Genomic DNA, 57,087 nt, shown 5'->3' with positions numbered 1-57,087 from the left:
AGGGGGCGCTGCTGGAAGTGCGCCGCGCCGCTGCGTACATCTTCCCACGCGGCGAAGGGCGTCCGCGCCGCAGGCTCCTGCTCGTTCCACTGGGACACGCGCCCACGGTAGCACAGGCCCCTGGGTGCATTCGGAACCTGTCGGGTGGCCTGATTTATGGTAGACGCGCGCTCGTGAGCCCGATCTCTTTCCGAGCCTTCTTCCGTCCAGCGTCCTCCTCGTTCTCCTTCTCGCGGCGCCTCACCCCGGGGCCCCTGGCGCTCGTGCTCCTCGGCGGGCTGTCCGCCTGCGACAAGCCCCAGCCGCCCGCGCCCAAGCCCGCCCCGGCGGCGCAGGACGCGGGGGCCGCGGCGCCCGCGATGCCTCCGGAAGTGACGCTCCTGGTGACGGGCGGTGTGGGTGGGCAGCTGCTGCCCACGGGGGAGGGAGAGCAGCGCAAGGGCGGCGCGGCGGAAATTCTCGGCCGCTGGGTGGCCGAGGAGAAGCACTGTCCCACGCCGCTCGCCGAGGGCCAGCCCGAGTGTAAGGACGCGGGCACGCTGGTGCTCTCCACGGGCGACAACTGGAACGGCCCGGCCATCTCCTCCTTCTTCCTGGGGGAGACCACCTCGGCGGTCATGCGGCGGCTGGGCTACGCGGCCTCCGCGCTGGGCAACCACGAGCTGGACTTCGGACGGGAGCAGTTCACCAAGAACGCCACCATCGGCGGCTTCCCGTTCCTGGCGGCCAACCTGCGCGTGAAGGACGAGGCGCTGGCCAAGGACTTCAAGGTCCCCGCCTTCCAGGTGTTCGAGCGGCGCGGCCTGAAGGTGGGCGTGGTGGGCCTGGCCTCCACCAAGACGGTGTCCGCGGCGATGGCGGGCCGGGCCGAGGGCCTGGAGCTCATCGGCTACGAGGAGGCGCTCACGGCCGTGGTGCCCCAGGCCCAGGCGGCGGGCGCCGACGTGCTGGTGGTGGTGGCCGACGCGTGCCCCTCGGAGCTGCAGCCCATCGTGGAGAAGCACGCGGACTGGAAGCTGGCGCTCGTGGTGGGCGGTGGCCGGTGCGCCCAGCCGTTCGAGACGGCGAAGGTGGGGGACACGTCCATCGTCTCCATCAGCCGCGGGCTCGACAAGTACTTGCGCGCCCACATCACCTTTGATGCGAAGAAGCCCGCCGGGCAGAAGGTCTCCGCGCTGGACACGAAGCTCATCGCGGTGCCCGCGGGCGCGGGCGCCCCGGAGCCGGACGCGCAGACGGCGCAGATCATCAACGGCTTCAAGGAGCAGCTGGACCAGCGCCTGGGCGAGCAGATCGGCTTCTCCAAGAAGGGCCTGAAGCAGGACTCCAAGGAGATGGTGCGCTGGATTGCCGGCTCCATGCGCGAGGTGCTCGGCACCGACGCGGCCGTGCTCAACAAGAAGGGCCTGCGCCAGGACCTGCCCGCGGGGCCCATCACCCTGGGCACCATCTACTCGGTGCTGCCGTTCGAGAACTCGCTGGTCATCGCCAAGGTGAAGGGCGCGGACCTGGCCAAGCAGCTCGCCAACCCCGAGGCGCTCATCTCGGGCTTCACGGCGGCCGGGAAGAACAAGTTCAAGGACAGCAAGGGCAAGCCGCTGGACCCCAAGCGCGAGTACACCGTGGCCACCGTGGAGTACCTGTACTTCGGCGGCGATGGCTTCGAGTTCGACAAGCTCGATGGCGAGCCGACCGAGACGGGCATGGCCTGGCAGACGCCGGTCATCGACTGGACGAAGCAGAAGGGCTTCACCGAGGCCAAGCCGCTCGAGAAGGCGCTGCCGAAGTAGGCGGTGCCGCAGTGCCCGGACAGGCTAGAGTCCGCGCCCATGGACGTGGCGGAGTTCATCGAGGCGCGGCGCCCCCGCTGGGAGAAGCTGGAGTCGCTGCTCGACAAGGCGGAGAACCGGGGCCTGCGGGAGCTGAGCCTGGAGGAGGCGCGCTCGCTCGGGAAGCTGTACCGGGCCGTCTCCAGTGACTTGCTGTGGGTCCGCGCCCGCAGCGGCTCCGCCGAGGTGAACGCCTACCTCAATGACCTGGTGGGCCGCGCCTACGCGCTCACCTACCCGGGCAAGCGCCCCCGCCTCGCGGACGTGTGGGCGTTCGTCTCGCGCGGCTTCCCGGCGCTGCTGCGGCGCGAGTGGCGCATGTACCTGGCCTCGGTGCTGCTGCTGATGGCGGGGGCGGGCTTTGGCTACCTGGGCATGGTGATGGACCCGGACGCGGCGCATTACCTCGTGCCGGAGGACCACCTGAAGATCGACCCTTCCGAGCGTGCCGCCCAGGAGGCCAACGGGCCGGGCATGTCGGTGGAGGCTCAGGCGACGTTCTCCTCCTTTCTGTTCACCCACAACATCCAGGTGGCGTTCCTGGCCTTCGCGCTGGGCATCACCGTGGGGATTGGCACCGCGCTGATGCTCTTCGTGAACGGCCTGCTGCTCGGGGCGCTCGCGCAGGTGTACGCCGCCAAGGGGCTCGCGGGCTGGTTCTGGGCGTGGATCCTCCCGCACGGCATTCCGGAACTCACCGCCATCTGCATCGCCGGCGCCGCGGGGCTCGTCATCGCCCGGGGCATGGCGGCGCCCAAGGGGCTGCCCCGGGGCGTGGCGCTGCGCCAGGAGGCAGTGACGGCGGTGAAGCTGCTGTTCGGCACCCTGGTGCTCTTCGTGCTCGCGGGCTTCATCGAGGGCACCGTGTCGCAGATTCATCCGCCCCGGTTGTCGGTGGCCTTTAAAATCTCCTTCGCCCTGGCGGTGGGCGCGGGGGTCTACGCCTATCTGTGCTCGGACTTCCTCCGGGCCTGGAGGGGAGACGAGGCCCCGGCGCTCAGAAGATCCGCTGACCCGGGGTGAGGACGAGGTCCGGGTCGAACGCCCACTTGGAGGACTGGAACAGGCCCCACAGGGGCTGGAAGTGCTCGCTCCACTCGGCGGGCGTCTGCGGGCCGGAGCTGATGGGGTAGGCCTTGCCGCCGATGTCCGCGAGCTGCTTGAGGAACAGCCGGTTCTTCGCGAGCAGCGCCTCCACGTTCTCCGGGGTGGGGGGCACGGCGGTGCGCAGCAGGGACAGCAGGAAGGTGTGCTGGTCGGCCGGCACGCGGAGGAACGGCGCGGTGAGCTCGCGGTTGTGGAAGGGGTAGAGCAGGATGGGGCCCTGGCCCAGCTCCTCATCGGACGTCTGGTTGAGCACCTGCTCCACATAGGCGGTGACGGAGCGCCCGGGGACGAACACGTTCAGCCAGGGGTGGGGGAGCTGCCACGCGCCCAGGCTCTTGAGCTGCTCCACCATCGGGGCTAGGCGGTTGGTGAAGTCGAAGTAGGTGCTGTCCTGCACCGCCACCGTGCCGGGCTGGAAGGACAGGCCCTGGAGCAGCGCCGCATCGTTCGGCGGGGCCTCCGGGCGGAAGTACTTCACCGCCTCCAGGTGGTAGGTGCGCACGCCCCCCGCCAGCGAGATGGAGCCCTCCACGTAGTCGAAGCGGCCATCCTCGATGAGCTTCCGCTGGTCCGCCACGAGCCCCGAGAGCTGCGCGTACGCCGCCGTGTAGGTGCGGGCCAGGGGGGGCACGGGCACCAGCCGGAGCTTCGCCCGGACGATGATGCCGAACTGGCCCAGCCCGCTGCGCACGGCGTCGAACAGCGGCTTGCGGTGGAACGGGGAGCAGTTCACCCGCTCGCCCCGGCCCGTCACCACCTCCAGCTCCAGCACGTTGTCCACCTGGAGGCCATGGCGGAACGCCTGCCCGCCAATGCCGCCCACCGACAGCGTGCCGCCGACGCTCAGATCGATGGAGTCCGTGAGCACCGGGGGGCTCAGGCCCACCGGCACGGTGGCCTGCAGCAGCTGAATCCACCGCACGCCCGCGTCCACCCAGGCGCTGTTGGCGGTGACTTCGTGGATGGTGGCCAGGGCGGACATGTCGATGAGCACGCCGGCCTCGACCTGGGCCTGGCCCTGGGTGCTGTGGCTCTCGCCGATGCCGCGCGTGCCGGAGACCTTCAGCTGGTGCAGCCGCGCGAAGCGAATCACCTTCACGATGTCGTCTACCGAGCCCGGCACGAGCACCGCCCAGGGCGTGCGGTGCACGCTGTGGCCGAAGTCGTCCGCGGCCTGCTCCCGCACCGCCGCGTCCAGCAGCAGTTGGCCATCGAACGTGGGCACGCTCAGGGTGCCGGGCTCGCCGTTGGACGCCCAACTGCGGCTGATGGGGTTGAATGCCGCGGCCGTGGCCACCAGCGCTCCTTGCAGGAGGGACCGGCGGGGGAGGGTTCCGAGCGACATGGGGGGACTCGCTTTCCAGCTTCAGGGGAACGAACCCCATTATTCCACGATAGCTGGCTTTTTACACCAATAACGTTTGAGCGGGTTTCCCGTTGGCCCCAGGTGGGTTCGGGTAGACTCCCCGCGCCGCTCGCATGGGAGGGGGACAGGTGCCGAACGCGGGGAATCCAACCATCCTGGCCATCGATTTGGGGACGTCGGCCGTCAAGCTGGCCCTCGTCACGACGCGGGGCGTCATCCTGGGGGGCGAGGTGGAGCCGCTTCCGCTGGCGCTGTTGCCGGAAGGGGGCGCGGAGCAGGATCCGGAGAGCTGGTGGTCGGCCATCGTGCGGGGCACGCGGCGGCTGCTGGCGCGCGACGGGGTGTCCGCGGCGGACGTGGTGGGCGTCAACTGCAGCAGCCAGTGGTCCGGCACGGTGGCGGTGGACGCGCAGGGCAAGCCCCTGCGGCCGGCCATTCTGTGGATGGACTCGCGCGGCGCGCCCCACGTCCGGCGGCTCACCCGGGGCCTGCTCTCCGTCGAGGGCTACGCGCTGGGCAAGCTCTTCACCTGGCTGCGGCTGACGGGCGGGGCGCCCAGCATGTCCGGCAAGGATCCGGTGGGGCACATCCTCTACCTCCAGCACGAGCACCCGGCGCTCTACCGCGACACCTACAAGTTCCTGGAGCCCAAGGACTGGCTCAACCTGCGGCTCAGCGGCCGGTTCGCCTCCTCCTATGACGCCATCACCCTGCACTGGGTGACGGACAACCGGGACGTGGCGCGGGTGGGGTATGACGAGCGCCTCCTGGCGATGACGGGGCTGCACCGGGACAAGCTGCCCGAGCTGCTGCCGGCCGCGTCCGTCATGGGGCCGCTGCGGCCCGAGGCCGCCCGCGAGCTGGGGCTGTCCGAGGGGGTGCAGGTGGTGACGGGCGCCCCGGACATCATGGCGGCGGCGGTGGGCTCCGGCGCGGTGCGCGACTTCGAGCCGCACCTGTGCATCGGCACCTCGTCGTGGCTGAGCTGCCACGTGCCCTACAAGAAGGCGGACATCCTGCACCAGATGGGCACGGTGCCCTCGGCGCTTCCCGGCCGCTACCTGCTGCTCAACGAGCAGGAGTCCGCCGGCATCTGCCTGTCCCAGCTCAAGGCGCTGCTCTTCGACGCTCAGGACGCGGCCACCGCGCCGGACTCCCAGCAGATTTATGCCCGCTTCGAGGAGGCGGCCGCGCGCGTGCCCGCGGGCAGCGATCAGGTCATCTTCCTGCCCTGGCTCAACGGCGAGCGCTCCCCGGTGGAGGACGCGCGCCTGCGCGGCGGGTTCTTCAACCAGTCGCTCCAGACGACGCGCGGACACCTGGTGCGCGCGGTGATGGAGGGCGTGGCCTACAACAGCCGCTGGCTGCTGTCCTACGTGGAGCCCTTCCTGGGCCGGAAGCTGGACGGCATCCGGCTGATTGGCGGCGGGGCGCGCTCGCGCGTGTGGTGCCAGATTCTCGCGGACGTGCTGGACCGGCCCATCCACCAGGTGGACGAGCCCGTGCTGGCCAACGCCCGGGGCGCGGCCTTCCAGGCGGCGCTGGCGCTCAAGCACCTGACGGTGGAGGAGATGCCGTCGCTGGTGCCCATTACCCAGACCTACGAGCCCAACGGTGCCCACCGCGGGCTCTACGACGAGCTGTTTGGTGAGTTCTTGAACCTCTACAAGGCCAACAAGGCCATCTTCGCGCGCCTCAACCGCTCCAGGAGCGCGTGAGCCCCAAGCGCGAGGACTTCCGCAGGAAGGACGCCATGGATCTTCCCAATCTGGATTTGCTGTCCCACGTGCCGCAGCGGTGGCTCGAAGTGGCCGAGAAGTACCTCAAGGCCATTCCCCAGGTCCGGGCCCGGCTGGACAAGGAGACGGGGACGATGCTCTCCCATCTGGAGGGCCGCCTGAAGCCCTACCGGGGCGAGCTGCCCTCCTTCGAGCGGCTCCCGGCGCAGGGCCGGCCGCGCGAGGAGGTGCTGCGCGAGCTCGCGGGGCTGGAGGCGCGCGAGGAGAAGCGGTGGAAGGAGGGGCACGTCTCGGGCGCCGTGTACCACGGGGCCGAGGACCACATCGCCTTCGTGAACGAGGTGTACGCGCTGCACTCGCAGAGCAACCCCCTGCACGCCGAGCTGTGGCCCAGCGCCACCAAATTCGAGGCCGAGGTGGTGGCCATGACGGCGAACATGTTGGGCGCCGCCGTGGCCAACCGGAACCAGCCCCCGGAGCAGCACATCTGCGGCTCGCTCTCCTCGGGCGGCACCGAGAGCATCATGCTCGCCATCAAGACGTACCGGGACTGGGCGCGGCAGGAACTGCGCATCACCCAGCCGGAGATGGTGCTGCCCTCCAGCGCGCACCCGGCGTTCGACAAGGCCGCGCACTACTTCGGCGTGAAGGCCGTGCGGGTGCCGGTGGCGGCGGACCACCGCGCGGACGTGGCCGCGACGCGGCGGGCGCTCACGCGCAACACCATCGTCCTGGTGGGCTCGGCGCCGTCCTTCCCCCACGGCGTCATCGATCCCATCGCGGAGCTGTCGGAGCTGGCGCGCAAGCGGGGCCTGGGCTTCCACACGGACGCGTGCCTGGGCGGGTTCGTGCTGCCGTGGGCCAAGCGCCTGGGCTACGCGGTGCCGCCGTTCGACTTCCAGCTGCCCGGCGTGACGACGATGTCCGCGGACACGCACAAGTTCGGCTACGCGGCCAAGGGCACCTCGGTGGTGCTGTACCGGGGCACGGCGCTGCGCGCGCACCAGTACTTCACGGCCACCGAGTGGCCGGGGGGCATCTACTTCTCGCCCACCTTCTCGGGCAGCCGCCCCGGCGGGCTCATCGCGGCGGCCTGGGCCACGCTGGTGACGATGGGCGAGGAGGGCTACCTGGATGCCACGCGCCGCATCCTGGAGACGGCCAAGCGCCTCAAGGACGGCATCGCGGCCATCCCCGGGCTGTACGTGCTGGGAGACCCCCTGTTCGTCATCGCCTTTGGCGCGCACGAGGTGGACATCTACAAGGTGATGGAGCGCATGGGCGCCAAGGGCTGGGACTTGAACGGGCTGCACAAGCCCGCCGCGGTCCACCTGTGCGTCACCCTGCGGCACACGCAGGACGGCGTGGCGGAGCGGTTCCTGGAGGACCTGGCGGCGGCCGTGGCGCACGTCCGAGAGAACCCCTCGGAGAAGGGCACCATGGCCCCCGTCTACGGCATGGCGGGCACCGTGCCCTTCCGGGGACTGCTGAGCGACCTGCTCAAGAAATACATGGATTTGCTCTACAAAGTGTAGAAAGCCAACAGCCCTCCACTCCGGGAGGACCGGTTTTCCCGGGCGACCAGAGGTTCAATTGTTAGGGGGTCACTCCGCAGAAGAGAGGACCCACACATGAAGACGCACGGGAAGACGAGTCGAGGAGGAGGGGGGCGGCAGGTGGCCCTGCTGGCCGCAGTGTTCGGGGCCATGGCCCTCATGGCGCCCCCGCTCGCGGTGGCCGGCGAGCCGGTGCCCGTGGAGGAAATCGTCCTCGTCTCCAAGCAGGAGGCCGGCACGCCGGGCAAGGACGGCGGGCCGGCGCGCCAGGGCACCCTGCTGCCCCAGCTCATCGGCAGCGAGCTGCTGGGCGATCTGCTGGGCGGCACTGGCGGGGGGACCGGCGGCGGCGGGGGCGGCAGTGGGCTGCTGGGCGGAATCCTGGGCGGATGAACCGGCCGCGTCCCGGTCCCGTGGGCCCGGCGGTTTGCCCGGGCGTCACGGCCGGGGACGGGCCCTGGCGGGTGCTACTCGCCGGCGCAGACCTTGTCCTGGGCACACACTCCGTTCATGACCCGGAGCTCGTCCACAAGGCTGTTGCAGTTCATCGCCTCGATGGCATCCAGACAGGTCTGGAGGTTGTCCCCGTGGATGCGGTTGTCGCAGGCCGCCACGGGCCATTTCTCGTTCCAGAAGGCCTTGCGGTTCGTCTCGCAGTCGCTGCGGCTGGCGTAGGTTTTTCCCTCGCCGACGTTGCCGCACGCATCGAAGTTATCGCAGAGGTTCTCGCTCGCGGCGTCCACGGCGGCCTGCTGGCTGTCCGTCAGCTCCGCCACGGTGGAGTCGCCACAGCCCCACAGCCACAGAGCTCCCGCCACTGCCACCCAAGTTTTTCCAGTCATGAAGGCGAGATGGGGGCGTGGCATCCCCCCCGCAAGGGCCCGGCGCCCCGCGGGGCGCGGGGGCCGTGGAGTACCCGACAGTGCCCGGCTCAGCCCAGCAGGTCGAGCAGGCGCGAGCGGCGGCGCTGGCGCGACAGGAACTGGAAGCGGCGCAGCTCGCGGCGCTTGGCGGCGGTCTCCAGGGCGCTGTGCACCGAGAGGCTGCCCGGGCCCCGGAGCAGCAGGGCCAGCGCGGTGCCTACCAGGGACAGGTTGAACTCGTAGCCGCCCTTGAGGTTGTCGAAGCCCTTGGGCCCATGCACCTTGCCGATGGCGACGGCCTGCGTGGCGAGCACCGCGAGCGCGGTGAGGCGGGTGGCCACGCCCAGGATGGCGCTCACCCCGGACACCACCTCGGTGATGCCCACGGCGATGACCCACGGCTTGCCGGGGGTGAACCCCAGCTGCTCGAACATGGGCGCGGTCTGCTCCACGCCTTCTTTCTTCAGCTTGCTCAGCCCGTGGAACACCAGGGTGGAGCCCAGCGACAGCCGGGGGGGCAACAGGGCCGCGGCCTTCAGAAGGCTGGGCTGCTCGGTCAGGGTCGTCACCATCATGGGAGCTGCTCCTGAGAAGAAGGGGCTTACGAACGTTGCTCCAAGGGTGGAAACGGCCCGGACCGCTGACATCGCCTGACGGCAAGCAGCCGGTCAGCCGGTGTGCCTGCCTGTTGGCCCACCCGGGGCGTGTGGAAGCGCCCCGGGGGACCCGCAGGCCTTACGCGGCCTGGGCGCGGCGCCGGCGGCCGAAGGTGTACTGGGTCAGGGCGAGCACCCCCAGCCAGAAGCCGGCGTCCGCCCCCGAGGTGGCCCCGCAGCCGCAGCCGCTGTCCTTCACGGTGACGCTCACCGGGGCGGACACGGCCGTGTTGCCCGCGCCGTCGGTGATGACCGCGGTGATGACGTGCTCGCCCGGGGCGGCCGCGTCACTGTCCCAGGTGGCCGTCAGCACCGGCTCGGTGCCGGTGGCCACGGGCTTCCCATCCACGAGGAGGGAGAGCTGAACGAGCAGGGTGCCCTCGGCCACCGCGCCCTCGGCGGTGAGCTTCACCGGGCCGGAGACGGTGGTGCCGCCCTGAGGCTCGGTGATGGCCACCGTGGGCTGGGCCAGCCGCGTCACCGTGGTCTGCGCGGTGACGGTCAGCAGGGGGTTCCCAGTGTCCGTCAGCGTGAGCGACACCGTGCCCGTGCCGGTGAACGTCACGGTGGCGCCCGCGGGCATCGCGCCCTGCACGAAGGCCGTGGGGCCCGGCAGGACCGCCTGCGCATCCGAACTCGACGTCTGGACCGTGCCCTCGTAGGTACTGGCCAGGTTGTTGTAGGCATCGACCGCCGTGGCGGTGAACGCCACCGCCTGTCCCACGGTGGCGCTGGCCGGCAGCTCCAGCGTGAGGCGCGCCGCCGGGCCCGCGACGACGGTGAACGGAGCGCTCGTGGCGCCCTGGGCCTCCGGCGCGCTGGCCAGCAGCGTGTACCCGGCGGCGGCCTTGTGTACGGAGAGGTTCTCGAACGTCGCCACCCCGCGACTGGTGGTGGCCGTGACGGAGCCCTCCAGCGTGCCCCCCTGGGCGGGGTTCTCTCCCAGGCTCAGCGTCACACGGAGGCCGTCCAAGGCGAGCACGTGGCCTTGCGTGTCCTGCACCTCCACCTGCACGCGGAACGGAGCGCCCGCGGTGAAGTGGCCCGCGTCCGGCAGGGGCCGGAAGACGAGCTGCGACACGGGCTGCTCGGAGAGGGTGAACGGCTGGCTCTCCACGGAGGGCAGCGTGCCCGAGCGGGCCTCCAGGGTGTAGCCCACCCCGGCGCGGCCGAGGGTCAGGTCCGCGAAGGTGGCCACGCCCTGGACGGCCGCCACCGTGGCCGTGCCGCCGAGGGTGACTCCGGAGGGGTTCGTCTTCAGCGCCAGGGTGACGGTCTCGGCCGAATCCAGAACGGTGTTCCCGTAGGCGTCGGTGAGGGCCACCTTCACCGCGGGGGTGAGGACCGCTCCCGCCACGCCCGGGCCCGGCTGCACCTGGAAGGCGAGCGCGGCGGCTGGGCCGGGTGTGATGTCGAAGGCCGAGCTGGTGGCTTCGGGCAAGCCCGTGGACTGCGCGGTGAGCGTGTAGCCCTGCGCGGCCCGGCGGATGGAGAGGGCCGGGAAGGTGGCCACGCCCTCGACGGCGGACACGGTGGCGGTGCCCTCCAGCGTGCCACCCGAGGCGCCGCCCAGGCTGAGCGTCACCGGGGCGGAGGCAGCGGTGTCACGGTTGCCGTCCGCGTCCTGGAACTCCACCTCCACGGGCGCGAGCTCCTGGCCCGCCGGGGTGGAGGCCGGGGCCGTGCGGAAGACGAGCCGGGCCGCCGCGCCCGCCGACACCTCGAAGGCCGTGCTGAGCGCGGAGAACGCGCCGGAAGTAGCCTTCAGGCGGTAGTCCGTGCCCTTCTTGTTAACGGTGAGGTCCGTGAAGGAGGCCACGCCATTGACGGTGGCCGCCGCCGTCCCGCCCAGCACCGCGCCCGGGACAGACGTCTCGAGCGCCAGGGTGATGGGCTGGGTGGAGGCCGTCACGGTGTTGCCAAAGGCATCCCACAGCGCCACGCGGACGGCCGGGGTGATGATCGCGCCGGAGGCGGAGTGGGAAGGCTGGGTGAGGAAGCCCAGCGCCACCGCGGGGCCCGGCTCCACGCCGAATGCCACCGAGAGGATGGACGGCAGGCCCGGGGCGCTCGCCAGGAGGGCGTAGCCCGTGCCCGCCTTGTCCACGGAGAGGCCCGTGAAGGAGGCCACGCCATTGACGGGGGTGGCGGTGAGGGTGCCACTCAGGGTGGCACCAGGCGCGGAGTCCAGCGTCAGCGTCACCGGCACGGAGGCGCCCGTGACGATGTTGCCGTTGCTGTCACGCACCTCCACCCGGGCGGGGAACGCCGTGCCCGCGGTCACGGGGGAGGAGGGCGAAGCGGTGAAGACGAGCTGCGCCGGGGCGCCCGCGGAGACATCGAACGCGGGGCTGACCGCCTGGGTGAGGGAGCCCGAGGTGGCCGCCAGCTTGTAGCCCGTGCCCGGCTTGTCGAGCGACAGGGTGGAGAAGGAGGCCACGCCTCCCACGGCCGCCACCGTCTTGGTGCCGGACAGCGTGCCGCCTGCGGGGTTGGTGTTCACCGCCACGGTGATGCTGGCCGTGGAGGCGGTGAGGTTGTCGAACCGGTCGAGCACCGCCACCTGGAGGGCCGGGGAGAGGACCTGGCCCGCGGTGCCGCCCGTGGGCGGGGTGAGGAAGGAGAGCTTCGAGGCGGCGGCGGGGTTGATCTGGAAGGCCGAGCTGGTGGCGCTGGTGAGGCCGGTGGCATTGGCCACCAGCGTGTACCCGGCGCCGAGCTTGTTGAGGGACAGGGAGCTGAACGTGGCCACGCCCGAGCTCATCGTCGCCGTGGTGGTTCCCGACAGCGTGCTGCCGCCCGGGTTGTTGCCCAGGGTCATGGTGACGCTCTGGCTGCCCGTCGTCACCGGGTTTCCGAACGCATCCACCAGGCCGACCTTGAGGGACGGCAAGAGGGATGAGCCCGCGGTGGCGCTGGAGGGCGGCTGCACGGTGAAGACGAGGCGCGCGGCGGGCCCGGCGGTAACGGTGGTGCCCGCGCTGTGCGAGAGCGACGGCTCCCCCACGCCCGTGGCGGTGACGGACTGAGGGCCCCGCGTCACGAAGGTGATGGGCACGTTGGAGGCCACGCCCGCGGTGAAGGCCGTGGGGGGCGGCAGCACCGCCTGCGCGTCGGTGCTCGTGAACGCGGCGCTGCCGGTGTAGCCGGTGGCGGTCTGTCCCACCGCATCGAGCGCCGTGACGGTGAAGGAGACGGGCACGCCGGCCGGGGAGGTGGTGGGCAGTCCGTTCAGCCGGTAGCTGACGGCGGGCCCGGGGGGCGGCGCCGACGTCGTGCAGGTGGCCGCCGAGTCCGCGGTGAGGCGGACGTCGTCCACATAGAAGCCCTCGGCGGTGGAGATGTTGTCGGAGTAGGTCCGGAAGGCGAACCAGACCTTCTTGCCCGCCATGGCCTTCAGGTTGACGGTGACGGTCTTGAGCGCGCCGTTCGTGCCCTTGTTGGCGCCCGTCCAGACGCGCCGCGACAGGTTGCTGACGAGCACGCCGTCATAGCCACCCGCCGAGATGTAGGGCGCCGTGGTGGACGCGGCGTCGGACACGTCGATCCATGTGCTGGAGGCCGAGGTGGTGTTGTAGGCGAGGTAGACGCCGTCGTAGTTCGCCTCGATGTCGTACCAGACGTGGAACGTCAGCTCCGGGTTGATGGCGGTGGCCGGGATGGAGAAGCCGTTGATGCCAGCCACGGAGCCCGTGCCGCCCAGCACCAGGTTCACCTGGGTGTTGGTGGGGTAGGTGGTGGCGCAGGCGGTGGACGTCGAGCCGAACCGGTACGCCTTGGTGGCCGACTGGTAGCGGCACCCAGTGACGATGCTGTACGTCAGCGCGCTGCCCGAGTTGGTCGAGGTGGTCCAGTACGAGGAGGCGTTCGGGGGCCGGTTGGCGTCGAAGTCATCGAAGTAGCGCACGCCCGGCGTCACGGCGCCCGTCGTCACGGAGGACTTCGTGACGGTGTTCGTCTCCTCCACGGCGCCGCTGGCGCTCGTCTCGGTGGCGCGGACCACATAGTGGTAGACGGTGCCGCTCGTCAGGTTCAGCGTGTCCGAGAAGCTGGTGCCCGTCACGCCCGTGGCGATCCGGTTGATGGCGGACGGCGTGAAGCCCTGCCCGGTGCTCCTATAGACGGAGTAGCTCATCGAGCCGCCGCAGCCAGGGGCCGCCGCGCTCCAGGTGAGGGACGTGCCGCACGTCGCGGTGCCGGCATTGGTGACGGAGGAGAGGCCCGTGAAGGTGGGCAGGTACGTGCACGTCCCCGTGGCCGTGGCGGAGGCCTCCGCGGAGGGGGCGGACTCGGCGCAGGCCACGCCGCGCACCACGTAATAATAGGTGGTGCCGCCGGACACCTGGGTGTCGGCATACGGGGGCGCCGCCGCCTCGCCCACGAGGGTATAGGGGCCCCCAGGAGAGGTGGCGCGGTAGACGGTGTAGCGGGAGGCGGAGCCATCGGGCGTCCAGCCGACCTCGATGCGGTTGTCACCCGTGGGGGTGGCCGTCACGCCGGTGGGCACGGGGCCGGGCGTCGAGCAGTTGTTGTAGACGATGAGCGCGAAGTCCTGATCCAGCGCCGAGCCGTTGCCGGGCACACCATCCGAGTTGATGTTGGTGGCGGTCACCGTGGCGGTGTAGGAGCCCGAGGTGCCCGCGGGCAGGAAGACGCTCTCCACGTTGTTCCGCTCATCCGCCGTGCCGCCGGTGACGGAGGCGCCCTTGGTGAAGACGTTGCCCTTGTAGGTGACGCCGCCCACGGTCACGGAGAGGTCCAGGTTGTTCTTCCAGGCGCTGCCGGTGGTGGAGCCCGGCGCGTCCGTCCACGCCAGCGTGACGCGGAAGGGCTTGGAGGTGTCCTGGACGGCACCGACGAAGGAGCGGCTCTGGCCGCTGGCGGTGAAGAGCTGGGCGGGCTCCTGGTCCGAGAGCACCCGCGCGGTGCCATCGAAGGCGGCGCCCAGATCCATGAGCCCCATGCCTTGATTGTTGGAGAACAGGTTGTCGTTGGCCCCGGTGCCCGTCAGGTAGCGGGCGGAGTTCATCAGGTAGGCCTTCGTCATCGCCGCGCTGGGCGGAGGGAGACCCTGGTTGATGAAGTACTGGCGCACGAGCGCCGCGCCGCCAGCCACCGCCGGGGTGGAGTGGCTGGTGCCGGAGGAGGCCGTGTACCACTGCTGGCCCACCGGGTAGTAATCGTTGCCGGGGCCGCCGCAGACGCCGCCCGCGTTGAAACAGCTGAGCGCCTTGCCGGTGGCGACCGCGGGCGGGTTGGCGCGCTGGCCGGCCGCCTGGGCCACGCCGCCGGCCACGTGCGTGCCGGGGGCCACGAGGTCCGGCTTCTTGCGGCCGTCGGAGGTGGGGCCGCGGCTGGAGAAGGAGGCGATGTCGTTGAGGCTGTTCGCCTCGCTGTCGGGGGTGTCACACAGGTCCGGAGCGCCAAAGGCCCGCACGTTCTCGGAGGCGCCCACGGTGATGACGTTCTTCGCGGTGGCGGGCGTGCCCACGGTGTTGGCGCCCGAGCCGGAGTTTCCGGCGGCGAAGAGGATGACCATCTCCTGGTTGCCCGGCGTGGGCACGGCCGAGCCCGTGGGCTGCGCATCGCGCACCAGCGCGTCATAGGCCTGTGCGTCGGCGTCGTAGCTGTTGTCCTCCGCGCCCCAGCTGTTGCTGCTGATGCGCATGCCATCGCGGTACGCACGCGACTGGAGATCCTCGTAGTCGGGGTTGGTGAAGTTCGCGGGATCAAACACCACCGAGGAGCCCACCTTCACGAAGGGCGCCACGCCCAGGCCGTGGGTGAAGCCCGTCTCGTCGGTGAAGGGCGCGCCCGAGAGGCTGGCGTAGCCCGCGACGATGTGGGCGTTCAGGGTGCCGTGGCCATCGCAGCCCTGAATCGTGCTGCCGGAGTTCGCGGAGCCCTCCAGGCGGTTGTAGACGACGCGGCCCGCGGCGTTGATGTCTCCGGCCGTGTACAGGCCGAAGTGGTTGGGCACCTGCGTGCCGTTGTCCAGGCCGCTGTCCGACACGTCCACGCCGAAGCCGGAGGCGGTGAACTGCGCCTGGGTGAAGCCCTTGGAGGCCAGCCACGCCAGGTAGCCCGGGCCGGAGGGCCCGTTGCCCGTGATTTGACCGGCGAGGATCATGTTCTGCCGCTCATCGACCTTCCGGGGCGTGAAGTACGGCTGGATGGACACCACGTCCGGCCGGGAGGCGATGCCGTAGAGCTGCGGCAAGGACAGCGAGGCCGTCACGTTGATGTAGCCGGGCACCTCGCGGATGCGCCCCTCGTGGGACTGGAGCTGGCGGATGAGCTCCAGCGTGGTGGCGTTCTCCCGCTCATCGCGCACAAGCTGCACGGTGTAGGTGGGCGTGGCGCCCTTGAGGGCGGAGGGGTGGAGCTTGTAGTCGTCGAGGTAGCCGCCGTCCCACTGGATGGCGCGGGCCTCGCGCACATGGGCCTCCAGCCGGTCCATCGCGTCCGCGCTGCCATAGACGAGGTAGGCATTGTGGGGGAGGTAGGTGATGACCTGGACGCCCGTGGCCTCCAGCGCCTGGTACCACTCGGGCAGGATGGGGCCGGCGAACTGCACCAGGTGCAGGCGCTTGCCGGCGGCTCGGGACTTCATGCTGCGCAGGGACTGGCCGTGCGCCGAAGCGGTGTCGATGACGCCCGCGTTCAGCAGGAGCTGGTTGGACTCATCCTTCAGCTCCACGGTCTCGGAGGCGGGAAGGGTGGCGAGCACCGCCTCCTCCACCTGCACGAACTGGAAGGAGCCGTAGTCGCCAATGAGCCGGTAGGGCGTGCCGCGCTGCTTCCAGCGTGCGGCCTGCTCCGCGCTGAGCTGGACCTTGTGGAGCGGGGCCGAGGCCTGGGGCTCGCCGGGGGCCTGCGGCGAGGGGAGACTTCCAGGGCCTTCGCAGGCCAGCAAAGCCATGAGCCAGACCGCGCCGAGCACCCGGGCGCTGCGCGCACGAGGGACCGGTCCGGAAGACCGGGTTGCAGATGTCGTCATCGTGTTTTGACCCCGAGAACGGGCCCGCCGGGCAGCGTGGACAGACCCGCGAGAGCGCCGGCGTGCTTGCGTCACAAGCTTTCAGCCCGGCTCGAAACATGATGCACGACTGTAAACAAAAGTTCAATTCACGCCCGGGTGTCTCTCTTTCTGAGAAATGAAATCCGGAGAACAAACCTGTTCAAAGGCTGTCCCGTTATCAATGTCTCTCAAGGAGCCAATACCTCTCACTCCCGGGCTGCGGACGGCGACAGGGTCCGCACGCCGGTCACGGCGGCACCGGCGGCGAGCGCCGCCAACACCAGCAGTCCGAGCATCGAAGAGATCGGCAGGGATGCGCTCGACGGCCGGGGTGGGTAGCGGGGCGTCTGCTCGAAGTCGGCCTTCTCGAACGGCCGCTCCTGGAACAGGTACGGGTAGTAATAGCCGCGCAGTTGGGTGTGAAACCGCTCGATGCTGCCCTGGTACGCCAGGTGGGCCCGCAGGTCGCTGTCCGCGGCCCGGTGGAGAACCGTCTGCACGGCGGCCGCCGGGAGGAACCAGCCGAGGCGGGCCGTCCACGCCTCGCGGGCCATCAGGCTCTGGCGGTAGTCCGCGGCCTCGGCGGCGACCCCATCGTCGCCCACCTCGTGCATGGCGTAGTACCACTTCCAATGGAAGCGGCTTGTGACTGGTGGCGTGTCTCGCCACTCGGGATGCTTGGCGAAGAAGGGACGGAAGGTGTCCTCCTTGGGAATGTCCCAGGCGCGGTGCACCCGCTCCCGCTGGGCCAGGGTCAAGTCAACGCCCTTGGCCACGGGGATGGCGCGGGAAATCACGGCGTTGCCCAGCGCGGGCACCAGCAGGGTCAGGACGATCCAGCAGCCCACCAGCGTGGCGCCATTGGCCGCCGAGCTCCGGCCCCGGGCGGTGACCCACAGCGCCAGTCCCATCCAGAACGCCCCATAGAGCGCCGTGGTCAGGGCGATCGCGAAGGTCCCCGCCACCGGGGCTCCGCTCCACACCGCACCGGCCGCGAGCGGCACCAGCAGGGCGCCGAGGACCAGCAGATAGCGCAGGACGCTGCGGCGCACCCACACCCCGGCGCCGGACGCGGGCAAGGAGACCAGGAGCCGGAGCCGCCCGGCCTCCCGTTCGCCCGACACCAGGTCGTGCATCAGGGCGATGAGAACCAGGGGCGCCAGGTAGGTCAGCACGAAGGCGAAGTCGAAAGCGCCCGGGAGCGCCAGCTCCGGGTTCAACGTCTCGGACTCGTAGAGCTGGGCTTGCAGGCCGAGCAGCCGCACCCGCAGGACATAGGGCTGTACATCCCGCTGCCCGAGGGCCGCGAAGGCCAGGGGGGACGGCGGATCCGACGTGAGGTGGAAGGTGTAATAGGCGGCGGAGCCCGCGTCCCCGCCGGGCTTGGCGTAGTCCTTGGCCACCGAGACCAGATCCTGCTGCTGGGCAGCCTCCACCCGGCCGATGAGGGCCTCCTGCCGGGCCGTGGCCGCGAGGCCCGCGGCCACCGACAGGGACGCCAGGACAAAGAGAAGCAGCAGTGCGCCCGCGCTCAACGGCGCCCGGATCAACAACCGGAAGTCTGCTTTCCAGGCACTCATCGCGTGGCCTCCCCGAGACGGCGGGCCGCCAGCGCGCACCCCATGAGCAGGGCCGCCAGCCAGCAGACCAGAACCAGCAGGTTGGTGTGGATGCGCTCGCCCGCGAGCTGGAGCACCTCCGGCTTCCGGTAGGTGAAGCCCGGCAGTGTCTTCCAATGGTCCGCGGAGAGCCGGGGATCGGCGCCGGCGTTCTTGTTCGGGATCTTCGTCACCTGCAGGAGGTTCAGCGCCTGGACGAAACGGTAACGGTGCTGTTCCACCTGTTCGAGGAAGTCCTGATGGCTCTCGGTGTCGGTGGCGGCCAGGCTCATGGAGAGCTGGCGCACGGCGATGAGCGGGCTGACGGCGCCGAACTGGCGCACGAGCCGGTTCTGCCCAGCCTCGCGCTCGAAGGCTTCCTTTGCGTGGCGGTCGAACAACCCACTCGTCAGACGCTCGCCTTCCATGCCGACCAGACCTCCCCATTGGACTGGCAGATCCTCGACCTTTTCGACGCCATACTGGGTGAGGGTCTTCGCCTTGAAGCTGGCGAAGTAGGGATCATCCGGATTGTGGCTGTCGCCGATCTGCTTGAGCTCATGGTGGATGGCCACGTCCGTCTCGATACGCGCCGGTGCCGGGAGCCGCGCCAGGGCAAGCTCGGGAAGGATGCGGGGCGCGAGGATGACGCCGCTCATCCAGACCGCGACCAGGACGATCAGCGCGTCCCGGGCCCGCCGGGCCAGCAGCGACACGAGCAGGGCCGCGGCGGCCCAGATGAGCAGGTAGACCAGATAGCCGGACACCATCAGCAGGCTGGGGGCCGAGGGGGCCCAACCCGCGAGCGCCGCCGCGGCGAGCACCAGGAGCGCCGGCGCGGCAATCGCGGCCACCACACCGGCGTAGGCCACCAGCTTGCCCGCGGCGAGCTCCGAGGGCGCCAGCCCCTGGGCCAGCAGCAGCCGCAGGGTTCCCTGCTCGCGCTCGCGTGCGACGGCGCCGAAGGCCAGGAAGATGATGAGCAGCGGGGCGAGGGTTTGCAGCACGAAGGCCGGTGTCAGCTGGCCGAACCGCAGGAGCAGCGAGGACTGCCGCGCTTCGCTGAAGTTGGCGCTGTTCTGCCGGTGGCCTTCCAGGAACACCGTGTTGCCGGTGAAGCCGTCCACCCCCGGATCGAAGAAGGCCAGCGCCGAGATCGGCCGGAAGACGAATTGCCCATAGTGGACCATCCGGTGCGGATGGCGGTCGGGCTGGGCGTCGAATGCCTCGTCCGCCGTGGCCTGGTAGCGGGCCCGGGCCGCCTCGGTGGCGTTGCGCTGCTCGGTCCCCAGGAGGGCGGAAGTCACGAGCAGGGCCACGAGCGTCAGGCTGGCGATCATCGCCACCCGGTTTCGCACCAGCGCCCGCCACTCCTCGGTGGCGACCCGCCACACCCTCGCGCCCCGGAGGCTCATGGGGCCTCCCCGGCCTGGGCGTAGCGCTGATGCAGGGCCCTCACATCGAACCGCTCCGTGCCGGTGGCGGCCAGCTCCTCTTCGAGCCGCCCCTGCGCCAGGAAGCCGATCCGGTCGGCGATCTCGGCGGCGCTCAGCAGATCATGCGTCACCATCAAGGTGGCCACGCCCCGGGCGCGGGCCGTGTCCAGCAGCCGGTTGAAGCCGCCCGTGGCCCGGGGGTCCAGACCGGAGGTGGGCTCGTCCAGCAGGAGCACCGGCACGCGCCGGGCGATGGCGAGCGCGATGGCCACCTTCTGGCGCATGCCTTTGGAGAAGCCGCCCACGCGCGTGTCCCAGGCCTCGCGAGCCAGCCCGACCGCATCCAGCGCCTCATCGATGTGCGGCGGCGACCGCTCCGCGCTCCCCGCGATGGTCAGGAAGTAGTCGATGTTCTCGCGGGCGCTGAGGTGCTCGTAGAGGGCCACGTTCTCGGGGACGTAGGCGAGCCGCGACCGGGCAGCCCGGGGGCCGGCCGCCACGTCGTGGCCACAGACCCGGGCCTGCCCCGCGGACGGGTGGACCAGGCCCAGGAAGATGCTGAGCGTTGTCGACTTGCCCGCGCCGTTGCCGCCGAGCAGGGCGTAAATCTGTCCAGGCGCCACGGTGAAGTTCAGCCCCCGGAGAACGGTCTTCGACCCATAGCGGTGCTCGAGTCCGATCGCCTCCAGGGCGCCGGTGTTCACAACGTCGGACATGCTTCCCTCGCGCGGATTCCATGCGGCGGCACGCCAGGCGCCACCGTCTCTGTCACCGGGTATATGTAACTTGGTGGCAATAGCAAAGCCATCACATCAACAGGACGGGGCCACGGAAATGGCAGCCAGAAGGAGCGTTGTGTCCACGCGGCCAGGCGGGCAAGGAAGCTTCCGCTTGCAGTCGTTTAAGTCGAGGCTAATATAAGGGGCAGCTGTAGTGATTGCAGGAACGGGAGGTTCACACTCATGCTGCACAAGGCCATTGGCGCCGAGGTCCGGGGATTCGTCGAGCGCGAGCACGAGGGCAAGCAGGCCCGGGTGGTGATTGCCAGCCGCCTCTACCACACCCACGCCGAGGACTTGTGGGAGGCCGTGACCAACGCGGAGCGCATCCCCCGCTGGTTCACGCCCATCGAGGGCGAGCTGCGCCTGGGCGGCCGGTATCAGCTCAAGGGGAACGCGGGAGGCACCATCACCCGGTGTGAGCCGCCCAAGGCCTTCGACATCACCTGGGAGTTCGGGGGCGGCATGAGCTGGGTGACCGTCCGCCTGGCCGAGGAGGGCAAGGCCACGCGGCTGACGCTGGAGCACATCATGCCCAAGGGCGTCATGGAGGATCACTGGAAGAAGTACGGGCCGGCCGCCGTGGGCGTGGGCTGGGAGCTGGGCTTCCTGGGCCTGGGCCGCCACATCGAGAGCGGCGGTGGCATTCCTCCGGAAGCGGATCCCGCCTGGATGGCCTCGGACGAGGCCAAGGCCTTCATGCGCGCAAGCGCCGAGGCCTGGGCTGCGGCCCACGTGGCGGCGGGCGAGGCGCCGGAGGTGGCCCGTGGGATGGCCGAGCGCACGGCGGCGTTCTATACGGGCGGCTGATGCATGCCTTCGACGTCCTGGGCGATCCGGTTCGCCGCCGCATCCTCGAACTGCTGGCGGAGGGCGAGCACGCCTCGGGTGAGATTGTCGCCGTCGTTCAGCGCGAGTTCGGCATCACCCAGTCGGCCGTCTCGCAGCACCTGAAGGTCCTGCGGGACAGCGGCTTCGCCACGGTGCGGGTGGACGGGCCCCGGCGGCTCTATGCCATGGACGCCGCGCCCCTGGCGGAGGTGGACGCCTGGCTGGAGCGCTTCCGCGTGTTCTGGACGCACCGGCTGGATGCGCTGGCCACCGAGGTGGCGCGGGGCAAGAAGAAGCGGGGCGAGTAGCCTCACCGCTTCCGGGCCGCTTCGATCAGCCCGGCCAGGAGGCTGCGGTGGCAGACCTGCTCCAGGATGCAGTCCTTGGAGCAGAGCAGGGTCACCGTCTCGCCCCGGTCCACCCGGGCCGCCAGCCCGGCGATCGTGTCCTGCTGGGCCTGCATCTCCTGGAGATAGCGCTCGCGGTAGACGTCCAGGGTGATGGGCGTCTGGCCCTTGCCATAGAAGGCATCGAAGAGCGCGGGACTGGGCGCAAGCTCCCGCATCCACACATCCCAGGTCTCCTTCGCCTTGGTTACACCGCGCGGTCTGTAGCGGCAGATCAGCACCCGCAGGCCGTCGTCCGGCTCCGCGGGCACGACCCAGCGCCGGGTCTTGATGGGCATCGCTGGGCATCTTAATGCCCACGCGCCGGGCGGGCGCGTCACGGTCTTGGCTTCACGGAAAGTCCTGGTAGAACGCGCGCTTCTTCCGTTGAGGGGCAGCATGACGCGCTGGAGCCTGGACCCCTGGTCGGCCGGTGCGTACTCCGCGGCCCAGCCTGGCGCCTGGGCCATGCGCGACGCCATCTCCTTCTACGAGCTCGACCCGAAGACGGGGACCGAGCTGCCCCGTGGCGTGAACCGCCTGTACTTCGGGGGAGAGGCCAGTGGGAGGGCGATGTACAACGGCTCCTTCGCCGGTGCCTATGGGGCGGGGCTCTTCAATGCGCGCCAGCTCATCCAGAGCCTGGCCGAGGAAGACGGGACGCGCCGGGCCATTCCTCGCAGGAAATGGGTCCCCCTGGGCTACTGAAGACTGCCCCCCGGGATCAGGGCAGGTAGCGCCCCGGCGCGAGGATGCCGTGAGGGTCCAGCGCGGCCTTGAGCGTCCTCAGCACCGCCGGGGAGTCATCCTCCGGCGCGAAGGGAAGCACCGGTGACTGGATGCCCAGGCGCGCCGGGTAGTAGCCCGCTTCCCCCAGCGCTTGCTGCAGCGCGTGGTGGCACGCCATCGCGCGTGCATCCTCTCCCTCGGCCTCCCGGTCATAGATGATCGCCACCACCAGGTAGGCACACCGTGCCGAGACGCCCAGCACGCACAGGTTGGGCTCGAAGCCGAAGCGCAGCGGAATGGGCTCGGCGAGCGCCAGGGCCGTTTCCACATGGGAGGCCGCCATTGGCACCGCGCAGGACAGCCAGATGAAGCCGCACCCGTCACGCTCCGGCTCCGGCACCTCGGGCAGGGGCGTGCGCTTGCGCCAGTACATCATCCGCAGGTTGCGCGCCGAGGGTGGCTGCCGCAGCCGCCCGGGGCCCACCTCTTCCTCCCGCAGGAAGGTGAGGGAGGGCAGGGCGTCCTTCAACACGTGCTCCACCCGCTCCTGGGCGGCCCGGGCCTGGGCCTCGCTCGGGGCCTCGAGCACGCAGTTCAGGTGCCAGGGGAAGACGTTCCACTCGGCACGCAGCTTCTGGCGCTGCGTCTCGGGCAGCGGCGTGAGCTCCCGGGCCGCCTCCCACGGGTACTGGCCCAGCACGGAGAAGACCTTGTAGTCGTTCCACAGCGAGAAGGCCTCGCGCAGGGTGCCCTCCAGCCGCAACTGCCGCAGCCGCTCCACCACCGGGCCCAGCTGGAAGGGATCCTCGATGATGCCCGAGACCAGCCGGAGGCAGGCCGCCCGCGGCGCCAGCCAGAAGGTCATCCGCGTCACGATGCCCAGGTTCGACTGGCTGAAGAGCCCATCCAGCGCGGGGCCCGCGCCCCAGCGCAGCACGGACGCCGCCTGGGCCTGGGGGTAGCGCCCGGGCCCGGTGCGGAGGCACTCACCGGTGGGCAGCACCACCTCCAGGCCACACACGTGCTGGAAGATGTCCCCGGAGGGCCCCATGCCATCCCCCCGCTCGAGCGCGTTGCCGATGAGGCTCGCCTGGGGCGGCCCACCAATGGTGGCCAGCTGCAGCCGCGAGCCCTGCGCCTCCAGAAAGGCATGCGCCTGCGCGAACGTGACGCCCGGCTCCACGGTGAGGTACGCCAGCTCCTCGTTGAACTCGAGCACGCGGTTCATCCGGCCCAGCTCCACCAGCACCCCATTCTGGGCGGGCACCCGTGAGCCATAGCCCTGGTTGCGCCCGGCACTCACCGGCGTGATGGGCACCCGCATCTGGTGGGCGATCTGTACACATGCGCGCACCTCTTGAGGGCTTCCGGGGCGCAGCACCGCGCCGACCGCCTGGGTGGTGGCGAAGGTGGCCGTGCGGGCGCGGGCGAGCGTCGCCTCGTCGGCGAGCACGTGCGCTTCGCCCAGCTCCCGGCGCCATGCCTCGAGTGCCTCTTGCAGCCGGTCCATGCCCTCTCCCTGTGCGGCGCTGAATCGCGCCGAGCCCCGCCGAGTCTACCGGTGATGGCTGCTGTCACCGCCTGGCGAACGGCAGTCACCAGGTGAAGGGGGGCGGGCGGGCCCTCTCATGGAGGTCTCCCGAGGGAAACCGGCGCTTTAGGCCCACCGGAAGGGCTGGCACGCCGCCTGCTTTAGCCCTGTCCGACCCCTTGCTGAGAGACCTCCATGACCACCGCCATCTCCGGTAACCGCCCCCTGCTCCCCACGGCCGCCACGGCCCCTTCGGAATCCCTGGCTCAGAAGACCGTCCTGCCCGCTGAGGTGTCCGCGAAGCGGATGGTGGCGAACCCGCAGGACCTCACGGCGTTCGCCCCGGCGGCCAAGGTGGCCTCGGGCATGCCCGCCCTGCTCGGTGGCGCCGCCGGCGCCGTGGGCCAGAAGGTCCTGGGCGCGCAGGCCGCGCTCGGCACCGCCCTGGAGGCCCTGGCCACCGCCCAGGCGGGTCTCCAGCAGGTGGCGGGCCTCGCCTCGGGCGGGCTGGCGCAGTTCGCCGGGCTGCAGGGCGCGGCCGCGGGGGCCCTCTCGGGTGCGGCCCAGATGCCCATGAACATCGCCAACCAGGTCGCCAGCGCTTTCAATGGTGGCTCGGGCGCGCGGCAGCTCGATGTGCTCCAGGGCATGGCCCACTCTCAGGGGGCCCTGTCCCCGGCCAACGTCGAGGCGGGCGCGTACAGCGCGGATCAGCTGGGCCAGCAGTACGCGGACCCGAGCCAGTACGGTGAGTACGCGGACCCGAGCCAGTACGGTGAGTACGCGGACCCGAGCCAGTACGGCGCCTACGCCGACCCGGGCATGGAGGGAGCGTACGCCGACCCCGCGGCCGGCGATCTGAGCCAGTTCTTCGGCGCGGCCGAGCTGGCCGGTGGCGCGGCCGAGCTGGTGGGCGGGGTGGCGGACCTGGCCAACCTGCGCAAGCCGTCCGGTCCGGAGGGCAAGCCTTCTGCTCCGCAGGCCCAGTCCCCCTCCAAGCCCAACGGGCCGGAGGCGAAGCCGTCCGCCCCGGACGCCAAGCCTTCCTCGCCGGACGTGAAGCCCTCCTCCTTCGCGAACAAGGCCGATGACCTGGCCAAGGGCGCGCTGAAGACGGGCGGCAAGGCCCTCGGCCGGTTCGTCCCGGGCGCCAACGTCGCCATCGCGGGCCTGGACATCGCCAACGCCGTCCAGACGTTCAAGGACCCGAAGGCGAGCGTGGGCGACAAGGTCACCTCGGGCATCATCGCCGGTGGCTCGGCGCTGGCCGCCACCAACATCCCCATCGTCTCCCAGGTGGGCGGCGCCATCTCGACGGGTGTCTCCCTCGGGAGCGAGGTGGTGAAGAACTTCGGTGGCGAGATCAAGGACGTCGCCAAGAAGGTGGGCGAGGGCGTCAAGGACACCGCCGAGAAGGTAGGCGAGGGCATCAAGGACACCGCCGAGAAGGTGGGCGAGGGCATCAAGGATACCGCCAAGAAGGTGGGCGAGGGCGTCAAGGACTTCTTCAAGGGCTGGTAGTTCCTCCTCCTTCTTCTTCGTGCTTCGCAGGGTGACCCCATGAACTCCATCTCCATTCCGCTGCTGTCGTCGCTCCCGCAGGATGATGAATCGGTGCTGACCTCCCTTCCCCGGGTGGAGGCCCCTTCACTGGAGAACCTGTCCGTCACCCTCACGCCTCCGGAGGCGTTCACCCCGGAGCAGGTTCAGGCGCGCTTCCTGGAGCTGGCGCGTGCGCTGGCCACCGAGCGCCTCCGCTACCCGAGCGAGAAGGTGGCGTGGGGCGACGAGGTGGTGTTCGACATCGCCGGCTACAGCCGGGGCCAGCTCATCCCCTTCAGCGTGCGCACCGGCGAGTGGGTGCGGCTGGAGGCCGAGCCCCTGCTGCCCGGGCTCTACGAGTCGCTGGTGGGCCGCTCGCCCCGGGAGAAGGTGGCCGTGGACATCACCCTGCCCACCGACTACCCCGTCGAGTCCCTGCGGGGGGCGCCCGCGCGCTTCGTCGTGCAGCTGTGGGGCGCGCGCGAGGTGACGTATCCCAAGCTGGACTCCCCCGCCTTCCTGAAGGCCTTTGGCGCCGCCAGCCTGGCGGAGGCCATGAAGAAGGTCGTGCGCCAGATGGAGGCCGAGGCCAAGCAGCTGCTGTTGAGCCAGGTGCAGCGGCAGGTGCTGGCCACGGTGGCGGGGCGCACGCGGGTGAAGGTGCCCTCGCACCTCGTGGATGAGGAGATCCACCGCCGCTGGAGCGCCACCGAGGGCAAGAGCCTGACCAAGCTGGGCTTCGACGAGACGCACCGGGACGCGTCCCTCCAGGGCTGGCTGCAGGATCCGCAGACGCGGGCCGAGGTGGAGCTGCGGCTGCGCATCGCCCTGGCGCTGGGGGCCATCTGCAAGCGGGACAAGCTGGTCCCCACGGTGCAGCGGGTGCAGAAGCTCATCCAGGACGAGGCCAACGCCGCCGGACTGCCGCTGTCCCAGGTGATGGCCGCCCTGAAGGCCGAGCCCCAGAACCTGGCCCGGATCGATCAGATGGCCTGGCACCTGACGGCGGTGGACCACGTGATGAGCCGGGCCAAGGTCCAGATCGCGGCCTGACAGCGTGGGGAGGCGCGTGGTTCCGCCCTGAGTGTGCTACCCCTGTAGCACCATCACGATGGGAGGGGATGATGCGCAGCCTGCTCAAGATCAGCCTGGCGATCAGCACCGCCTTGCTCGGTGCCTGCCGGTCCCTGCCTGCCAGGAGTGTGTTGCCCGCAGCGTCGCTGCGCATCGCGAATGTCACCGTGATTGATCCGGAGACGCGCAGCGTGCTTCCGGACCACTCCGTCTATGTCGCCGAAGACCGCATCCTTGCCGTGGTGCGCGAAGGCGAGCGCCCGCCGTACCGCGCCGCCCGCACCCTCGATGGCAGCGGCAAGTTCCTGGTCCCTGGCCTCATGGACATGCACGTCCACCTCTTCCTCCCCGAGCCTGCCGCGCCGGTCCTTGCCCTGCTGCTCGCCAATGGCGTCACCGGCGTGCGCGAGATGTCCGGCGACTGCTGGGAGCTGGCCGGCGCGGCCGAGGGCTGCATTGGCGACTACCAGCGGCTGGCCGCGCAGCTCGAGGCGGGCGAGGTGGCGGGGCCGGAGCTCCTCTCACTGGCCAGCACCATGGTGATGGGCCCGGCCCGGGTGCAACTCCCGGCGGGAGTGCCCTCCTATGTCGCCCCGTCGACTCCCGCCGAAGGGCGCCAGCTCGTGCGTTACCTGCACGCGCGCGGCGTCGGTCTCATCAAGACCCACGACAGCATTCCGGGCGAGGTGTTCCGCGCCATGATGGACGAGGCGCGGAGCCTCGGCATCGCCGTCTCTGGCCACGTGCCCTACGCCGCCAACACGGATGAGCTCATCCGCTTGGGCTTCGGGTCCATCGAGCATGCCCGCGACCTGCTCTATGATTGCAGCCGCTACGGCGAGGACTTTCGCAGGATGGGCAGTGCCTATGCCGACCGGCAGCCTGGGGCGAAGCGCCCGGACGATGCGGAGCGGATGCGGAGGACCGTCGCCGAGTATGATCCGGCCCTGTGCGCCTCGCGGATGCGCTTGCTCGCGGCGGCTGGCTTCTATGTCACGCCCACCCACGTCACCCGCGAGATGGAAGCACGCGCGGCCGAGCCCGCCTATCGTGACCAGCCGCTGCGCCGTTACATCCTCCCCGCCCGGAACGCCCAGTGGCAGGCGGACCTGGACGAGACCGCGGCCGCGCCGGCGGAGCTGACGGCCCTTCGCCAGGGCTTCTTCCGCCACGGCCTGACCCTCACCGGCCTCGCCCACCGCGCAGGGGTGAACATCATGGCGGGGACGGATGCGAACGACACGATGATCGTCCCCGGCTTTGCGCTGCACCGCGAGCTCGGCCTCCTCGTCCAGGCCGGCCTCAGCCCGATGGAGGCCCTGCGGGCAGCCACTTCCGTACCGGCCGCCTATCTCCGGCGCACGGCAACGCTGGGCGGCATCTCCCCAGGCAAGGAAGCGGATCTGCTCCTGCTCCGCGCCAACCCACTCGACGACATCGCCAACAGCGCCTCGATAGAGACGGTGATCTCCGACGGCCGCGTCTACGGCCGCGCTGCGCTCGACGCCCTGCTCGTCAGCGCCGAGCGCTGAGCCGCGGGTCAGTGCGAGGCGAAGAAGTTCCAGAAGAGGGTGTTGGCGTCGATCTCCTGGGTGGTGTTCCCGTTGCCCGGCGAGGGCTGTGGGGTCCCCGGCCATGTGTGTCCGCCATCGGAGATCCGGTAGAGCACGACATCCGCGCCGTCACGGCAGCCCGAGTAGGTGAGCCTGCTGACGTGCGGCGACACGGGGGTGGTCACCGGCGTCGAGCCGCAGCCGTTGAGCGCCGCCCACCGCTGCTGTGCCGCGGGCACGGAGTACTGCCACACCGAGCTGCCGCCGCCATCGTAGGGGTTCGTGGAGTCCTGCTGCCCGTGGAAGGCGATCACCGGCACCGTGCTGGACGGCCGGCAGGACGCTGCATCCGGTTGCCGCGTGTTCGCCGGATCAGGACGTCCGGCGCGGAGGCCCGCGATGGCCGCGATTCCCGCCAACCGGTCCGGGCGTGCGCAGGCGTACGCGGACGCCATCCGCGCGCCCCCCGAAAAGCCGGCGGCGAAGACGCGGTTGAGGTCTCCGCAGAGCGCAGAGCCCATCGTGGTGATGACCTGGTCGAGGAAGGCGACATCGTCCCGGGGGCCGGCCGTGACGCCAGGAACGTTCCACGCGAACCCGCTGCTGCTGGCGATGGCACCGGAGGGGGCGATGACCGCGAACGTGTTCGTCTGCGCGGCGGCCTTGATGTTGCTGTATGCAATCTGCCCCGGGCCGCTGCTGCCCGTCCCGTGGAGGTTCAGCACGAGCGGCAGGCGGGTGGTGGCGGCAACGCCGCTCGGGACATAGACGGGGACGTTGTAGCGCACCCCGTTGAAGGTGACGCCGAGGGTGCTGTCACCGGCGGCGACGGAGCGGGTGCAGGAGGTGTCCTCGCCGGGCAGCCGCCACTTCTGATTGGTTTGGCCGTTGCAGTCCCAGAGCTGCAGCCGGGTCCGGTCCGCGGAGCTCTCGCCGGTCACATCCAGGCAGCGTCCCGACTGGGGATTGCGCAGGGTCTGCGCGGACGCGTCATAGACCCACTGCTGCGCGCCGCTCCCATTGCAGTCCCACAGTTGGATCTGGCTCCCGTTCGCCGTGCCTTGCCCGGTGACATCCAGGCACTTGCCCGAGTGGGGGTTGAGGATCGTGCCGTTGTCACGGACCGTCCAGGTCTGGGCCACCCCGGTGGAGCAGGTGTAGAGCTGGACGGCGGTGCCGTTCGCGGTGCCGGAGGCCGCGACATCGACACACTTGCCGGCCAGTCCGACGATCGAGCCGGTACGGTCTGCGAGGAGGGGCTCGACGGCGGCGCGCGACGGCAGCCCCACGAGGCAGAGGCCCGACAGCACCGCGGCGCGCAGCACGCTCAGGCATCGAGGACGCACGGCGCGAGAGGGCCGGGCGGGTGGGGCGTCGATGCCCGTGTGCGCGGCTCGGGTTCGGCATGGCTTGCGTGCAGTGAGCTCCACCGTGTCTGCCCTCAGGGGTAGGTGTGCAGTCCGTCCGCCGCTGGGCAGACGTGCGGCGCCGGATGGTCCGGTCACCCCACTGTCGGTACCTGGGAGGGCAGTGTCAATGAATCCGTGATTAAGCTGCTTAGCAGGCTCGGTGCGAATGGGCGGCCCTGACGCCCCACGTCGAGGGGCGCAAAGAGCCGTTCCGTGGCCATGTCACTTGCTCCCCGGGGAGGGGACGGCCGCGATCGCCTCGATCTCGATGAGGGCGGCCGGGTCGTAGAGCGCCTTGACCTCGGCGATCGTGTCGGCGGGATAGGGCAGCGAGAAGAACTTGCGGCGGAGCTCGACCACCTCTTGGAAGTGGCCCATGTCGGTGACGAAGATCGTCACCTTGATGACCTCCTTCAAGCTCGAACCGCCCGCCTCCAGCACCCGGCGGAGATTGGCGAAGGCCTGCTCGCCCTGGGCACGGAAGCCGCCGTCCACGATCTTTCCGTCGTCGCCCGCGCCGGCCTGGCCGGAGATGAAGAGGAGGTTGCCGAACTTGATGCCCTGCGACAGCAGGAAAGGCTCGTAGTTGTCGGGTTGAGTGATGATGCGTTCACGCATGGTTTTCTTCCTTCCTTTCGTCCTGATTCAAAGGGGGCCGAGGAAAACGTAAGAGCCGCACCCTCCGTCGACAAACCCGCTCAAACCACCTGGTGATGCGTGCGGATCACCCACCCAGCCCCAGTGTGAGCGCAGCTGCGGAGTGGCGCCGGTCGCAGGTCCGGTAGGACCGGAATCCGTCACGGCCCGGGGGCCCATTTGTCGGCTCGATTTCACTCCGGGTTCGGAACCCGGCCCGTTCCTGCTCCCTCCCGCCATGGAGAATCCGAAAGCGGGCTTTCGACGGCATTTCCCGGGGCTTGCCTCGCTTCCCTATAGTACGGTGGCCCGAATGGTACGCATTTCAGTGCTGATGATCATTGGGCTGTTCCTCTTCGCTCCCGCCGCCGCAGGGGCGGCACCGCCAGAGGCTGGCGCCGCGAAGTCCGTTGCGGAGGCCTCGAAGAGACTGGAGAGTGCTCGCGCTGCCCTCTCGGCGGCCGTGAAGCGGATCGAGAAGGATCCGCCGGCCAACGCAGACCTCGATGCCGCCCTCGCGGCGGTAGAGGGGCTGAAGAACGCGCTCGACGCGGGAGCGAGCTTCGAGACGGAGGATCTCGACTACGCCAAGAACGTCCTGTCTGCCCGGAAGGAGCTCCGGACGAACCGCGAGTACGTCGACGAGCGCCGGGCCAAGGTCCACATCCACGAGTTCCGCCGGCGCATCGACGCCGAGCTCGCGTCCCTGAATGAGCGCGTGGCGAAGGTCGCGGGGAAGGACGCGGGCTCCAAGGAACTGGACGAGGCCCGGGCCTCGGTGGCGGCGATCAAGAAGGTGGCGGACGAGGGCCGGACCCTGACGAAGCAGGACGCGAAGTTCGCCACGTACCTCACCGAGGTCGACGCGGCCGTCGCCCGTCACGAGAAGACGATCGACGAGCGGTGGTTGCAGCTGTCGGCGCAGAAGCAGCGGGGACTCCTGGACGACAGCCGTAAGTCCCTGTCCTCCGCGCTGGCCGCGATGGGCAATACCTGGTCGGACCAGAAGTTCGCGGATGCCGACAAGGCGGTGTCGGCGCTGCAGAAGCAGCTCGACGAGGGCAAGCCGCTCGAGGCGCGTGACAATGCCTATCGCGGGGATGCGGACAAGGCGCGGGCGGAGATCACCCAGGCGAGGCGCAAGCTGGATGAGCTCGTGGCGGCGGCGGGCGTCTCGCGGGTCAAGGAGGAGATGGGGCCTGCCTATGATGAGCTCACCGCGTCCGCCAAGGCGCTGCGTGCGAGGAAGCCGGCGCCCGAGCAGCTCTCCGCGGCCAAGACCGCGGCGTTCGTCGTCCGGAAGCTGGTGGAGAAGTACGAGCCACAGGCCGCGCGGGATCGCGCGATCGGCCAGTACCTCACCGAGGTGAAGAACACGCTCGTCGAGGTGGAAGTCGCGCTCCAGATCCGCAACCTCGAGGCCGCACGCGCCGAGGTCCTGCAGGCCCTGCGCAATCTCGAGAAGCGGTCGCCTGCCCCGGAGCAGTTCGAGGAGGCGAACACGGCCCTGGTCATCCTGGCGAAGACGCTTGAGACGGTTCACGCAAAGAACCCCGCGATCAGCGCTCACGCCCTTGAGGCGCGTCAGCTGCTCAGGGACGGCCGGGCGGCGATTGACAAGCGCCGGTACGAGGTCGACCTGCAGCAGCAGCGCGCGAAGGTCGATGAGGCGCGGAAGAACGCGGCGGGCCTGGTCACCCAGATCCAGAAGGACAAGCCCACCGAGGCGCAGCTGCAGGAGGCGGAGAACGCGGTCAAGCAGATCGGCGCGGTGCTGGACGCTGGCGCCCAGTTCGTCAAGAAGGACCGGGACTACGCGCTGTACGCCAAGGAGACGAAGGAGCGGATGGCGGAGCTGAACGACCGCATCGCCCGGCGGAAGATCGTGCTGTCCGCGGCGGACTCCCGCGGGGTGCTCGCCGAGCGGGTGCACGTGGCGAAGGAGAAGCTGGAGGCCACGACGTCCGTCTCCTCGACCGATGCCGACATCGAGGCCGCATCGAAGAGCGTGGAAGAGCTCATGCAGGCGATCGAGACGCGCGCGGAGCTGGAGCGGCAAGACGCCGGTTACGCCTCGTACGCGGAGCGGACGCGCAATGAGCTGCTGAAGTTGGTGGAGGCGCTGGAGGCCTCGAAGCAGGCGCGGACATTGCGCCGGACGACCGGTGAGGCCCTGGCCGCCGCCAGCGCGGCCTCGCAGAAGGCCGCCTCCGCTTCGGACCTGCGCAAGCGGAAGGAGCTGTACGCGAGCGCGGTGGAGAAGCTCAAGGCCTGCCAGGAGGAGGGCGCCCGGATGTTGAAGGAGAACGCCCGGCTCGTCACGGTCGACGTGCTCGTCGGCGGTCAGCCGGTCAAGCCGGAAGAGGTGATGGCTCAGTGCGCCCAGCAGGCGGCGGCGCTGCAGGAGCCACAAAAGAAGGCCGACGCGCAGCTTCGCTTCGATGAAGGTCCGAAGAAGGCCTACGAGCTGGCCAGGGCGCACCTCTCCAAGTCGCGCAAGAACGATGCGCTCACCCAGCTCAACGAGTGCGTCGTGGAAGGGCGCATCCTCGAGAACCGGTATCCGGAGTTCAAGGACTACAAGTTCGCAGTGGGCGGCGCCAACATGAGCCTGGTCGAGCTGCTCCAGGTCTGTGTGAAGGAGCGCAAGACGCTGGAGTCCAAGTAGCCTTGAAGCGGGGCGTCCCTATCGCGCTGCCAGGCCGAGACTTGCGGTCATGAGTGCCTGGCAGTACGAGAACCCCATGCGACGTTGGGATGCTCGGTGGAAGTTGTGCGGCGTTGTCTCGGGATTGCTCCTGCTGGTCCTGCCGCTGGTGGTTTTGGCTCAGGGCAAGGATACGGCACAGTCTCACATCGACGCGGCACGGCGCTTCTACGAGGAGCTCGAATATGAGCGCGCCATGGAGGAACTCGACCGGGCTCAGCGCCGCGCGCGCACCCAGGACGAGTTCTCCTCCATCCTGCTGTATGAGGGCGTCATTCTGGCTGAGCTGGGACGGATGGAAGAGGCCGCCGCTGCCTTCCAGGCCTCGCTGAATCTGCTGCCCGGAGCCACACTGCCGTTGGTTGTCTCCCCCAAGATCCAGAAGCAATTCGAGGCCGCGCGCCAGGAGGCCCAGCGGGATCTGGCGCGGGTCACCCCATCGCTTCCACCGGCTCCTGCGGAGGATAAGCCGGAGCCTTCGCCCGCTTGGGTCGCCAGTCCACCGTCAGCCCCGGTGCAGGCCCCCCCGGCCCTTGCCAGCACCGCTCCGGCCCCCGCCAGTGCTGCTCCGGCCAGCGCTGTCGAGGCTGTGCTGCAGCAGCCGAACAGCAGCGAGCGCAATGCGCTGGCACGGCGGCTCGCCGATTTCTAAGCACGTCTGCGTGAGCCGCGCGAGCCGGCCATCCCAGCGGCAGCGGGGGCGCAACTGAGGGATCTTCGGACGGAGCTTGGGGCGGCCCGCTCGGTGCAGACGCGCTCAAGTGTGGCGGTGAAGCTGGACCGGTGGGAGAGCCGGTATTTTCCTCCTGCGGAACCTTCTGCTCCCGTTGTCGTGTCCCCCCCGCAGCGGGCTGCACCGCTTCCATCGTCCTCAGCCCCTGTGCGGCTCCCTCCTTCTTACGGTCAGAGCCTCGATCGAGAGGCTCTCGCACGGCGGATCAAGGACTGTGAAGCCTGGCTGCGGCAGACAAACGATGCGGCCACCGGCCCCGGACTGCTTCAGCTGAAGGACATCCGGTATCAACTCTCGCAGGCCCTCACCGCACAGATGCGCGTGAGCGTGGCGGTGAGTCTGGACCGGTGGGAGCGGCGCTTCCTCCCGGCGCCATGAGGTGCTTGGGGCTGGCCGGAGAACCCATCGGCTCCGGAAATCGCCCACGCTTTCGCTATCGGCGCCGGACGAGCAGGATCTGCTCGGCCCGGCCCACCTGCCCGTGGATGTCGAAGAGGTCAGTGCTCGTGAGGCCGTGGCCCGTGGGGCCGAAGATGACGCGCGTGTCAAAGCCGATCCAGGTTCCGGCCGGCTGGCGAAACACGTGAATGGTGAGGTCGACGTTCGGAAACTGCCACTCGTCTGGCCGTTGCCGGACGGCGATCCCGTTGGCTGTGTCCGCGAGCAGCGCGAAGCGAGCGAGGTCGCTCACGGGCTCACCCTCGACGATCGCCAGCGGCGTGGTGATCCACGCCGTGGTCCGGCCTGGGGCCGGACCCTCGATGACGCGCACGTCGATCGATTGGATGTAGTCCCCCGGCCACTGGCGGGTGAGATCGAACGCACGGCCGTCCTCGGGGGGGAGCAAGGGCTCCCGGGCGCCGCCCTCGACCTCGGACGTGTCATGGGCCGAGAGTAGCCATACGCGTGCGCGGAGCACTGGACGGCCATGCTGGGAGAGGATCCCTTCGACGAGGTCGATGGCGCGGCCGGGACGCAGCATCTCGAACGTCACGTCACACTCGGTGAAGTCCAGAACGCCGAGGTAGTCGTAGCTGATGCGCGTCACGAGCTTGCCGACACCCGGGCGGCCGGCGAGCCAGCGCTGCAGCTCATGCAGGAGCAGCCCATTGACGGGGCTGATGTGCAGCTCTTCTGTGTTCCACGCGCCGGCACAGGGGCGCTGCGGAAGGAATCGGCCGTCTTCCGTGCGGATGAAGTACGCGTGCTGTTCGGCCATCGGTCATGCCTCCAAGAGGTGGGATCAGAGGTGTCTCCGCATCATATCGGCGGCGACATCCACGCCATGCCCAACTGACCAGAATTCCGGCGATTGGCTGCGAGTTGCTTGGCTCTGACGGAATACGGGCATCTTGATGAGCAGGTGCCCCACTGAGCAGGAGCCTGGTGACCGGCACCTAGGGCCGCCACAATGAACCGCATGGCAAGGCGGTACTTCGATCTGACCGACGACATGACCATTCAGGGACGGTGGTTGCTCGGTACGCCCACGGACGTTCAAGGCCAGGAGGTGGACGACCCATGGATGTTCTACCGGGGCGAGCGGCTCCCGGACCTAGGACCCTTGAAGCTCCCGATCAACGTTCCCGGCAGGGCACTCGATTTCTCACGCGCGGCATTCGCGGCCCCCGTGGTTCACGCCCGAGTGGCTGCTGTCTTCTCGGAACTTGCTCCCGAGGCAGTGCAAATCCTGCCCGTGGAGATTGAGGGCCAGTCCGAGCCGTTTTTCATTCTTGTGGCCACCCAGCTCGTTCAGTGCATCGACGAGAGAGCATCCAGGCACGTCAGGAGATGGACTCCAGAAGACGGACGGCCCGAGAAAGTGGGGAAGTACCGGGATGTGCGGGGAATGCGCATCGACCCGTCACAGGTTGGTGACGCCAAGATTTTCCGCCCCTGGGGATGGTCTATCGCGCTGATTGTCCGCGAGGACATCAAAGACGCCCTGGAGCATCTGGGCGCCACCGGGCCGAAGTTTCAGGAAGTTTAAGAGCCCCGGCAGCCTCTTCCCAACGTGCGCTGGGAAGAGGCGTTCTACGGACTTCAGCCGTTGCGGCGGCGGCGCAGGGCCAGGGACAGGCCCGCCAGCCCCAGCGCCCACAAGGGCGCGCCGCTGGCGGCAGTACAGCCTCCGCCCTCGTCCTTGTCCTCCTCCTCCGGGGGCGGCTCCTCCACGGGGGGCGTGCCGTTGCCCACCTTCACTTTCAGGGTCGTGGCCGCAGCGCGGTCCCCCTCACTGGTCTGGTCCCCGTTGGACGAGTTGCCCGCGCCGAAGAGCGTGAGCGTGCTGTCCTTGGCGGGTGCGACCAGGGTGAAGCTGAAGCGCAGCTCCGTGCCGGTGAAGGGCTGGGGCGCGGTGTGGGTCAGCTCGCTGCCCAGCTTCTTCAGGCCGGCGCCGGCCTGAAGCCCGGCCGTCGCATCGTCCACGGCGATGCCCACGCCGCCCGTCTGCGCGGCGCCCCCGCGGATGACAAAGCTGTACTGGCCGGTGGCCCCGGGCGCCAGCTCCGTGGGCCCCTCGAACGTGACGGTGGGCATCACGCCCCCCTTGTGACACGTGCTGCACGTCACCCCGTCCTTGCCGGACTGGCCGGTGACGCCTGTGCTGGTGGCGAAGGCGGGAGCCGCCGTCAGGAGCGCGGCGGCGAACACGCCCGCGCCGCTCAACAGGTGCTGCATTGACTTGGTGTGCATGGTCTTGAACCCGGTGAAGGCCGCGGCTAACGCAGCTGGAGGAACGAGAAGGACAGCCCCTGCGTCGTCACCGTCGCCTTGCCGCTGTCGCCCAGCACGCGGAAGGTGGTGGACGCGGCGCCCGCGCCGAACTCGGTGTAGAGCGTCTGCTTCTCCGACTCGAACAGGAAGATGCTGCCGGAGGTGGACGGGAGGTCCGTCCGGCGCGTCGCCGTCAGCGTGTCGAGCTTCAGCTCCCACCACTGCCAGCCGGTGCCGCTCGCCACGGTGCGCGGATGGGTGCCCTCGTTCACCGGGGCGATGCTCTCATCCAGCACCCGCACGTACGCAGTGCCCTGCGCGCCCGGGATGAGCGCGCCCGCCGTGCCTCCGCCCACCAGCGAGTCCAGCGCCCGGTAGAAGCTGGGATCGAAGGCGCGCGTCTGGGGATCGTACTTGAGCAGGCACGGCTCCGGTGCCTCCTCGCCCACCACCCGGCGCACCGCCGCGCCGTAGGCCTCCGTCGCGATGTACACCTTGCCGTCGAGGCCCAGCGCGGCGTCGTGCGTGTAGCCGCACCGGTCATCCTCCGCGAGGGTGGCCGTGTCCGTCGCCGTGTCGATGGCGACCACGCCCGCCTTCTTCGTCACGTTGACGCCCGCCACCGGCCGCCAGCCCACCGGCATGATGATCTGCCCGCCGGTGTGGACGACGGCGCCCGAGAAGGCGAGGACCGTTTCCGGGATGACCAGCGCGTCCAGCGGGATGGTGCCCGTGACGGTCATCGCCGTGGGGTTCCAGATGATGACCTGCGCGGTGAGGCCGTCGAAGAAGTACGCCTTCGTCTCCGAGACGAACTGGAAGTTGGCCTGGTACTCGCCCAGCGACGTCACGCCCTGGGCGGCGAAGTCGACGGTGCCGGCCTTCTCCAGCGTGTTGGTGGAGGTGAGGGTGTAGCGCGTCACCGTGGCGCTCTCGTCGGTCACCACGTAGACGGCGCCCGTCTTGGGAATGCCCACGCCCAGGGCGCGGCCGGGTACCTTGACGGCGCCTTCCAGCGACAGCGTCGCGGCCTGCTCCGCGTGCGGCGTCACCACGACGTAGCTCTCGGTGGGGTCCGCCGTGAGCAACTGCGTGGTGATGGCGTACAGCGGCGCGGGGGTCTCGTTCTTCTCGTCCTCCGAGTCTCCACAACCCACGAACAACGACAGCGTGAGCGCCGCAGCGGGCAGGCGCAGGGAACGCAAGGCAAACGTGTGCTTCATCAGCGAGGGGCCTCTTGGAAAAGGGAGGGAATGGAGAACGACGCCGATTCCCCACTGGGCCGGAGCCCAGTTGTGAAATCGATACGCATTCTCAATATCAGGACCTTTAGAGACGTTCCTATCAGATGTCAAGAAAGAGGCATGCGGCCCGGAGGCCGCATCCCGAACAGGACGCGTGGTGAAATCAAGGGCGCCCCATGTGCGGCCCGTGCGGCTTCCAGTCAGTTGGAGCAGAGCGCCACCGACGGGGAGTCCGCGAGCCCGCTCCGGCGATGCGCCAACCCGATGAGGTATTGGTTGTCGGCGCACTGCCCCTTGTACTGGCTCACGCTCCAGTCGCCTCCCGAGAGCGATGCGCGCTGGTCTCCTCCCCAGAAGTTCTTCGCCGATCTGCCGTTGAGGGGGAGGCCACCGGTGTTCTGCTCGCAGAGCAGGCCCGCCAGCTCGAGCCAGTACGGGTTCGCCGTGGAGAGGCCTACGGCGTAGGAGCCCGTGGGGCACTCGAACTTGATGCTCTGGGGGGCCCAGTCACCCGGGTAGCGCAGCGGAGAGACTTCCTGGGAGACCGTCTGGTAGCTGCCCGTGCCCTGCTGCGCGGGAACGGCTCCCGCGCTGGTGCAGAGCAGGGAGAAGTTCGCGCTCACCCCCACCACGCGATAGCCCCGCGGACAGCTGATCTTCGCCTTGCCCGAGTGCCAATCGAAATCCAGCGAGTTGTTGTCCACGTAGTAGGTGGATCTCCCGTCCTTCAAGAGGACGGTCATTGGAAGGAAGCGCGCCGCCTCCACGGCGCCGGTCCGCCCGTTCGCCCCGAGCAGTCGGCCCAAGGGGCCCGTCCCGAGCCGCCAGTCACCGCAGCTTCGCAGCATTCGTCCGAGCCCTTTGCGGCCCGCTCCTGCATACTTAAATCCGGTCGTGTCGTGCGCGACGACCACCACCTGCTCAGCGCTCGACTTCACGCGCTCACGGCTCTGCGTGCAGTGGGGTTTCAGCAGCTTCGCGGCATTGACCTGCTTGTTATTCAGGAGCCGACCGAGCCCGTCTTCGGAATGCCCATCCCCAGGGCGCGGCCGGGATACCAGCGAACTCTAGAGGGGCGATTCCCTCGGAGGGGTGCCCTGGTATGACCGGGTAATATTAGGGGATCCTCAGCTTCTTAAGGCGGCCACTCTCCTCACATAGGAGCAGCCCTCCGGCCAATCATGCTAAGGAGGCAGGAAGAAATAAGTTTTTCTGAGAGGAATCGCATCCCCGAGCGAGAATGAGCGAGTTTCTCGTCCAAGTCGGAAAAGTTATTTCCTCCGGCCTCCTAACTGCATCCCAGGTTATTGATTCGCAGAGCAGCAACGAACTCTCTCGAACCCTTAGCTCGATCAAGAGAGAGGTTTGAGGCAAACGCTCCGGCAGTCAGTAGCATGGAATGGCTCAGGTCTTCCCCAGATATACTCAAGACTCTACCATCACAAGTTGCTGCCAAGACGGAGCCGTCAAAGTTTGTCATGGCGACTACAAACTCATTGACAGCCGCCTCAATTTTGACCGAGCCAGTACTGAGCGATGCGATATACAGTGCTGGCGCTGGCACCTCTTCCGGCTTGAGTTTTGCTCGAGCAGAAGCTATTGCTCCATGAAATATTCGATATGTGTCACCATCAATTCGTGTCGTGAAGTCCTGCTCGGTAGCAATAAAAAGCCTATCGTTGCAAAACACAAGATTTGACACAAGTAATCCGTAGGGGCAATCCCATTCTGAAATCTTGTTGCCAGTAGATAAGTCAAGCATCAAGACTTTGTAGGTGGCCTCTTCAGAAGGCAAGTAGGAAAGTGCCAAGTATCTTTGGGATACGGCATGCTCTCTACCATAGTCTTCAGGGATATCGAATTCGCGTACCGCATCGCCGGTCTCTGCGTTGATGATTTGTACCGATTTCATATGAAATAGTACTAACTGATTGTTGATTAAGTAAGAGCATTCCAATTTCTGGTCGAACTTCTTCGACCAGAGGCGAGCCCAGTTTTTCGTCTCAAGGACAAAAACCGTGCCGAAGTGTTCTGAGAAGAAAAGTTTTTCGCCGTCAGGACTAAAATGCACAGACTCAATATTAGCCAATTCTCGGTGCGTTTTCCTGAATAACTCCTTGCCTGATGCCAAATCTGTCACGACCACTGTTCTGTCGGCATACCCCCCTGATGCTAGCTTGGATGAGGACATCGAAAGACTCGTGACAATATCTCCGTGGCTTCTAAGCAGGCGAGTGAATTTTCCATCTTTGAATACTTGTATCTGGCCTCCTGGGCCGCCAAGGGCAACCCAGTCTTTGGTTGCACAGATGGCGTGAGTTCTTATGCCAGGGATTACTTTGCATTGATCGAGTTTCGAATCGTTGAAGACAGTGTCATTCAACCAGCACGCTTCTATATAAGCACCGTCAAGGTTAGCGCCAGAAAAATCTGCGTTATCCAATACGCAATTGTGGAACAGCGCGCCGCTGAGATCGCAGTTCTTGAAACTGAATCTACTTAAGTCCAAAGATTCACAGTAGAGACTCGGCAACGGAAGATTATCGAGTTTTTCTATAGAACGGAGGGCTCGCATCTGCAGTGATACTAGATTCGTGCAGGCATAGCCTACATTTTGCGTAGTGGCTCCACGGCAAACATTAAGGGCCTTGTGAATCAGTTCTTGGGACACCATTTCCTCTAGAAAAGCCCAGTGGCTAGTGACCATGCTGAGGTTTATTGTTACCAGTTCACCAATGGCGATGTCTCCGATTGCATCGCCTACTGAATCAGGATCTTGCGCGGCGCTTAACTTTCTGAATTGTCGCCGAGCGAGGAAATAAGATTGAAATGAACGATGAGCGAACCCGTAATTCCCCTCTGCGTCTCTAGTAAGGAATGCACACGTTCGCATGTCATGCTCAATCCAGTCGAGATCCTCCAACTCGAACTCTTGGTCGACTTCTCCGGACTCTTTCTGAGTCAGTATGAAGTCTCGTAATTCGCCGACCCGCATTGCTGCAGGGCGTCGCTCTCCGACAGTGTATGCCAATTCTTCAAGCAGTATTAGTTTTGATTTTGGTGACAAGCTGTTGTTAAGTTTGTCTTCGCGATATATCCAATGGTCTGCGTATATTTCGTACAGTGAGCTAATTTTTATTTTGCTCTTGGTTTTGAGGCTTGGTGCAGATCTGGAAATCATGTCCAGAAATACTGGGGTTGCGCTGAGTTCTGCAAGAGATTCGTTGGTTTTCAGAAGGTTGAGTACAACCTGAGCGCCTTCAGGGTTTGACTTGCGAAGGAACGTTTCGACTTGTTTTTCGGTAAATTCCTGGAGTTGGATTGCTCTATATCCTTGAGTCGCAGACTGTGCTCCCGGTAGGCCATGAGATTTGGCAAAATATCCGATACGGGCCCTTTCCATTTCGGCGTCGTTCCGGAAGAGGGCCAAGCGACATGAGACGATGCACCGGGCGTCCTCTTGGGCGATAGCCCCAAGGGCTTCAAATCGGCTTCTGACAACTGAAAAGTTTCCGCGAGTCAAAGTCTCGTCAACGCCATCAAAGATGGGTATGACTTTTCCTGCGTGGACCAATCGCAGTAGGCTCTCTATGCTAGGAAGTGAGACACCATAGCTAAAAAGCGTGTTTGCTAAAATCTGTTTGACATCTGAGGGCTCTGGGAATTTGCCAAGCGGAACAAACACTGGAATGGGCCATGATTTATCGTGGCTCCATAGCTTACATAGAATATATGTTAGATGCAGCAGGTAGCTCGTCTTTCCCATTCCGAAGTCGGCTAGTAGGGCAATGCATCTAGGAGAGTCAAAAGATCTTTGGGTGACCCATCCTTTGGCTAGGAATTTGCTATCCGGCCCTTTGGGGCCGACGAAATACTCATCCAAATCGTTAATGACGGTTCGGACGCCGCTTGGGTCGAGCACGGCAGAGCGCTGTGTGAAAATCTCGCCAAGGTTACTTGATGCTAAGGCCTGGATCAGAAAGCCATTGAGAGGGTGGTTTCCCCAATTCTCGTATTCTCTAATGTAGCGATCTGTGAATGGTGTGAAATCTATGGCAGATGCGGTTAGTTCCTCGAAAGATAAGGAATTGATGTGATTGGATGCTAAGATTTCCTTGGCTTGTCGAGTAAATCCTTGGCTGGCAATCATGGTGGCGACTTGGATTTTTCCCGCCCGCCTCAAGTCAGTCACTTCGTTCGCCCATTTGAGAGCTTGGTCTTTTCCGATAGGTCTACTTCCATTAGAGATGCTGGTTTTGCACTCGATTCCAACTGTAATCAAGCCGATGCCAGGAGTATGACGTTTGGCAATAATGTCTACAGCATGGCCCGCAAGGTTTACATCTTCTTGGACGTCAATAAATCCTAACTCTCTGTAAGTATTGGCGACTCTGTGGGCAAAACTATCGCCGACTGCCTTGGTGGATTTTAAGTCAGGCATATTTTTATGCTTGGTCTGTTAATGATAAGTGTGTGGGTGAGGGTTTTGCTCACTGTACCATATGTAATAGGAATGGTCTGTGCTTCTGTCGTCCAGTAACTCGATGAGGAGTCATTTGCAGGGCCGAGCCAAAGAACGGGACGAAAGACACGGCAACAACCTACCCGCCTCGCAGGCCCCTGCCGCCGTGCCCTCCGACGCTGCAGGGCGAGAACCTCGCGCCGGAAGACGGTCAGGACGTCCGAGAGCAGTTCCACATCCTCAGCGGTACCCACCTCACTAAGCTCCCGGACATAGATGTTGATCACCTGCGAGAGGTGAGCTGATGGCGGTAGTGCCGGAAGGCCCGGCGTGCTGCCGCCATCAGTGCAGAGGGCGTCGCGTAGCTCCGCTCGGGCATCTCGTGGCCCTTGATGACGCCAAAAACGGGCTCTACTTCGTTGAGCTGTGGTGAGTAGGCCGGTAAGTAGACCAGCGACAAGCCAACCCGAGCGAGCGCACGCGTCCTCACACGGCACCATGTCCACTACCAAGCCCTGCTCTGGGGCGTATACCACCAGCGAGTGTCCGGGCAGGGCAGCGCCTCGAAACTCACGCAGTGGCTTGAGCCTCTTCTCACTGGCAGGCAGATGATTGCCGTCCATGCTCCGGACCCGATAGCCCTCTGCCCAAGGCTGTTCACCTGTCCGCAGCGGCTGGACCACAGGCTCCAGGCGCTGCGCGCTGCCACGGACCAGAGCGCGCACCAGCCCCGGCTCCATGCGATTGACCTTCTCGTAGAGCGCAGCCACCGAGGATCCCACCTCGCTGGCTTTGGCGGCTGCATGCAGCGAGGGACGCAGTCCCATGGCCACCACCGACATCAGCTCCACCACGGTGGAGAACAGCAACTCCCGGGTGTACTGCTGCTGCCGATGCGCCTCGAACAATGAGTCCATCCACTCGGCGCTGACGGCACGCTGCAGCACTAGCCGTGCCATGACACTGACAGGGCTGTTTTTTACGAACCGCTCAAGGACTGCATCGAAGGCCATCATACCTCTCCAGTCGCGGGGACCTCCTTGAGTCGCGGCAACAGGGCTCTATTCCCTCGGGAATGCGCAGGGCGCTCACTTCCTGCTTTCTCTTGTTTTATAGACACCTTGAAAGGGGTGGCTCTTAGGATTTTGCTTCCGCTTTGTTGCGGATTCGATTCTCGCCGCCTCCGTGGACCCATCCGTCACCTTTAGTAAGGAAGCTTGGGTTTACAGGACGCCGCGGGCCTTGAGGTCCAGGTAGCGGTTGACGGCGGCGAGGCTCAGCTCGTCAGGCTGCACGTCGATCATTTGCACGCCGCCGCTTCCCACCTTGGCCTTGAGGGTCTCCCGGTCCGAGAGCAGCTCAGAGGCCACCGCGTGCTGGAAGGCCTCCTCGGGCCCCGGGGGCGCGGTGCGCAGCAGGGACTGCAGGGCGGTGTCCTTCACCGAGAGGCACAGGGGCACGTGGCGCCGCGCCAGCCGGTGCAGCGGGTCGATCATCGTGGCGGCCTGCTCTTCGTCCAGGAAGTCTGTGAAGACACACAGCAGGCTGCGCCGGTGCAGCCGCAGGTTCAGCTCCTTGAAGAGCGCCAGGTAGTCCACGTACGTGAGGCTGGGGGTGGCCGAGTAGAGCGTGTCGACAATCTTCCGGTACTGTCCGCGCCCGGCCATGGGCGGCAGGTACGCCTTCACCCCGTCGGCGAAGAGGGCCAGCCCCACCCGGTCTCCGTTGCGCACCGCGACGAAGGCCAGGAACAGCGCCGCGTTCACCGCGTGATCCAACTTCGTCAGCTCGCCCACGCGCGCCGCCATGGAGCGGCCCGCGTCCACGCAGATGAGGATGGACTGGGAGCGCTCGGACTCCATCACCCGGGTGACGGGCTTGCCCCGGCGAGCCGAGGCCTTCCAGTCCACCTCCCGCACCGAGTCGCCCTGGGCGTAGTCGCGCAGGCGGGCGAACTCGCTGCCCTGGCCGTCCCGCCGCAGCTTCCGCAGGCCCAGGTTCACGAAGTCCAGCGCCGCCCCCGACAGCAGCAAGCGGCTCGCCCCCCGCAGGTCCGGGAACACGGAGACGCTCCGGGCCGCCGGGTAGGCCCGCTCGTGGAGCACGAGCCCCAGCGGGCCCCGCACCCGCACGCGCACGTCCCCGAAGCTGAACTTGCCGCGCTGCGCGGGCACCACCCGGTACATCCAGCGCGTCTGGCTGTCCGGGGGCAGGCTCAGCGGCGCCTCCTCGGGCGTCGCGGCGAAGCCCTCGGGCACGTCGTCCCTCACGCGCACCTGGACCGTGCGCCCGGAGCGGTGGATGAGCCGCACCTCCACCTTGTTGGAGACGCCCACCGAGAGCTTCTGCGGTAGCTCCCGGTGCACCTCCAGGCGCACCCCCCGCGCCAGCAGGGCATCCAGCACCGCCAGCGCCAGCGCCAGCCCGTCCAGCGCCAGCACGAGGCCGCCCAGGCCCGGCGAGAAGCCCGCCGCCATCATGGGCAGGGCCAGCACGGCCAGCAGCACCCACAGGCGCGGGGTGGGAATCACCGGGGAACCTCGACCGATTGCACCACCTCCCGGAGCACGTCCGAGGGCGTGGCCCCATCCAGCTCCGCGTCCGGCGACAGGAGCAGCCGGTGCTTCAGCACGGGCCCCGCCAGGAAGCGCACGTCATCCGGGGTGACGAAGTGCCGGCCCCGCAGCGCCGCCAGCGCCTTGGCCGCCAGCAGCAGGTGCACCCCCGCGCGGGGCCCCGCCCCCAGGCGGATGCGGCCCGAGGTGCGCGTGGCGGACACCAGCTTGCGGATGTAGGACAGCACCGGCGGCTCCACCGTCACGTCGTGCAGCGCCGCGCGGGCCCGCGCCAGCCCGTCCTGGTCCACCGCGGCGCCCACCCCGGCCCGCTCCAGGTTGCCTGAGTCGAAGCCCCGGTGCACCGAGGAGAGGATGGCGTCCTCCTCCTCGGGGGCCGGGTAGCCCACCTCCACCTTGAAGAGGAACCGGTCGAGCTGGGCCTCGGGCAGCGGGTAGGTGCCCTCGGACTCCACCGGATTCTGGGTGGCGAACACCGTGAAGAGCGGCGAGAGGGTGATGTGGCGGCCCTCCAGCGACACGCTGCGCTCCTGCATGGCCTCCAGCAGCGCCGACTGCGTCTTGGCCGGCGCGCGGTTGATTTCATCCGCGAGCAACAGGTCCGTGAAGATGGGGCCTCGCACCAGGACGAAGGACTGCGTCTTCAGGTCGAAGACGCTGGTGCCCAGGATGTCCGCGGGCATCAGGTCCGGGGTGAACTGGATGCGCTTGAAGTCCGCGCTCACGCTGCGCGCCAGGGCCTTGGCCATCAGCGTCTTGGCCACGCCGGGCACGCCCTCCAGCAGCACGTGGCCGCCGGCGATGAGGCCGCACAGCATCAGCTCGAGCGCCTCGTCCTGGCCAACCACGGCCTTGCGCACCTCGCTCAGCACGCCCTCGCGGATGGCGTGGGCGGCCTGCACGGCGTGGCCAGACGAGGCGGGGGGCGCGAAAGGGGGGGGAACGTTCATGACTCCTCGGGGGAAGCGGCGGGTGCGCGGGACCCGGTGGGCAAGAGGCGGTGGCGCAGCCCGGCGGCGCGCGTGGCGAGCCGCACGAGCTCCTTGTCGGTGGTGGGTCCTTCGGCCTGGCGCAGCAGGGCGCGCAGGCCCTGGGCCAGGTCCTTCCGGCCCCGGGCGGTGAGCCCCTCGGCGACGGCGGGGGCGGGCGTGTGCGCGGGCAGCCCCGCCATGAGGGCCAGCTCCTGCGTCACCTCGCGGGTGATGAGCTCGGCGGCGAAGGCATGGTGGCGGCCCTCGCGGTAGAGCCGGCTCATGGCGAACAGCGCGTCCGTGGCCCCCACGCGCAGGGCCTCCGGTGGCGGGCGGGGACGGCCGAAGCGCTTCAGGGACACCGCCCAGAAGCCCACGCCCAGCAGCAGCTGCGCCACGGCGAAGTGCAGGCCGTAGCGCCGTGCGAAGTCCACCACCGAGCGCTCGTTGCTGAAGCCGTGGTGGAACTCGCTGAACTCGAAGGGGCCCGGGCCCCCCAGCGCACGCAGGGCGCTCAGCCAGAACTGCGCGTTGTCCGCCCGGGCCAGTGCCTGGTTCATGGCGAGCTCGGGCGCGCCCAGCACCAGCACCCGGCCCAGGCCGTGGGGCACCACCGCCGCCACGGGGCGCTCCAGCTGTGCGTCCACCAGCAGCGGCACCGCGCCAGGGGGGAGCTCCAGGTACGCCTGCACCTTGGCCTCCACGCGCTCGGTGCCCAGCGTGTAGGGCGTGGACAGGGGCGGCACCAGCGTGCGCATGGGCAGCGAGGTGTCCGCTTTGGAGAGCTTCACCTCCAGCGCATCCAGGAGGGGATTCTCCCGGGAGCCCCAGGGCACGAGGACGAGGCTGTGGCCCGCCTCCACCCGGCGGAGCAGCGCCGCGCGCTCATCCGCGTTCAACTCCGCGGAGTGCAGGGCGCGCAGGCCCTCCTGGGGGACTTCCTCGTCCTCCAGCCCCTCGTCCCGCTGGGTGGCCAGGCGCGTCTCGTCCGGGTCCGCCTCGTAGGCGCCCTCCACCTCCACCGCCAGCAGGAGCAGGGTGGCGGGGGAGTCCGCGTCCAGCAACTGGAGGTCCATGGCGCGGCGCACGGGCGCCATCCCGCTCTCCTGGAGCAGCAGGTAGAGCGCCCGGGCGCCGTTCTCCGAGGCGCGGTACGTGGAGAGGGTGTCCGCGAAGTCTCCCCGCGCGGCGCCGCGCAGCAGGAAGCCGCCGAGGATGACGGCGAACAGCAGCCCGCCCACCACGAGCACCGGGAAGCGGTCACGCACCGGGGGCCTCCGGGGCCGCGGGGGCGGTGAGCAGCGGCTGGGTGAGGGCGCGGAAGGACTGGTAGCCCTCCGGGCCCACCGGCAGGTTGCCGTACCAGGCGAAGTCGAAGCGGCGCGTCAGCTCCCGGAAGGGGGCGAGCCACTCGCGGCGGCCCTTGAACTGGCGCAGGTAGTCCCAGTTGCTCAGGGTGGCGTCGTAGAGGATGGCGCCCTCGCGGTGCAGCCGGGACAGCAGGGCCAGGTACAGGCTGCGCACCGCCTCCCGGTATTCGCCCCGCGCCGCCAGCTCGTCGGCCAGCTGGGCCCAGCCTTCCGGGGCGCGCGCCAGGGCGCTCATGGGGTCCTTCGCGAGCGCCGCCGCATCCAGCGTGCTCACCTCGAGCTGGGCGCTCTCGTGGCGCTGCTGCTGGCGCAGGGCGCGCAAGAGCACCGCCGCGAGCACCACCACCACCGCCACGATGAGCAGCACCACCAGCCCATGGGCCACGGTCAGGCCGGCCGCGCCCGAGGAGGGCGCCACGCGGGGCGCATCGTGGCGCCGCTTGAACAGCTCCTCCAGCACGCCGTCCAGCCACTTCATGAAGCGCTGCCACCAGTCCGGCGCCACCGGCGCCTCTTCCGCCGGGGCCTTGTCCTTGAGCGGGGTGGCCGAGAACTCCGGCCGGGAGAGGATGTCCCGGGCCTTCGCCGAGGCGGACCGGGCATCCGGGCGCGCGGACTCCAGGGCCACCGTCTCCGTGGCCTGCTCCAGCCCCAGCTGCAGCAGCTCCGAGGCCGCCTCGCAGTCCTCGTCCTGGTGGGCCTTCTTCTCCACGGCGTGCAGCAGCCGCTGGAACTTCTGCTGCTCGGCGGTGCTCAGGGCGGAGACGGTGCCCTCTGCCTCCTCCAGCCCCTCGCTGCCGTAGTCACATTCCGAGGCCACCTCGCGGAGCCGCTGGAGCAGCTCCGGGCGCGGCGGCGGGGCTTCCGCCCGCGCCAGGGAGGGGCCCAGCACGAGGCCCAGGAGCACGAGCGCCACGCTCCGGCCGGGGGCCCGCGCCGCGCCCCGGGCGGGAAGCTGCTGCACGGCGGCGAGCAGATCCAACCCCTCCTGGCGCACGCGCCCGTCCACCAGCAGCAGCGAGGCGGTGGCCGCCTGGAGCGGCTCGAACAGGGTGAAGGTGAGGGCGCCCAGGAAGGTGAGCCAGACGGGGTTGTCGATGGAGGCGAAGCGCTCCGCGAAGGTGAGATCCAACGCCAGCAGCTGCCGGCCCATCCAGAACAGGACGTTGAAGGCGATGTGGAGGTTGCCGAAGGTGAGCACCATCGCCAGCCCCGTCAGCACGCGCACCCCCGTGGCGGCCCCCCGGGCGGGCCCCAGCAGCCGGGCGCACAGGCCATACAGGCGCAGCGGGCTGCCCACGCCCTGCATCATCGCGGCATAGCCCACCCGGTGCGCCGAGAGCAGCAGGTAGGCCAGGCCCAGGGAGAGCAGCAGGCTCAGGGGCGTGAAGACGAAGAGGTAGCCCACGGTGATGAGGAGGCTGGGCGCCCGTTTCAGCGCGGCGCGCACGCTGGCGCGCACCGTGGGCTCCGCCTGGCCGAGCAGCAGCTCCTGGACGTGGTGGCAGGCGGCGCCCTGGAGGAGCCCCCGGAGCAGCCACGCCAGGGTGAGCCCCAGCGTGGGGAGGTTCAGGTCCCGCTGGCTCCGGGCCGCATCCACGAGGTGAAGCACCGCGCCGGTGACGAGCGCGCCCGAGGGGAGCGTCAGCGCCCACACGCCGGCGGTGCGCGAGCACAGCCGCAAGGCGGCATCCATCAGGGCGATGGCGTTCCGGGGGCGCAGCTCGAGCGCGGAGACGGCCATCTACCGCTCCACCAGGACGCTGAGCAGGCGCAGGCCGATGAACAGGACCGCGGCGCTGGTGAGGGCCAGCAGCACGTTACCCACCGTCCAGTCCTGGCGCGGCGCGGGGCCCTTGAGCACCTGAAGGCGCTGCTCCAGGCAGCGGGCGCAGCGGTTGATGCCCTCGAATTGAGTGGTGCATTCGCGACAGATGACGCGGCGGCACTCGACACAGACGCCGAGTCCGGCCCGATCCGGGTGATAGTGGCAGCGGCCCGAGCCTTGAAGCATGGGGCCAGCCTACGAAATCCCCTGGCCTCTGTCCCACCCGAGAGTGCCGGGCGCTCGTTTCCACCCGGGGCGGGGCTCCCGCTCCTTACTCCCAGAGGTACGGCATATGGGCATCAGCAAGGGCAGCGCGCAGTGGAATGGCGGTCTCAAGGACGGCAAGGGCGTGATGAAGCCCGCGCACGCGCCGGAGGCCCCCTTCTCGTTGGGCACCCGCTTCGAGGGCCAGCAGGGCTCCAACCCCGAGGAGCTCATCGGCGCCGCGCTCGCCGGGTGCTTCTCCATGGCCCTGTCCCTGGGCCTGGAGACGGCCGGGCTCAAGCCCACCCGCATCCAGACCTCCGCGGACGTGCAGCTCGACAAGCAGGGCGCGGGGTTCGCCATCACCACCATCGCCCTGACCACCGAGGCCGCCGTGCCCGGGGCCAGCAACGAGCAGTTCCAGAAGATCGCCGAGGAGACGAAGAAGAACTGCCCCGTGTCCAAGGCGCTCGCGGGCACGAACATCACGCTCAAGGCGTCCCTGGCCTCGTAATCTCAAGAGGCCAGGGGACAGGCCGCGGCGCTCTCCTCGCGTCCCTGGGGCGGAGGCCCCTCCGCCTTAGGGGATGAGGGGCGCGAGCGCGGGGGCGATCAGCGTCTGCTTCGCCTGCTGCACCGTCGTCCAGTCGTCCTGCAGCAGGCCGCCCGTGTCATCCGAGTTGGGGTTGAGCGACCAGAAGGCGAAGCTCATCCCGTTGGTGCTCAGGTAGCCCGTGAGCGTCTGGAGCCACAGCCGGTCCGAGTCGAGCTGCAGCTTCGTTCCGAACTCCCCGAGCCACACCGGGGCGCGGTTCTCCTTCACGAGGTAGCCCCAGGTGGCGTCCCACAGGGCCGGCAGGTTGGCCGGGTAGCCCGTGGCCCCCTTGTTCTGGAACCACGGCTGGGCGTAGACGCTCTCCGGATAGTCGTGCGCCGAGTACACCAGGCGCCCCGCCACGTTGAGCCGCACTGGGAAGTCGCGCGCGCCGCGCAGGTTGCCGCCCCACCAGTACCAGTTGTTCGCGTAGGTCTCGATGCCCTCCACGATGATGAGCAGGTCCGGGTTCACGCCGAGGATGGCGTTGCCCGCGCGCTCGGCGGCCAGCCGCCAGTCTGTGTCGAGGTTGCCATCGCCCCACGTGGCCCGGCCGTGCGGCTCGTTGTGCAGGTCCACGCCCACCACCGTGGGATTGCCCTTGTAGCGCTGGGCGAGCATCTTCCAGTCGTCGATCCACGCCTGCTCCTCGGCGGCGCGGTTCGAGCGGTACCACAGCTCCGACTGGCTGCTGGCGTCCGGGCGGTGCCGGTCGAGCACGACGCGCAGCCTGCGCGTTCCCGCCGCGTCGATGATGCGGTCCATCACCTGCAAGGACGTGAGCCCGGCGAGCTCGGGGTTGAGCGAGGTGTTCAGATTCGCCGCGTCTGGGTACACGCCCGCGCGCAGCACGCTGTTGCTATAGGGCAGGCGCAGCGAGTTGTAGCCCAGCGCCTTCACTTGATCGAGCAGGCTGCCCAGCGCGCGGCGATCCAGGCCGTAGGGGATGCGTGAGGGGCCCTCGAAGCCGAACCAGTTCACGCTGGTGAGCCGCACCTTCTGGCCCGTGGAGGTGTAGAGGCTCGCGCCCTCGGTGTGCAGGTAGCCCGCGGCGCCGGGAGGATTCGAAGTGCCCCCGTCCGTGCCCGCGTCCACGCCGGCATCCGTGCCTGCATCCACACCGGCGTCCGTGCCCGCGTCCACGCCCGCGTCCGGGGTCGGCTCCGTGGCGTACACGCCGTCCGAGGCGCACAGGGAGAGCACCGCCCCGGGCTGGAAGAGGGCCTCGCACGAGGTGGCCGTTCCGCCGGGGTTCACGGCGCGCACGCGCACGCGGCTCCCCGCGAAGGACTGGCTGCGCGTCCACACGTTCACGTCCCAGCCCGCCTGGCTCAGGGCCGTCCAGGCCCCTCCGTTCACCGAGACGTCGACCTGGGACGGGGCTGGGCTGGCCGTGACTCGCGCCTCCATCCACCAGTCATTGCTCGCCGTCTGCAGGAGGAAGGCCACGGGGGCCGCCACCCGTTGTTCCAACCTTCCGCCCGGCGCTGTCTCGGGCTCCGGAAGGCCCTCTCCGCATGCGGCGGTCAGCAAGACCCCGCTCAAAATCACTCCCAGTCTTCTCTTCACGTGACCTCCCGGTGGACGGGCTCGATGGCTTTCAGGATAAAAAGCTAAAGACGCTATCCAGGAAAGTCACGTGAAGTCTGGGATGGGGGGCCCTCCTGTTCAGGGGAAGGGCAGGGAGGGGACGGCGCGGCGTTGGGTGAGCGCCGCGGTCATGAAGGCCGCCCCCACCATCATCATCAGGGCTGCCATGGGGACGCCCGTTTCGAATTGATAGGAGACCGGGAGGTTGAGGGCAGGCTCGCGGAAGGGAAGGCTGGCGCAGGCCAGCACGCCGTACAGCAGGAAGAAGCAGCCGCTCATCATCCCCCGGGGCAGCTCGGGCCACCGCTTGCGGAGCGCGAAGAGAAGCCCGGCCAGGACGAGCCCCTCCAGCGCGGCCTGATAGAGCAGCACCGGGTGGCGTGGGGGCAGGACGCGGTGCAACTCCTCCAGCAGCGCGGGGGACTCATTCGCCAGCCGGGCCAACTCGTGGCCCGGTGCCTGGGCCAGCGGGGACAGGTCCAGCGCGGGCACGTCGGCGGGTTGGAAGCCGTCGATGTTCAACTCCGCCGGGAAGCGCAGGGCCCAGGGGGCTGTGGACACGTGCCCAAGGGGCTCGCCGGCCGTGAAGGCGGCCAGGTGCCACAGCAGGAACCCCAGGGGGGCGAGCACCGCCAGCGTGTCCATGAGGTGAAGCCAGGAGCGCCGGTGCTGGTGCGCGGAGTACGCCGTGAAGGCCAGGACGCCGAGCAACGCCCCCGGCATGGAGGCGCCGCCCTGCCGGAACTGAAAGAAGATGGAGCCATCCCGGGAGAAGTCATCCCACTGGTGAAGGAGCACGTAGCCCAGGCGCCCCCCCAACATCACCCCGAAGAGGCTGGCATAGACCACGAACCCGGCTACTTCCTGCGGTGCCAGGGGGCCGTCGCCCCGCGCCGTCCGGCGTCTGAGCCAGACAAAGGCAAGCAGAAACCCCACAAGCGAGGCCGCCCCCGTCCACCGCAAGGAGAGCGATTCGGAGAAGTGGAGAAGATAGGGATTCAGACCGTGAAGGAGATGAGATGGCACGGTGCCTCGGACGCTCGGGGTGACGGAAAGGGGAGCGGAGTCCGCCCGGGACCCGGGGAACTCCGCTCAGGAAAGGGGCGGGTTACTTGAAGAAATCCTCGGGAGCGATGCTCGTGGGAGCCTTCCCGACAATCTTCCGGAAGCTCAGGGTGTAGCTGTTTCCAGAAGACTCGAATTTCTGGTAGCGGAAGCCATCCAGCTTCCCTTCGTTGCGCAGCCGCTCCCAGTCCGTGCCGTTGATGCGGATGGTGGTGCTGGAGCCACAGCAGTTGTACTTGACGTCCTTGGTGATGACGCCGGAGCTCCAGGAGATGGTGGCGCAGGACTGCTCATACATGCCCTGAACCACCGTGGCCGCGCCCTGGTTCATGGTCTTGATGCAGTCCTCGGCACCCTGCGCCGTTCCAAACGACAGACACAGCCAGAGCAGACACACGCTTGCCGCGATCTTCTTCATGGGGAATTCCTCACGAGGCTCGAAAAGGGTTTACAGGCTCGGCTTCTTGCCGGAATCGGTGGACTTCGTATCGACTTCCTTGTTCTTCGGCTCCTTCGGATCCTCGACGCCCTCCTCGACGGTCAACTTCGTGGGCTCCGCGGACTTGGTGGAATCCGGCGGCGTCGTGGACGCCGGGGGCGTCTTGGCCGGGGTTTTGTCCTGAGCGAACGCGCCAGCCGAGACACAGAAGAGACCAACAGCCAACCAATTTCTCATGGGGGTGAGACCTTTCAGGGCGGAGCCCTGGGTGAGGAGCGGCCTGTATCAGCCACTCATACGGCGGATGTGACCCTACCTATCCGGGCGAAGGCTTCGCAATTCATTCCGTGATTGGCTTGTAAGGCAAAGGACAGTATGAATGCCAACAAAGACAATGCCTTCCCGGGCAGTGTTTCGCGAAAAATCATTTCTGAGCAGGTGAGAACTTCTCGCGAATGAGCGCCACGAGCGCCCTCATGCTCGCCGGGGCCTGGCGATGGGCGGGGTAATAGAGACACACGCCTGGCTCCGCTGGGGTCCAGTCGCCGAGCACCTGCACCAGCTGGCCCGTTCGCAATGCGTCGCTGACGTTCCATTCGCTCACGTACGCGAGCCCCGCGCCCCCGAGCGCTGCGGAGACCACGGCGCCATCGTCATCGAGCGTGAGCTGTCCCTTCACGTCCACGGCGAGCTCCTCGCCTCGCCGGGAGAACTCCCAGCGGTAGAGGGCGCCGTTGGACATGCGGTAGCGGATGCACTCGTGGTAGAGGAGGTCCGCGGGCGTCTTCGGCACCCCGCGCTCGCGCAGGTATTTCTTCGAGCCGGCGACGATGAACCGCACGTTGCCGCTGCAGGGCACCGCCACCATGTCGCGCGGAATGCTCCCGGCCAGCCGGATTCCCGCGTCGAAGCCGTCCGCCACGATGTCCACCGGCTTGTCCTCGGCCACCAACTCGAGGTGCACGTCCGGATAGCGCCGCAGGTATTCGAGGATGATCGGCATGAAGATCCGCCGCGCCACGAGCGCCGAGGTGTTGATGCGCAGCGTGCCGGTGGGGGTCTTCTGGTGCGCTTCCACGGACTCCATGGCGTCCGCGAGCGCCGCCAGGGCCGGCTTCACGCGCGAAAGGAAGCTCTCGCCCGCGTCCGAGAGGGCGACGCTGCGCGTGGTCCTATGAAAGAGCCGGACGCCCAGGCGTTTCTCGAGCGAAGCGATCGCGTGGCTCAGGGCCGAAGGGGACAGCCCGAGTTCGCTGGCCGCGGCGCGGAAGTTCTTGTGGGTGGCCACTGCGACCACCGCGTTCAGCTCGGCCAGCCCAGCGCCGTGAAGCCCGGTCTTCATTCATGAGCCCTTTTCAGCAATGCATCTCATATTCATCGCATTGTCTCACGGACGGCCGGTTCTTACCATTCGCTCATGACCAAGACCGTTCTCATCACCGGGTGCTCCACGGGTTTCGGGTTGGCTTCGGCGAAGCACTTCGCGGCTCAAGGCTGGAATGTCGTCGCGACGATGCGCACGCCATCGCAAGCGCCGGAGCTGGCCACGCTGCCCAACGTGCTCGTGACGCGGCTCGATGTGCAAGACCGTGCGAGCATTGATTCCGCCTTGAAGGCAGGCGCTGAACGCTTCGGTGGGCTCGACGTGGCCGTCAACAACGCGGGCTTTGGGCTTCACGGAATCTTCGAGGCCACTCCCCGCGAGAAAATCCTCGAGCAGTTCGAGGTGAATGTCTTTGGCGTGATGGATGTGATTCGCGCCGCGCTGCCTTACTTTGCCCAGCGTGGCGGTGGAACGATCGTGAACGTGAGTTCTGGGGCAGGGGTCTTCACGCTGCCCATGATTTCGCTCTACTGCGCGAGCAAGTTCGCGCTCGAAGGCTTCTCCGAAGCGCTGTCGTACGAACTCCTGTCGCAAAACGTGCTCATGAAGATTGTCGAACCCGGCGGTGTCCTGGACACCCGGTTCGTCACCCGCAGCGCCGGGGAGCAATCCCAGAATGCAGTGCCGGCACGGTATGCGGACTTCGTTCGCGCCACGGAGGCCCTCTTCGCCCAGCTTCGCAATGACCGCGGCGGGGCCACGTCCGAGGATGTGGCGAAGGTCATCTACGAGGCCGCCACGGACACGAGCGGCCGCCTGCGCTACGTGGCGACCGACGGTATCCAGCCGCTCGTGAAGATGCGGCGTGAGACGTCGGAGGAGGCCTACCTTGCCTTCATGCGCGAGCGGTTCATGGCCAAGCCCTCAAATGCCCAATGAGGGCACGGTGCGCCTCAGGCGCCGAACCAGCCCTTCTGGCGGGCTTCCTCCAGGCGCGCTTCCAGGTAGGCCCACAGGGCCGGGCAGCCCTCCCGGATGGGCTGGGCGATGCGGCGGACCACCCGCTCGTGGCTGACGCCGTTCTCGCGCCAGCTCTGGCCCGCGTTGGCCAGGTTCAGCAGCACGGGCATGGCCCGGTCCACGGCATGGGCGAACCGGGCTTCCGGCGTCTCTCCGTGCTCGAACTCCTGCCACAGCGCTAGGAACGCCGCGCCTTGCGGCTCGGGCAGCAGGCCGAAGATGCGCTTCACCGCCGCCAGCTCCGCCGCCTTGCGCTCCTCCCAGCCGCCCTCGGTGTAGACCATCGTGTCGCCGGTATCGATTTCGCCGATGTCGTGCACCAGCAGCATGCGCACCACCCGGTCGATGTTCACCGGCGCCCCGGCATGGGGCGCCAGCGAGGAGGCCAGCATCGCGATCTGCCAGCTGTGCTCGGCGGAGTTCTCGTAGCGCTCAAGGCCCAGCGGCCGGGTCTTGCGCGTCACCCCCTTGAGCTTGTCCAGCTCCAGCACGAAGCCGATGATCTGCTGCATCCCGCCGTGATGTTCGCTCACCGTCTTGCCTCCCAGAGGTCCTGCGCCCACGCCTCTTAATACGGCCACCCGAGCGCGGCTCCAGGATTGATGGGACGCGGTATCCTCCGCGGGCCGCGAGCCCATGCGTTCCTCCCTTCGCTACATCGAAGTCCTGCCCAGCCCGTCCCTGGCCCCTTACGTTCAGTGCTTCTGGGCGCTCACGGGGCAGGCGGCCCCGGGCCAGGTCTACCGCGTCCTGCCCGACGGGTGTCTCGACATCCTGGTGGACCTGAGTGCCGGGGAGCCGCGTCTCCAGATTGTCGGAGCGATGCGAGAGGCCGGGGTGGTTCCACTCCCGGCCGCGGTGTGTTCCCTGGGCATCCGCTTCCGGCCCGGCGGGGCGCACCCGTTCCTGCGGCTCCCCCTGCATGAGCTCACCGGGGCGCATCTTTCCCTGGAGGCGCTCTGGCCGCGCGAGGCCCGCGAGTGGGAAGGGCGGCTCCAGGAGGCGGTGGGCCTCCCCGCGCGCTTGCGGCTCCTGGAGGCGTTGCTCTTGCGGCGGCTGGCCGAGGACCGGCCGGAGGGGGCGCTCCTTCACGCGGTGGGCCTCATCCATGCCACGCGGGGGCAGGTGCCCCTGCGAACGCTGGAAGAAGTCATGGCGGTCAGTCCCCGGCAGTTCGAGCGCCGCTTCCAGGCCCAGGTGGGGCTCACGCCCAAGGTGCTCTGCCGCATCGCCCGCGTGCGCCATGCCGTGGCGCTGCTGGGCGCCCAGCCCGGCCTCCCGGGCGCGCACCTGGCGCTGGAGGCCGGGTATTACGACCAGGCCCACCTGGTGCGCGAGTTCCGCGCCCTCACGGGGCTCACCCCCGGGGCCTATGCGCGCGAGCAGGCCGGTGACGGATTTGTACAATCCAGCCCCGGCAGCGGCATCTAGAGTGCTCGCCCCTTCTTCCGGAGCGCGCATGTCCACACAGCCCCAGGCCGAGCAGCACCACCGCATCGACTACATCGAGCTTCCCGCCCCGAACCTCGCCGAGGTGAAGCGCTTCTATGGCGACGTGTTTGGCTGGCGCTTCGAGGACTATGGGCCGGACTACACGAGCTTTCACGATGGCCGGCTGAACGGCGGTTTCTACAAGGCGCCCTCTGGGAGCAGCAGGGGAGGGCCCCTGCTCGTCGTCTACTCGCGCGACCTGGAGGCCACGCTGGCCCGGGTGCGTGAGGCGGGAGGCCAGATCGTGAAGGACACCTTCTCCTTCCCCGGCGGGCGGCGCTTCCACTTCGCGGACCCGGGCGGCAACGAGCTGGCCGTGTGGACCGAGCCCTGAGGCCTTCCTCGCGCGAGCCTTACAGGCGCGCGGCGGACGCGTAGCCCACGAAGAGCTCGCTGGTCAGGCGCGCGCGCCCCGTGGAATCCTCCCGGCGGATGTAGTCATTGAGGACGCGGCCCTGCTGGGCCCGCACCGAGGGAAAGCGCGGGTTCATGCGCGCGCGCCGCACGCCCGGGCCTCCCCGGTGCACGAAGGTGACGGTGCCGTCCTTCGCCACCGTCTCGACGACGCCCACGTGCGTGAGCCCGTCGTTGCGCACGCCGTCGCCGTTCCGGTCATACGTCTCTCGGAAGAAGACGAGGTCTCCCGGCTGGGGCGTCTTCCGGTGCAGCGCCCCCTGGGACTGGGCCCGCCGGTAGATGGCGCTCACCGCGTTCTCGCCGGGCCGGGTGCCCTGGGAGAGCAGCTCGACGCCCACCGCCTGGTACGCGAGCCGCGCCAGCCCCGAGCAGTCATTGGGGACGCGATAGGAGGCCAGGGACACGCCCACCAGTCCCACCGCGCGCTTCGCCACCCGGCGGCCCCGGGTCAGGCGCACCGGGGGGCGCTGGGTTTTTGCCCGGGTGCCCTTCTTCAGCACCTTGGGCTTGGCCTTGGCTTTGGCCTTGGCCTTGGCCTTCGGGGGGGCTTTGGCCTTGGCCTGGGTCTTGGCCACGGCAGGCGCGGGAGGGCGCGGCGCGGCCAGGGCCGGTGCGCCTCCCAGTATTCCCAGCATCCAGGCAAGCAGGAACCCGCGAGTCATGCCGGAGAGGAACGGCTGGCCCCGCGGGGACAT

At 68.4% G+C, this 57,087-nt stretch carries 47 protein-coding genes and 1 pseudogene (1 of these 48 only partly in view); 18 read left to right on the top strand and 30 right to left on the bottom strand.

Translation table 11 applies throughout. The annotated features are described in order from the left end of the window. Positions 1–98 carry the beginning of a hypothetical protein gene (locus KY661_RS28855; RefSeq protein ID WP_225413278.1) on the bottom strand. 1,012 nt of this gene lie to the left of the window's left edge, so only the first 98 of its 1,110 coding nucleotides appear in the window; the start codon lies at positions 96–98; its stop codon lies off the left edge, out of view. A 75-nt stretch (positions 99–173) separates the two neighbouring features. On the opposite strand from KY661_RS28855, the gene KY661_RS28850 reads away from it, so the two are divergent. Both KY661_RS28850 and KY661_RS28845 read left to right on the top strand, forming a co-directional pair. After that, complete coding sequence (locus tag KY661_RS28850; protein WP_225413277.1) at positions 174–1,790, top strand: bifunctional metallophosphatase/5'-nucleotidase; 1,617 nt, start codon at positions 174–176, stop codon at positions 1,788–1,790. Between the two features lie 39 nt (positions 1,791–1,829). Beyond that, a complete protein-coding gene (locus tag KY661_RS28845) occupies positions 1,830–2,852 on the top strand; it encodes a stage II sporulation protein M (RefSeq protein WP_225413276.1) in 1,023 nt (340 codons plus the stop codon). On the opposite strand, the gene KY661_RS28840 is transcribed toward KY661_RS28845, so the two are convergent. Next, positions 2,827–4,281 (bottom strand): FAD-binding protein, encoded by a 1,455-nt coding sequence (locus KY661_RS28840; RefSeq protein ID WP_225413275.1) that lies wholly within the window; start codon positions 4,279–4,281, stop codon positions 2,827–2,829. The genes KY661_RS28845 and KY661_RS28840 overlap by 26 nt on opposite strands. 134 nt (positions 4,282–4,415) lie before the next feature. On the opposite strand from KY661_RS28840, the gene KY661_RS28835 reads away from it, so the two are divergent. The 3 genes from KY661_RS28835 (at position 4,416) to KY661_RS28825 (ending at position 7,990) form a co-directional block, all read left to right on the top strand. Continuing rightward, positions 4,416–6,020, top strand: a complete 1,605-nt coding sequence (locus KY661_RS28835) for a xylulokinase (protein ID WP_225413274.1) — start codon at positions 4,416–4,418, stop codon at positions 6,018–6,020. A gap of 35 nt (positions 6,021–6,055) precedes the next feature. Next, the gene (locus KY661_RS28830) at positions 6,056–7,576 is read left to right on the top strand and encodes a pyridoxal phosphate-dependent decarboxylase family protein (RefSeq protein WP_225413273.1); all 1,521 of its coding nucleotides are present in this window, start codon (positions 6,056–6,058) and stop codon (positions 7,574–7,576) included. Between the two features lie 96 nt (positions 7,577–7,672). After that, positions 7,673–7,990, top strand: a complete 318-nt coding sequence (locus KY661_RS28825; protein ID WP_225413272.1) for a hypothetical protein — start codon at positions 7,673–7,675, stop codon at positions 7,988–7,990. 74 nt (positions 7,991–8,064) lie between these two features. Here KY661_RS28825 and KY661_RS28820 read toward each other — a convergent pair whose 3' ends face one another. The 6 genes from KY661_RS28820 to KY661_RS28795 form a co-directional block, all read right to left on the bottom strand. Further along, positions 8,065–8,415: a DUF6184 family natural product biosynthesis lipoprotein gene (locus KY661_RS28820; RefSeq protein WP_225413271.1), complete on the bottom strand. Its 351-nt coding sequence runs from the start codon at positions 8,413–8,415 to the stop codon at positions 8,065–8,067. Between the two features lie 113 nt (positions 8,416–8,528). Next, positions 8,529–9,035, bottom strand: a complete 507-nt coding sequence (locus KY661_RS28815; protein ID WP_225413270.1) for a DoxX family protein — start codon at positions 9,033–9,035, stop codon at positions 8,529–8,531. A gap of 160 nt (positions 9,036–9,195) precedes the next feature. Further along, positions 9,196–16,038 carry a S8 family serine peptidase gene (locus KY661_RS28810; protein ID WP_225413269.1) on the bottom strand — a complete coding sequence of 2,281 codons (6,843 nt, stop codon included), beginning with the start codon at positions 16,036–16,038 and terminating at the stop codon, positions 9,196–9,198. A 305-nt stretch (positions 16,039–16,343) separates the two neighbouring features. Further along, positions 16,344–17,717, bottom strand: coding sequence for an ABC transporter permease (locus tag KY661_RS28805; RefSeq protein ID WP_225413268.1), 1,374 nt, complete (start codon positions 17,715–17,717; stop codon positions 16,344–16,346). After that, a complete protein-coding gene (locus KY661_RS28800; RefSeq protein WP_225413267.1) occupies positions 17,714–19,150 on the bottom strand; it encodes an ABC transporter permease in 1,437 nt (478 codons plus the stop codon). Before KY661_RS28800 ends, KY661_RS28805 begins: the two co-directional genes overlap by 4 nt. Continuing rightward, positions 19,147–19,887 (bottom strand): ABC transporter ATP-binding protein, encoded by a 741-nt coding sequence (locus KY661_RS28795; protein ID WP_225413266.1) that lies wholly within the window; start codon positions 19,885–19,887, stop codon positions 19,147–19,149. The genes KY661_RS28800 and KY661_RS28795 overlap by 4 nt, the downstream gene beginning before the upstream one ends. A 246-nt stretch (positions 19,888–20,133) precedes the next feature. Between KY661_RS28795 and KY661_RS28790 the strand changes: the two genes are divergently transcribed. After that, positions 20,134–20,760 carry an SRPBCC family protein gene (locus tag KY661_RS28790; protein WP_225413265.1) on the top strand — a complete coding sequence of 209 codons (627 nt, stop codon included), beginning with the start codon at positions 20,134–20,136 and terminating at the stop codon, positions 20,758–20,760. Then, the gene (locus KY661_RS28785) at positions 20,760–21,089 is read left to right on the top strand and encodes an ArsR/SmtB family transcription factor (protein WP_075005008.1); all 330 of its coding nucleotides are present in this window, start codon (positions 20,760–20,762) and stop codon (positions 21,087–21,089) included. Before KY661_RS28790 ends, KY661_RS28785 begins: the two co-directional genes overlap by 1 nt. Positions 21,090–21,091: 2 nt before the next feature. Here KY661_RS28785 and KY661_RS28780 read toward each other — a convergent pair whose 3' ends face one another. Next, a complete protein-coding gene (locus tag KY661_RS28780) occupies positions 21,092–21,466 on the bottom strand; it encodes a DUF488 domain-containing protein (RefSeq protein WP_225413264.1) in 375 nt (124 codons plus the stop codon). On the opposite strand from KY661_RS28780, the gene KY661_RS28775 reads away from it, so the two are divergent. Then, positions 21,459–21,875, top strand: coding sequence for an FAD-dependent oxidoreductase (locus tag KY661_RS28775; protein WP_225413296.1), 417 nt, complete (start codon positions 21,459–21,461; stop codon positions 21,873–21,875). The two genes, KY661_RS28780 and KY661_RS28775, sit on opposite strands and share 8 nt — an antisense overlap. Before the next feature lie 16 nt (positions 21,876–21,891). Here KY661_RS28775 and KY661_RS28770 read toward each other — a convergent pair whose 3' ends face one another. After that, positions 21,892–23,406, bottom strand: coding sequence for an FAD-binding oxidoreductase (locus KY661_RS28770; RefSeq protein WP_225413263.1), 1,515 nt, complete (start codon positions 23,404–23,406; stop codon positions 21,892–21,894). Positions 23,407–23,622: 216 nt separating this feature from the next. On the opposite strand from KY661_RS28770, the gene KY661_RS28765 reads away from it, so the two are divergent. From KY661_RS28765 to KY661_RS28755, 3 genes are all read left to right on the top strand, one after another. Continuing rightward, on the top strand, positions 23,623–24,948 hold the full coding sequence (locus tag KY661_RS28765) for a hypothetical protein (protein ID WP_225413262.1): 1,326 nt from the start codon (positions 23,623–23,625) through the stop codon (positions 24,946–24,948). Between the two features lie 39 nt (positions 24,949–24,987). Continuing rightward, a complete protein-coding gene (locus KY661_RS28760; protein WP_225413261.1) occupies positions 24,988–26,022 on the top strand; it encodes a trigger factor in 1,035 nt (344 codons plus the stop codon). 152 nt (positions 26,023–26,174) lie between these two features. Continuing rightward, on the top strand, positions 26,175–27,575 hold the full coding sequence (locus KY661_RS28755; protein WP_225413260.1) for an amidohydrolase family protein: 1,401 nt from the start codon (positions 26,175–26,177) through the stop codon (positions 27,573–27,575). Positions 27,576–27,583: 8 nt separating this feature from the next. Here KY661_RS28755 and KY661_RS28750 read toward each other — a convergent pair whose 3' ends face one another. Further along, positions 27,584–28,942, bottom strand: a complete 1,359-nt coding sequence (locus KY661_RS28750) for an extracellular catalytic domain type 1 short-chain-length polyhydroxyalkanoate depolymerase (protein ID WP_225413259.1) — start codon at positions 28,940–28,942, stop codon at positions 27,584–27,586. A gap of 285 nt (positions 28,943–29,227) precedes the next feature. Continuing rightward, on the bottom strand, positions 29,228–29,623 hold the full coding sequence (locus KY661_RS28745; protein WP_225413258.1) for a RidA family protein: 396 nt from the start codon (positions 29,621–29,623) through the stop codon (positions 29,228–29,230). A 331-nt stretch (positions 29,624–29,954) separates the two neighbouring features. On the opposite strand from KY661_RS28745, the gene KY661_RS28740 reads away from it, so the two are divergent. Together KY661_RS28740 and KY661_RS28735 are read left to right on the top strand one after the other, a co-directional pair. Beyond that, complete coding sequence (locus tag KY661_RS28740; RefSeq protein ID WP_225413257.1) at positions 29,955–32,309, top strand: hypothetical protein; 2,355 nt, start codon at positions 29,955–29,957, stop codon at positions 32,307–32,309. Between the two features lie 76 nt (positions 32,310–32,385). Beyond that, positions 32,386–33,000 (top strand): tetratricopeptide repeat protein, encoded by a 615-nt coding sequence (locus KY661_RS28735; protein WP_225413256.1) that lies wholly within the window; start codon positions 32,386–32,388, stop codon positions 32,998–33,000. Positions 33,001–33,514: 514 nt separating this feature from the next. Here the strand turns inward: KY661_RS28735 and KY661_RS28730 are convergent. Next, positions 33,515–34,300: a thioesterase family protein gene (locus KY661_RS28730; protein ID WP_225413255.1), complete on the bottom strand. Its 786-nt coding sequence runs from the start codon at positions 34,298–34,300 to the stop codon at positions 33,515–33,517. Positions 34,301–34,501: 201 nt separating this feature from the next. Here KY661_RS28730 and KY661_RS28725 point away from each other — a divergent pair, with 201 nt between their 5' ends. After that, complete coding sequence (locus KY661_RS28725) at positions 34,502–35,071, top strand: imm11 family protein (protein WP_225413295.1); 570 nt, start codon at positions 34,502–34,504, stop codon at positions 35,069–35,071. Between the two features lie 53 nt (positions 35,072–35,124). Here KY661_RS28725 and KY661_RS28720 read toward each other — a convergent pair whose 3' ends face one another. From KY661_RS28720 to KY661_RS28670, 10 genes and pseudogenes are all read right to left on the bottom strand, one after another. Further along, positions 35,125–35,775, bottom strand: coding sequence for an MXAN_6652 family MXYO-CTERM-anchored protein (locus KY661_RS28720; protein WP_225413254.1), 651 nt, complete (start codon positions 35,773–35,775; stop codon positions 35,125–35,127). 26 nt (positions 35,776–35,801) lie between these two features. Beyond that, complete coding sequence (locus KY661_RS28715; protein ID WP_225413253.1) at positions 35,802–37,019, bottom strand: MxcI protein; 1,218 nt, start codon at positions 37,017–37,019, stop codon at positions 35,802–35,804. A 221-nt stretch (positions 37,020–37,240) separates the two neighbouring features. Further along, positions 37,241–37,846: a hypothetical protein gene (locus tag KY661_RS28710; RefSeq protein WP_225413252.1), complete on the bottom strand. Its 606-nt coding sequence runs from the start codon at positions 37,844–37,846 to the stop codon at positions 37,241–37,243. Between the two features lie 482 nt (positions 37,847–38,328). Beyond that, complete coding sequence (locus tag KY661_RS28705) at positions 38,329–41,481, bottom strand: pentapeptide repeat-containing protein (RefSeq protein ID WP_225413251.1); 3,153 nt, start codon at positions 41,479–41,481, stop codon at positions 38,329–38,331. 500 nt (positions 41,482–41,981) lie between these two features. Continuing rightward, positions 41,982–42,461 (bottom strand): annotated as a pseudogene (locus tag KY661_RS28695) (IS4 family transposase); the annotation flags it as partial. Between the two features lie 264 nt (positions 42,462–42,725). Further along, complete coding sequence (locus tag KY661_RS28690) at positions 42,726–44,033, bottom strand: DUF58 domain-containing protein (RefSeq protein WP_225413250.1); 1,308 nt, start codon at positions 44,031–44,033, stop codon at positions 42,726–42,728. Next, entirely contained in the window at positions 44,030–45,028 is a 999-nt protein-coding gene (locus tag KY661_RS28685; protein ID WP_225413249.1) for an AAA family ATPase, read from the bottom strand. The genes KY661_RS28690 and KY661_RS28685 overlap by 4 nt, the downstream gene beginning before the upstream one ends. Beyond that, on the bottom strand, positions 45,025–46,317 hold the full coding sequence (locus tag KY661_RS28680; protein WP_225413248.1) for a DUF4350 domain-containing protein: 1,293 nt from the start codon (positions 46,315–46,317) through the stop codon (positions 45,025–45,027). The genes KY661_RS28685 and KY661_RS28680 overlap by 4 nt, the downstream gene beginning before the upstream one ends. After that, entirely contained in the window at positions 46,310–48,163 is a 1,854-nt protein-coding gene (locus tag KY661_RS28675) for a DUF4129 domain-containing protein (RefSeq protein ID WP_225413247.1), read from the bottom strand. Before KY661_RS28675 ends, KY661_RS28680 begins: the two co-directional genes overlap by 8 nt. After that, a complete protein-coding gene (locus KY661_RS28670) occupies positions 48,164–48,433 on the bottom strand; it encodes a hypothetical protein (RefSeq protein WP_075005027.1) in 270 nt (89 codons plus the stop codon). It abuts the gene before it with no gap. Between the two features lie 106 nt (positions 48,434–48,539). On the opposite strand from KY661_RS28670, the gene KY661_RS28665 reads away from it, so the two are divergent. Next, entirely contained in the window at positions 48,540–48,965 is a 426-nt protein-coding gene (locus KY661_RS28665; protein ID WP_075005028.1) for an OsmC family protein, read from the top strand. Positions 48,966–49,031: 66 nt separating this feature from the next. Here the strand turns inward: KY661_RS28665 and KY661_RS28660 are convergent, their stop codons facing one another. From KY661_RS28660 to KY661_RS28640, 5 genes are all read right to left on the bottom strand, one after another. After that, complete coding sequence (locus KY661_RS28660) at positions 49,032–50,495, bottom strand: glycoside hydrolase family 5 protein (RefSeq protein ID WP_225413246.1); 1,464 nt, start codon at positions 50,493–50,495, stop codon at positions 49,032–49,034. Positions 50,496–50,714: 219 nt separating this feature from the next. Then, positions 50,715–51,662 (bottom strand): prolipoprotein diacylglyceryl transferase, encoded by a 948-nt coding sequence (locus KY661_RS28655; protein ID WP_225413245.1) that lies wholly within the window; start codon positions 51,660–51,662, stop codon positions 50,715–50,717. Between the two features lie 82 nt (positions 51,663–51,744). Continuing rightward, entirely contained in the window at positions 51,745–52,119 is a 375-nt protein-coding gene (locus tag KY661_RS28650) for a hypothetical protein (protein WP_225413244.1), read from the bottom strand. A gap of 30 nt (positions 52,120–52,149) precedes the next feature. Continuing rightward, positions 52,150–52,365 carry a hypothetical protein gene (locus tag KY661_RS28645; protein WP_225413243.1) on the bottom strand — a complete coding sequence of 72 codons (216 nt, stop codon included), beginning with the start codon at positions 52,363–52,365 and terminating at the stop codon, positions 52,150–52,152. A gap of 199 nt (positions 52,366–52,564) precedes the next feature. After that, on the bottom strand, positions 52,565–53,482 hold the full coding sequence (locus KY661_RS28640; protein WP_225413242.1) for a LysR family transcriptional regulator: 918 nt from the start codon (positions 53,480–53,482) through the stop codon (positions 52,565–52,567). A gap of 75 nt (positions 53,483–53,557) precedes the next feature. On the opposite strand from KY661_RS28640, the gene KY661_RS28635 reads away from it, so the two are divergent. Next, the gene (locus KY661_RS28635; RefSeq protein ID WP_225413241.1) at positions 53,558–54,403 is read left to right on the top strand and encodes an SDR family oxidoreductase; all 846 of its coding nucleotides are present in this window, start codon (positions 53,558–53,560) and stop codon (positions 54,401–54,403) included. A 14-nt stretch (positions 54,404–54,417) separates the two neighbouring features. Here KY661_RS28635 and KY661_RS28630 read toward each other — a convergent pair whose 3' ends face one another. Continuing rightward, complete coding sequence (locus tag KY661_RS28630; RefSeq protein WP_225413240.1) at positions 54,418–55,017, bottom strand: HD domain-containing protein; 600 nt, start codon at positions 55,015–55,017, stop codon at positions 54,418–54,420. Positions 55,018–55,120: 103 nt separating this feature from the next. Here KY661_RS28630 and KY661_RS28625 point away from each other — a divergent pair, with 103 nt between their 5' ends. Both KY661_RS28625 and KY661_RS28620 read left to right on the top strand, forming a co-directional pair. Then, the gene (locus tag KY661_RS28625; RefSeq protein WP_225413239.1) at positions 55,121–55,915 is read left to right on the top strand and encodes an AraC family transcriptional regulator; all 795 of its coding nucleotides are present in this window, start codon (positions 55,121–55,123) and stop codon (positions 55,913–55,915) included. Positions 55,916–55,943: 28 nt separating this feature from the next. Beyond that, entirely contained in the window at positions 55,944–56,309 is a 366-nt protein-coding gene (locus KY661_RS28620) for a VOC family protein (protein ID WP_225413238.1), read from the top strand. Between the two features lie 19 nt (positions 56,310–56,328). Here the strand turns inward: KY661_RS28620 and KY661_RS28615 are convergent, their stop codons facing one another. Further along, complete coding sequence (locus tag KY661_RS28615; protein WP_225413237.1) at positions 56,329–57,087, bottom strand: CHAP domain-containing protein; 759 nt, start codon at positions 57,085–57,087, stop codon at positions 56,329–56,331.

It is taken from the genome of Allostigmatella hybrida (genome assembly GCF_020103775.1).
Lineage (GTDB): Bacteria > Myxococcota > Myxococcia > Myxococcales > Myxococcaceae > Hyalangium > Hyalangium aurantiaca.
Note: the sequence above shows the minus strand (reverse complement) of the source record. Positions and strands in the feature narration are given on the sequence as shown.

Bases quoted from the DNA above. Each gene is read 5' to 3' on its own strand.
- KY661_RS28845 (WP_225413276.1), top strand. From the start codon at position 1,830: ATGGACGTGGCGGAGTTCATCGAGGCGCGGCGCCCCCGCTGGGAGAAG.
- KY661_RS28840 (WP_225413275.1), bottom strand. From the start codon at position 4,281: ATGTCGCTCGGAACCCTCCCCCGCCGGTCCCTCCTGCAAGGAGCGCTG.
- KY661_RS28835 (WP_225413274.1), top strand. From the start codon at position 4,416: ATGGGAGGGGGACAGGTGCCGAACGCGGGGAATCCAACCATCCTGGCC.
- KY661_RS28830 (WP_225413273.1), top strand. From the start codon at position 6,056: ATGGATCTTCCCAATCTGGATTTGCTGTCCCACGTGCCGCAGCGGTGG.
- KY661_RS28825 (WP_225413272.1), top strand. From the start codon at position 7,673: ATGAAGACGCACGGGAAGACGAGTCGAGGAGGAGGGGGGCGGCAGGTG.
- KY661_RS28815 (WP_225413270.1), bottom strand. From the start codon at position 9,035: ATGATGGTGACGACCCTGACCGAGCAGCCCAGCCTTCTGAAGGCCGCG.
- KY661_RS28810 (WP_225413269.1), bottom strand. From the start codon at position 16,038: ATGGCTTTGCTGGCCTGCGAAGGCCCTGGAAGTCTCCCCTCGCCGCAG.
- KY661_RS28805 (WP_225413268.1), bottom strand. From the start codon at position 17,717: ATGAGTGCCTGGAAAGCAGACTTCCGGTTGTTGATCCGGGCGCCGTTG.
- KY661_RS28800 (WP_225413267.1), bottom strand. From the start codon at position 19,150: ATGAGCCTCCGGGGCGCGAGGGTGTGGCGGGTCGCCACCGAGGAGTGG.
- KY661_RS28795 (WP_225413266.1), bottom strand. From the start codon at position 19,887: ATGTCCGACGTTGTGAACACCGGCGCCCTGGAGGCGATCGGACTCGAG.
- KY661_RS28790 (WP_225413265.1), top strand. From the start codon at position 20,134: ATGCTGCACAAGGCCATTGGCGCCGAGGTCCGGGGATTCGTCGAGCGC.
- KY661_RS28785 (WP_075005008.1), top strand. From the start codon at position 20,760: ATGCATGCCTTCGACGTCCTGGGCGATCCGGTTCGCCGCCGCATCCTC.
- KY661_RS28775 (WP_225413296.1), top strand. From the start codon at position 21,459: ATGGGCATCGCTGGGCATCTTAATGCCCACGCGCCGGGCGGGCGCGTC.
- KY661_RS28780 (WP_225413264.1), bottom strand. From the start codon at position 21,466: ATGCCCATCAAGACCCGGCGCTGGGTCGTGCCCGCGGAGCCGGACGAC.
- KY661_RS28770 (WP_225413263.1), bottom strand. From the start codon at position 23,406: ATGGACCGGCTGCAAGAGGCACTCGAGGCATGGCGCCGGGAGCTGGGC.
- KY661_RS28765 (WP_225413262.1), top strand. From the start codon at position 23,623: ATGACCACCGCCATCTCCGGTAACCGCCCCCTGCTCCCCACGGCCGCC.
- KY661_RS28760 (WP_225413261.1), top strand. From the start codon at position 24,988: ATGAACTCCATCTCCATTCCGCTGCTGTCGTCGCTCCCGCAGGATGAT.
- KY661_RS28745 (WP_225413258.1), bottom strand. From the start codon at position 29,623: ATGCGTGAACGCATCATCACTCAACCCGACAACTACGAGCCTTTCCTG.
- KY661_RS28740 (WP_225413257.1), top strand. From the start codon at position 29,955: ATGGTACGCATTTCAGTGCTGATGATCATTGGGCTGTTCCTCTTCGCT.
- KY661_RS28735 (WP_225413256.1), top strand. From the start codon at position 32,386: ATGCGACGTTGGGATGCTCGGTGGAAGTTGTGCGGCGTTGTCTCGGGA.
- KY661_RS28730 (WP_225413255.1), bottom strand. From the start codon at position 34,300: ATGGCCGAACAGCACGCGTACTTCATCCGCACGGAAGACGGCCGATTC.
- KY661_RS28725 (WP_225413295.1), top strand. From the start codon at position 34,502: ATGGCAAGGCGGTACTTCGATCTGACCGACGACATGACCATTCAGGGA.
- KY661_RS28720 (WP_225413254.1), bottom strand. From the start codon at position 35,775: ATGCACACCAAGTCAATGCAGCACCTGTTGAGCGGCGCGGGCGTGTTC.
- KY661_RS28715 (WP_225413253.1), bottom strand. From the start codon at position 37,019: ATGAAGCACACGTTTGCCTTGCGTTCCCTGCGCCTGCCCGCTGCGGCG.
- KY661_RS28705 (WP_225413251.1), bottom strand. From the start codon at position 41,481: ATGCCTGACTTAAAATCCACCAAGGCAGTCGGCGATAGTTTTGCCCAC.
- KY661_RS28685 (WP_225413249.1), bottom strand. From the start codon at position 45,028: ATGAACGTTCCCCCCCCTTTCGCGCCCCCCGCCTCGTCTGGCCACGCC.
- KY661_RS28675 (WP_225413247.1), bottom strand. From the start codon at position 48,163: ATGGCCGTCTCCGCGCTCGAGCTGCGCCCCCGGAACGCCATCGCCCTG.
- KY661_RS28670 (WP_075005027.1), bottom strand. From the start codon at position 48,433: ATGCTTCAAGGCTCGGGCCGCTGCCACTATCACCCGGATCGGGCCGGA.
- KY661_RS28665 (WP_075005028.1), top strand. From the start codon at position 48,540: ATGGGCATCAGCAAGGGCAGCGCGCAGTGGAATGGCGGTCTCAAGGAC.
- KY661_RS28650 (WP_225413244.1), bottom strand. From the start codon at position 52,119: ATGAAGAAGATCGCGGCAAGCGTGTGTCTGCTCTGGCTGTGTCTGTCG.
- KY661_RS28640 (WP_225413242.1), bottom strand. From the start codon at position 53,482: ATGAAGACCGGGCTTCACGGCGCTGGGCTGGCCGAGCTGAACGCGGTG.
- KY661_RS28635 (WP_225413241.1), top strand. From the start codon at position 53,558: ATGACCAAGACCGTTCTCATCACCGGGTGCTCCACGGGTTTCGGGTTG.
- KY661_RS28625 (WP_225413239.1), top strand. From the start codon at position 55,121: ATGCGTTCCTCCCTTCGCTACATCGAAGTCCTGCCCAGCCCGTCCCTG.
- KY661_RS28620 (WP_225413238.1), top strand. From the start codon at position 55,944: ATGTCCACACAGCCCCAGGCCGAGCAGCACCACCGCATCGACTACATC.
- KY661_RS28615 (WP_225413237.1), bottom strand. From the start codon at position 57,087: ATGTCCCCGCGGGGCCAGCCGTTCCTCTCCGGCATGACTCGCGGGTTC.